Origin of the sequence: Streptomyces sp. NPDC051576 (assembly GCF_040681835.1) — a bacterium.
In the GTDB taxonomy this organism is placed as follows: Bacteria; Actinomycetota; Actinomycetes; order Streptomycetales; family Streptomycetaceae; genus Streptomyces.
Genome location: NZ_JBFAZO010000006.1, coordinates 57,672 through 112,332, shown reverse-complemented (window position 1 = coordinate 112,332; position 54,661 = coordinate 57,672). Strand labels below are relative to the sequence as shown.

The window sequence follows — 54,661 nt, the reverse complement described above, 5'->3', positions numbered from 1 at the left end:
GGACTGTGAAGACGCCGCTTGCGATGCCTGCCCGGACGATCTCGGTGAGCTGACCGGTCAGCTCGTCAATGTGATCGCTGACCACCTCGCCCGCCTCCTCCGCGAGGACCGAGTACGTGGCGAACAGTTCGGGATCGCCGCCCGCCTTCTTCCGCTTGGCGTCGAACAGGCCCGCCAGCCAGTCGCGCAGGCGGGCCTCCGGATCGCGGTCCTCCGTCACGAAGCGGGACAGCGTCTGCGACGTACGGTCCAGCCAGCGCTGGGTGACCGCCTCCCGCAGCGCCGCCTTCGTGCGGAAGTGCCGGTAGACGGTGCCATGGCTGACGCCGAGCGCGCGGGCCACGTCCACCACGGTGGCCTTCGCCGGGCCGTGGCGGCGCAGCACCTCCTCGGTCGCTTCGAGGATGCGCTCGGCGGTCAGGGTCTCGCTCGCTGCCATGGAGAAGACCGTACCCGCAGGCCGGATCAGCTCTCGCTGTCGAGGTGCGCCATCGCCGCGGCCGGATAACGGTCGCCGAGCGCCGAGTCCGCCGGTACGGCCGCCTCGATCGCGGCCAGGTCCGCCGCGTCCAGTACGACGTCCAGCGCGCCCAGCGACTCGGTCAGCCGCTCCCGGGTCCGCGCGCCGATCAGCGGCACGATGTCCTCGCCCCGCGACAGCACCCACGCGGTGGCGAGCTGCGCGACGGAGACGCCCTTCTGCTCGGCGATCTTCCGCAACTGCTCGACCAGGGTCAGGTTGTGCTGGAGGTTCTCGCCCTGGAAGCGCGGTGAGTACGCCCGGTAGTCGGTCGCGGCGAGCTGCCGGTCGGCACCGAAGTGACCGGAGATCAGGCCCCGGGACAGCACGCCGTACGCCGTGACGGAGATGCCCAGTTCACGGGTGGTCGGCAGGATCCGCTCCTCGATGCCCCGGGTGATCAGCGCGTACTCCAGCTGCACGTCCGCGATGGGCGCGGTGGCCGCGGCCCGGCGGATCGTGTCGGCGCCGGCCTCGCTGAGGCCGATGTGCCGGACATGGCCCCGCTCGACCAGTTCGGCGATCGCGCCGACCGTCTCCTCGATCGGTACATCGGGGTCGACGCGGGCGATCCGGTAGACGTCGATGTGGTCGACGCCGAGGCGCTGGAGGGAGTACGCGGCGAAGTTCTTCACGGCGGCGGGCCGGCCGTCGTACCCGGACCAGCCGCCGTCCCGGTCGCGCAGGGCCCCGAACTTCACGCTGGTGAGCGCCTGTTCGCGGCGGGCGGCGGGGGCGGTGCGCAGGGCCTCGCCGATCAGCATCTCGTTGTGACCCATGGCGTAGAAGTCGCCGGTGTCGAGGAGTGTCACGCCTGCTTCGAGGGCGGCGTGGATGGTGGCGATGGCCTCGGTCCGGTCCGCTTCGCCGTAGACCGAGGACATGGCCATGCAGCCGAGGGCGAGGGCGGAGACCTGGGGGCCGGTGGTGCCGAGTGAGCGCGTGGGAATCGTCATGCGGACCACTCTGGCATGACAGATGACAGATTTCAATATCTGTCATTCCATACTTGCCGAAGCGAGGGCGTGGTACAGACCTCTTGACGAAAGGTCTGGACCACGAGCACTGTCATGGCAGCACTGTCATGCCTACGACACCTCACCGCACCCCCACCGGGAGGCCCCGTATGCTCCGCCGCCTGTTCACCGCCGCCCTCACCGCGGCCACCCTCCTCGTCCCCCTCTCGATCGCCACCGCCCCCACCGCGTCCGCCGCCGACACCTGCGCCGTCAAGTCCCGCCCGGCCGGCAAGGTCCTCCAGGGCTACTGGGAGAACTGGGACGGCTCCGCCAACGGCGTACACCCGCCCTTCGGCTGGACCCCGATCACCAACTCCGCGATCGCCACCCACGGTTACAACGTGATCAACGCGGCCTTCCCGGTCATCCGCTCCGACGGAACGGCGCTGTGGGAGGACGGCATGGACGCGGGAGTGAAGGTGGCCACACCCGCCGAGATGTGCGCGGCGAAGGCCTCCGGCCAGACGATCCTGATGTCGATCGGCGGCGCCGCGGCGGGCATCGACCTCAGCTCCACCACCGTGGCCGACAAGTTCGTCTCGACGATCGTGCCGATCCTGAAGAAGTACAACTTCGACGGCATCGACATCGACATCGAGACGGGCCTGGTCGGCAGCGGGTCGATCAGCCAACTCTCCACGTCCCAGGCCAACTTGATCCGTATCATCGACGGCATCCTGGCCCAGATGCCGGCCGGCTTCGGCCTGACGATGGCCCCGGAGACGGCGTACGTCACCGGCGGCAGCATCACGTACGGCTCGATCTGGGGCGCGTATCTGCCGATCATCAAGAAGTACGCGGACAACGGCCGCCTGTGGTGGCTCAACATGCAGTACTACAACGGCAGCATGTACGGCTGCTCCGGCGACTCCTACTCGGCGGGCACCGTCGCGGGCTTCACCGCCCAGACCGACTGCCTCAACAAGGGCCTGGTCGTGCAGGGCACGACGATCAAGGTCCCCTACGACAAGCAGGTCCCGGGCCTGCCCGCCCAGTCGGGCGCGGGCGGCGGCTACATGTCACCGTCCCTGGTCTCCCAGGCCTGGCAGCACTACGGCACCTCCCTCAAGGGCCTGATGACCTGGTCGATCAACTGGGACGGCTCGAAGAACTGGACCTTCGGCGACAACGTCAAGTCCCTGCAAGGGCGTTGAGGCTCACTTCGCGGTGAGTGCGAGCTTCGCCCCCAGCGCCACGAACGACCCCGCGAAGCTCCGCCGCAGCCATGTCATCACCCCGGGCCGGGAGGTGACATGGCTGCGGACCGAGGCCGCGAGGATGCCGTAGGCGGCGAAGACAACGAACGTCGCCAGCATGAAGACGCCGCTGAGCCCCAACATCCTTACGGTGGAGTGGGGTTCGTCGGGATTCACGAACTGCGGCAGGAACGCCAGGAAGAAGATCGTCAACTTGGGGTTGAGGATGTTGATCAGCACCCCCCGGACGATGACCCGCCCGGCCGAACGGGGCGCGGTGTCCTCCTTCACCGTGATCGCCTCCTTGTCCCGCACGGTCGCCCACGCCATGTACAACAGGTAGGCGACACCGGCGTACTTGACGATCTGGAAGGCCGACGCGCTCGCGTTCAGCAGCGCGGCGAGGCCGGTCACGGTGGCGAGGATGTGCGGCACGATGCCGAGCGTGCAGGCGAAGGCGGCGACGACACTCGCGCGCCGACCCCGGGCGAGACCGGCGGCCAGGGTGTAGACGACGCCGGTGCCGGGGGTGGCGACAACGACAAGGGTGGTCAGCAGGAACGCGATGCTCATGCCGACCACCCTGGTGCCGCCGCGGACCCCGTTACAGGTCCAATGCGGCACCGTCGTCCAGGGCCAGTTGTGCCCTAGGCGCCGATCAGGCGCGCCGCGAGGTACCCCTCGATCTGGTCGAGAGACACCCGCTCCTGCTTCATGGAGTCCCGCTCGCGGACCGTCACCGCGTTGTCCTCAAGGGTGTCGAAGTCGACCGTCACGCAGTACGGCGTGCCGATCTCGTCCTGGCGGCGGTAGCGGCGGCCGATGGCGCCGGCGTCGTCGAACTCGATGTTCCAGTTCTGTCGGAGGGCAGCCGCGAGGCCCTTGGCCTTCGGGGAGAGGTCGGCGTTGCGGGACAGCGGCAGGACCGCGACCTTCACCGGGGCGAGGCGGTGGTCGAGGCGCAGCACCGTGCGCTTCTCCAGCTTGCCCTTGGCGTTGGGCGCCTCGTCCTCGACATAGGCGTCGAGCAGGAACGCCAGCATCGCGCGGCCGACACCGGCCGCGGGCTCGATGACGTACGGCGTCCAGCGCTCCTGGGCCTCCTGGTCGAAGAAGAAGAGGTCCTGGCCGGAGGCCTTGGAGTGGGCGGTGAGGTCGTAGTCGGTGCGGTTGGCGACGCCTTCCAGCTCGCCCCACTCGTTGCCGCCGAACTGGAAGCGGTACTCGATGTCAGCGGTGCGCTTGGAGTAGTGGGAGAGCTTCTCCTTGGGGTGGTCGTACCACCGCATGTTCTCCTCGCGCAGGCCCAGGCCGGTGTACCAGTTCCAGCGCTGCTCCATCCAGTACTCCTGCCACTTCTCGTCCTCGCCCGGCTTGACGAAGAACTCCATCTCCATCTGCTCGAACTCGCGGGTGCGGAAGATGAAGTTGCCGGGCGTGATCTCGTTGCGGAAGGACTTGCCCATCTGCGCGATGCCGAACGGCGGCTTCTTGCGCGAAGTGGTCTGCACCTGGCCGAAGTTGGTGAAGATGCCCTGCGCGGTCTCGGGGCGCAGGTAGGCGATGGAGCCGGTGTCCTGCGTGGGGCCCAGGTGGGTGGAGAGCAGGCCGGAGAACTGCTTGGGCTCGGTGAACTGGCCCTTGTTGCCGCAGTTGGGGCAGTTGATGTCGGCCAGGCCGTTCTCGGGGGCGCGGCCGTGCTTGGCCTCGTAGGCCTCTTCCAGGTGGTCCGCGCGGAACCGCTTGTGACACGCGGTGCACTCGGTCAGCGGGTCCGAGAAAGTGGCGACATGGCCGGAGGCGACCCAGACCTCGGGGGCCAGGATCACGGACGAGTCGATACCGACCACGTCCTCGCGCGACGTCACCATGTAGCGCCACCACTGGCGCTTCAGGTTCTCCTTGAGCTCGACACCCAGCGGCCCGTAGTCCCAGGCGGCGCGCTGGCCGCCGTAGATCTCACTACAAGGGAATACGAAGCCACGGCGCTTGCTCAGGCTGACGATGGTGTCGATCTTGTCGGCGGCCACGGTGCTCTCTTCATGACGAATGGACGGCAGCGAATGCCTCAGGTTACCGGCGCCTCCCGCCCCCGTATCAAATCGGTTCCGTACCCGAACCTTGTTGACAACGGTTTCCATGTCAGTTGAAAATGACTGTCATGAACGTACGACGACGCCACATATCCGGGATCGCGATAGCCGCGGCCACCGCCCTCGGCCTCGGGACCCTCTCCGCCTGCTCCGACAGCGCAGCCGCCGCCAACACCGACAAGTTCGACGTCGTCGCGGCGTTCTACCCGCTCCAGTACCTCGCCGAGCAGATCGGCGGGGACCACGTGCACGTCACCAGCCTGACCAAGCCCGGCCAGGAGCCGCACGACCTGGAGATCAGCGCACAGCAGACCGCCGCGCTCGGCGAGTCCGACGCGGTGCTCTACCTCAAGAACCTCCAGCCCGCCGTCGACGACGCGGTGAGCCAGTCCGAGGTCAAGACGAAGATCGACGCCGCCTCCCTGACCACGCTGGAGAAGCACGGCAACGAGGTCGGCGGCCACGCGGCCTCGCACGACACCTCGAAGAACACCGAACTGGCCGGCCTCGACCCGCACATCTGGCTCGACCCGGTGCGCTACGCCCAGGTCGCCGAGGGCGTCGGCAAGGCCTTCGAGAAGGCCGACCCGAAGAACGCGGCCGACTACAGGACCAACACCGCCGCGCTGGTGAAGAAGCTCGGCGCCCTCAACACCGAGTTCAAGACCGGCCTCGCGAACACCAGGACCAAGGTGTTCATCACCACACACGCCGCCTTCGGCTACCTCGCCGAGCGCTACGGCCTCACCGAGGAGGCCATCAACGGCCTCGACCCCGAGTCTGAGCCCAGTGCCCAGCGCGTGAAGGACCTTGAGAAGATGGCCAAGGCCGACGGCGTCACCACGGTGTTCTACGAGACGCTCGTCAGCGACAAGACCGCGAAGACCATCGCCGCCGACGCGCACCTGAAGACCGATGTCCTCGACCCGATCGAGGGCATCACCGCCAAGTCCCGCGGCAAGGACTACTTCTCGGTCCAGCAGGCCAACCTCAAGGCGCTGCGGACCGCGTTGGGCGTCAAATGACCGTTGTCACGGAGGACGACATGGGCGCATCGGACCTGGGCGCATCGCGCGAGCCCGTCATATCGCTGCGCGGCGTCCGCGCCGAGCTGGGTTCGCGCCCCGTCCTGCGCGGTATCGACCTCACCGTGCACCGCGGTGAGGTCGTCGCGCTGCTCGGCGCCAACGGCTCCGGCAAGTCGACCGCGATCCGCACGGTCATCGGTCAAGTGCCGTTGTCCGCAGGGGAGATCGAGCTGTTCGGCACCCCGCGCCGCGCCTTCCGCGACTGGCGGCGCGTGGGCTACGTACCGCAGCGCACCACGGCCGCGGGCGGGGTGCCGGCGACGGTCACCGAGATCGTCGCCTCGGGCCGCCTCTCCCGCGCCCGCTTCGGCCTGCTGCGCAAGGCGGACCACGAGGCCGTACGGCACGCCCTGGAGCTGGTCGGCATGGCGGACCGCGCCAAGGACTCGGTGAACGCGCTCTCCGGCGGCCAGCACCAGCGGGTGCTGATCGCCCGCGCGCTCGCCGCCGAACCCGAACTCCTGATCATGGACGAGCCGATGGCGGGCGTGGACCTGGCCAGCCAGAAGGTGCTCGCGGACACCCTCACCCGTCAGGTGTCCGAGGGCACGACCGTCCTCCTCGTCCTGCACGAACTCGGCCCGCTGGAGCCCCTGATCGACCGGGCCGTCGTCCTGCGCGACGGCTGTGTCCAGCACGACGGCCCGCCCCCGCGCGCCCTGGGCCAGCACGCCCTGCCCGGTCACGACCACGTACACCCGCACCCCCACGAGCCGCTTCACACGGGACTGCTGAGCTGATGGACATCCTCGACTACGCCTTCATGCAGCGGGCGCTCATCGCCGCCGTCCTCGTCGGCATCACCGCCCCCGCGATCGGCATCTACCTCGTCCAGCGCCGCCAGCCCCTGATGGGCGACGGCATCGGCCATGTGGCGATGACCGGCGTCGGCCTCGGCTTCCTGCTGAACACCTCCCCCGTGTGGATGGCCACCGCCGTCTCCGCCCTCGGCTCGGTCCTGATGGAACTGATCCGCTGGTACGGCAAGACCCGCGGCGACATCGCCCTCGCAATGCTCTTCTACGGCGGTATGGCGGGCGGCGTGATGTTCGTCAACCTCGCGCCGGGCGGCTCGAACGCCAACCTGAACTCGTACCTCTTCGGCTCGCTCTCGACGGTCTCGCAGTCCGACGTGACGGCGATCGGCATCCTCGCGGCCTTCGTGGTGATCGTCACGCTCGGCCTACGGCGGCAGCTCTTCGCCGTGAACCACGACGAGGAGTTCGCCCGGGTCACGGGTCTCCCCGTCCGCGCCCTGAACCTGCTCACGGCGGTCACGGCGGCCGTCACGGTCACCGTCGCGATGCGGGTCGTGGGCCTGATCCTGGTCTCCGCGCTGATGGTGGTGCCGGTCGCCGCCGCGCAGCAGCTCACCCGCAGTTTCGGGGCCACGCTGGCGATCGCGGGCGCGATCGGCGTGACCGTGACGGTCAGCGGCACCGTCACCTCGTACTACCAGAACGTCCCGCCCGGCGCGACGATCGTGCTGCTGACCATCGCCGCGTTCATCGCGCTCACCGCCCTCGCGACCCCGCTGGCCCGCCGCCGGGCCCGGGCCGCGGCCGCCGCGCGACCCGCCGGGGACCCGGTGGAGTGCGCGATTCCAGCCACCCGGGGGGCCGCCGACGAGGTCGGCGTCTGACCATGCACAGCCCGGGCTGGCACAATGGCTCGGCAAAGTGCAGACGCGAGGAGGCAACGGTGACGACGGCCGGTCCGCCCGTAAAGGGACGATCCACCCGCCAGCGTGCGGCCGTATCGGCGGCACTCAACGAGGTGGACGAGTTCCGCAGCGCCCAGGAACTCCACGACATGCTCAAGCACAAGGGCGACTCGGTCGGCCTGACCACGGTCTACCGCACCCTCCAGTCCCTCGCCGACGCCGGCGAGGTCGACGTCCTGCGCACCTCCGAAGGCGAGTCCGTCTACCGCCGTTGCTCCACCGGCGACCACCACCATCACCTGGTCTGCCGCGTCTGCGGCAAGGCGGTCGAGGTCGAGGGCCCGGCCGTCGAGAAGTGGGCCGAAGCGATCGCGGCGGAGCACGGGTATGTGAACGTGGCGCACACGGTGGAGATCTTCGGCACGTGCGCGGACTGTGCGGCGGCGGCCGGCTGAGGTCCTAGACCCGGCTCAGGTGGGCGTCGAGTATCGCCCGCAGCCGGTCCGCGTCGGCGGGGTCCCGCAGACCGCGCTTGGGCAGCAGGGTGAAGTTGAGGGCGTTCTTCTCGGAGCTGAACATGTAGAAGCCGTCCGCGGTCTCCCGGTAGCGGGGCTGCACCGTCCAGTTCAGCGACGTGGACGCGTCGTCGGTGACCACCGACACCCCGGTGTCCGTCACGGTCACCCGGAACTCGCCCCGGCGCTCCGCGAGGCGCTGGAACTGGCGGGCCACGAGCCGGGGCTGGAACACCAGCAAAAAGAGGGCGAAGACCATACCGGCGAGCATCGGGTACGGCAGCGAGTCGCCCTTGGCCAGCGCGGACCCGACCACCAGGGCGCCGAAGCCGAGCACGAGACCGATCAGCCACTTCTGTCTTCGCGCGGACCGGCTGACCCGCCCGCGCGCTCTCAACGCGGCCACGAAGTCCTCGGCCCTCGGCCGGTACACCAGCTCGACAACCTGCCCTGCCACGTCATCCCGCCCCATGTCCATGAGGCGGGATGGTAGCCGTCCCGCCTAGCCCTCCTCGGGCCGACCCCGCATCGCCTGCTCCATCTCCAGCAGCTTCTCGTTCGGTACCGCCCCGCCGAACCGCCGGTCTCGCTGGGCGAATTCGACGCAGGCCCGCCACAGGTCGCGGCGGTCGAAGTCCGGCCACAGGACGTCCTGGAAGACCAGTTCGGCGTAAGCGCTCTGCCAGAGAAGGAAGTTGGAGGTGCGCTGCTCGCCGCTGGGGCGCAGGAACAGGTCCACGTCCGGCATGTCCGGGAAGTACATGTACTTGGCGAGGGTCTTCTCATTGACCTTGGCCGGGTCGAGCCGCCCCGCCTTCACGTCCTCGGCGAGGGCCTTCGCCGCGTCCGCGATCTCGGCCTGACCGCCGTAGTTCATGCAGAAGTACAGGGTGAGGCGGTCGTTGCCCTTGGTCTGCTCCTGGGCGACCTGGAGTTCCTTGGCCACCGACTTCCACATCCTGGGCATCCGGCCCACCCACCGCACCCGGATGCCGAGTTCGTCGAGGGTGTCGCGCGTCTTGCGGATGAAGTCACGGTTGAAGTTCATGAGGAAGCGCACCTCGTCGGGCGACCGCTTCCAGTTCTCGGTGGAGAAGGCGTAGAGGGAGATCGCGCCGACACCCATCTCGACGCCGCCCTGCAACACGTCCAACACCCGCTCGGCGCCCACCTTGTGGCCCTCCGTGCGCGGCAGCCCCCGCTCCTTCGCCCACCGCCCGTTGCCGTCCATGACGATCGCCACGTGCTTCGGGATCAGCTCACCGGGCAGCTTCGGCGCACGGGCCCCGGACGGGTGCGGCTCCGGCGCCTTGTACTCGCGCCGCTGGCGCCCCAGGATCCCGCGTACGGCCATGTGCTTCTCGTCTCCTCTTTCTGGACTTCCTACGACTTCTCTACGTACCGCAGCGAGCGCAGCCCGCGTTCCAGATGCCAGTGCAGATAGGCGGACACCAGCCCGCTCCCCTCCCGCACATGGCGCCCCTCGCACGCGTCCGCCGTCTCCCAGTCTCCCGTAAGCAGCGCACCGAGCAGTTCGAGGGCCTGCGGTGAGGGTACGACGCTCCCGGCCACCCGGCAGTCGGCGCAGACGACCCCGCCGGACGCCACGGAGAAGAACCGGTTCGGCCCCGGCATCCCGCACCTCGCGCAGTCACCGAAGCTCGGCGCATAGCCGTTGACGGCGAGGGAACGCAGCAGGAACGCGTCGAGGATGAGATGCGGCGCGTGCTCCCCGCCGGCCAGCGTCCGCAGCCCGCCCACCAGCAGCAGATACTGCTGCACCGCGGGCTCGCCCTCGTGGTCGGTGAACCGCTCCGCCGTCTCCAGCATCGCCGTACCGGCGGTGTAGCGCGCGTAGTCACTCACGATCCCGCCACCGTACGGAGCGATCGTCTCACTCTGTGTGCACAACGGCAGCCCGCGCCCGACCAGTTCACTGCCCCGCGCGAAGAACTGCACGTCCACATGTGAGAAGGGTTCCAGCCGGGCCCCGAACTTCGACTTGGTCCGCCGCACCCCGCGCGCCACCGCGCGTACCCGCCCGTGACCCCGCGTGAGCAAGGTGATGATCCGGTCCGCCTCACCCAGCTTCTGGGTGCGCAGCACGATGCCGTCGTCGCGGAACAGACTCATGCGGCCCATTGTCCCCTACGGCTCCGCACCCCACGACGCTTCAGGGCACCTCGCCCCGGCTGCGCGCGTTCGCGTACGCGGTCGCCGCGCTCAGCCGCTCGGCCGGGGTCGCGTCCCGCACGGCGGCCGGCTCGACGTCCCACTCCCGGCCGCCACCGTAGGGCCGCAACTGGACGTAGGGCCCGACGTGCCCCATGACGATCCCCACTCTCCCGGTACAGGTATCCACGGCGACCGATCCGACGGGCGGCTTCATCGCTCTCCTCGCACCCGAATCCGCAATTCCACCAAGGTGTCCTTCGCCTCCGCATAGTGTGCCCACACCTGGCTCCCCTCCCTTTTCGAGTTTCACGCTTCTCGACTACGGGGTGCGCTTTCGCCCCTACACTCGGCAGGAGTCTGTCGACCGCAAGTGCGGCGCAGGTCAGAGGGGTTGGCTATGGCCAACGATTCGGAGCACTGGTTTTCGTCTCCGGCGCTTATATCGAGCCATTCGAACAGGCCATTCGGAAACCGCGGAAGGTCTCCTCACCGATCGTCCGCATTGGCGCCGATCCCGTGAAGGTCGGCGTTGCGGCCGGGTGCGCACCCCCTCCTCTTCCGACCATGGAACGAGGCTCGAACGGGGGAGACCACCCATGCCGGTACGCATCCACTTCACGGACGACGACCTCGCACACATCAGGCTGGCGCAGACACCCGACCCCTTATGGGAAGCGCTGCTCAGCATGCACGTGCTCCAGACGAACGCCGCGTCGGCCGTCTTCGGCCCCTGGCGGCGGGCGGTACGGCCCGAACTACCCGCCCCGGTGAGAGAGTTGCTCAGGCTCGCACCGCCCAACGGGTACTCGCCGGACTTCCTCACCCCGGCGGGCGGAGCCGGCGGTCTGGAGGCGGGAATAGGCGCCCTGCTCTCCACCCCGCGACAGCGGCTCCGGCACGATCTGCTCGAACTCGCGCACACGGGGCGGCGGTTACCGTCCTGGGCCGCGTCGCTGGCCGACGGCGACCGGGAGGCCGTAGCGCAACTGGCGAAGGCGCTCCGCAGTTACGTCCGGATCGCCCTGGCACCCTGGTGGGACGGCATCCGCACCCGCCTGGACGCCGAACGCTCCCTGCACGACCGCTTCCTGACGAAGGGTCACCTGGACGGCCTGCTGGGCCGGCTCCACCCCGGCCTCTCCTGGCGACCGCCGGTTCTCGAAGTGAGCGGCGTGGGTGGCGTGGACCGGGACGTGCGGCTCGACGGGCGGGGGCTGCTGGTCCTGCCGTCGTACTTCTGCTGGCGGCACCCGACGCTCCTGAAGGACCCCGGCCTGCCCGTCGTCGTGGTCTATCCGATGGCGCACGACACCGCCGTGGGCCGGCCCCGGCCGCGTGCGTCCCTCGGCGCGCTGCTCGGGCAGACCCGTACGGAGGTCCTGGAGTCGCTCGCGGAGCACCACGGCATGACGACCACCGAACTGGCCCACGGCGTCGGCATCGCACCGGCCACCGCGAGCCATCACGCGGGCGTGCTGCGGGAGGCGGGCCTGCTGAGCACCTCCCGCGCGGGCCAGGCGGTCCTGCACACGCTCACGCCACTCGGACTGGCCCTACTGGACGGCTAGGACCGGGCCACCGAACCCTTCGACCACCGTCGAAGGGTTTTCCTTTCCCTGTACGGCAGTTGAGAGCCTGACCGCATGCTGACCGCACTCCGCAAACGCAGCGTCCAACTCTCCGTCCTCGGCCTCGCACCCCTCGCGCTGTTCCTGGCGCCGGGCACCGCGCAGGCCACCACCTGCGACGGCGGCTACCAGTTCCACTGGCACTGGAACTCCGACTCGCTCTTCTTCGACACCACGATGGCCAACTCGACGATCACCATCACCCGTTGCTGGGACGGCCAGGGCAATCTCACCAGCGGCACCACGGCCTCGATCAGCAGCACCGACACCACCTGGGGCAGCATCAACCAGGCCAAGACGATCGACGGCACCTTCCAGGTCACCAACTCCGCCCCCCAGCAGTACCAGGGCTACCTGCCCGAGAAGCTCGGCTACGGCGACAGCCCGCCCGCGGGCGAGGTGAAGGTGACCGTCAGCATCAACTCCAACGGCGACATGTCCGTCAACACGGACCCGCCGCCGTACATCGAGCAGGGCGAGGACCCCGGCTTCCTCGCGGACGGCGACTACTCCAGCAGCGACTACGGCCAGGTCGTACCGCCGCCGCCCGGGGCATGACCCGCTAGCCCACCGAGACCAGCCCTGCCTCGTAAGCCAGGATCACCAGGTGGACGCGGTCCCTCGCGTCCAGCTTGGTGAAGAGGCGGGTCAGGTACGTCTTCGCCGTGGCCACGCTGATGCACAGCTCGGCCGCGATCTCCGTGTTGGACAGCCCCGAGCCGACCAACGTCAGCACTTCGCGTTCCCGTCCCGTGATGCCCGTCAACTCACGACGTGGCCGGGCCTGTTCGGGGCGGGAGGACGCGAAGTCGTGGATCAGGCGCCGGGTCACGCTCGGGGCGATCAGGGCGTCCCCGGCGGCCACCACCCGTACCGCGCCGATGATGTCGTCCAGGGCCATGTCCTTGACCAGGAACCCGGAGGCTCCGGCGCGCAGCGCGCCGTAGACGTGATCGTCGTCGTCGAAGGTCGTGAGGACGACGACCCGGGCGGCGGACGAACCCGCCGAGGAGTCCCTCATGATCTCGCGCGTCGCCTCGATGCCGTCCATCCCGGGCATGCGGATGTCCATCACCACGACGTCCGGGGCGAGTTGAGCCGTCAGCCGGACCGCCTCCGCGCCGGTGGCCGCCTCCCCGACCACCTCCACGTCGTCGATGTCGGCCATCACCATCCGCAGCGCCGTCCGGATGAGCTGCTGGTCGTCGGCGAGGAGGACGCGGACGGGGGCGTTCATCGGGCCACCACCGCGGGGACCGGGAGCCGGGCCGCGACCCGGAAGCCGCCCTCGGGGCGCGGTTCCGCGGTGAACTCGCCGTGCAGCAGGGCCACTCGCTCCCGCATGCCCGCCAGCCCGAAGCCGGTGTCGGTGACGGTTCCATGGCCGCGTCCGTCGTCCGTGACCTCCAGGGCGAGTTCGTCCTCGCGGTAGTCGAGGGTGACCCGGCAGGCGCGGGTGCCCGCGTGCCGTACGACGTTGGTGACGGACTCCTGGACGATGCGGAACGCCGACAGGTCGATGTCGGGCGGGAGTTGACGCGGTTCACCGCGCCGGCACACCTCGACGCGGACCCCGGCCGCCGTGGTCGTGGCGGCGAGCCGGTCGAGGTCACCGAGGCCGGTGGCCACGCCGGGAACCCCGCTGTCGGCCGCCCGCAGCGCGACCAGCATCCGGCGCAGCCCGGCGAGCGTCTCCCGGCCCTCGTGCTCCACCGCCCGCATGGCCTCCCGCGCGGCCTCCGGCTGGGTCGTGGTGACCCGGGCCGCCGCGCCCGCCTGGAGGGCGATGATGCCGATGCTGTGGGCGACGGTGTCGTGCATCTCCCGGGCGATCCGCAGGCGTTCGGCGGTGACCGCCTGGGTCGCGGCCTGGGTGCTCAGCCGCTCGGTGTACGCGCGGTTCTGCCGGACGGAGTTGCCGATCAGCCAGGCGACGACGGCCGTGAGTCCCATCGTCATCCAGCCGCGCCAAGTGCCCTGGTCCGTGGTGTAGGTGAAGAGCAGCGGCCGGCCGAGACCGGTCCGGGTGAGCTGGTAGAACGGCAGCACGGCGATCGCGAGGACGAGGGCGGGGAGGCTGCGACGGCGGGAGAAGCTCGCCGCGATCCAGCCCACGGCGATGTCGATCGCCCCGTAGTGGATCAGCCCCAGGGTCAGCCCGTTCAGTCCGAGCGTCACGGCGTACGTCCCCACCACGAGCAGCCCGAGCCCCGACAGCGGACGCCGGCTCAGCAGCGCGCAACCGGCCGGTGCCAGGACGCCGCCGCACGCGATGAGCGCCCAGCCGTCGGCCGTGGGCGGGAAGAGTTCGACCGGCATGAACGGGAGGTGGAAGAAGGCGCGGATCGCGAACAGCGTGCCGAAGATCCACGGCACGCCCGGCCACGCGCCCGGCGGCACACGCTTGAGCAGGGGCAGCGGCGGGGTGGCGGGCATGTGCCGATCCTAGGAGCGCGGGGCGGGCGCGGTCATCGGCCCGGAGATGTACAACCAGGGTCGACACCGGCGCCGTACGAGTGTCAGCGGCGGGCCGATGCCGGGGGCCGGTCGCCCGCGCGACCGTGGTCCCGTGATCGAAGCCAACGAACTCACCAAGCGGTACGGCCCGACGACCGCCGTACGCGAACTCTCCTTCACGGTCCGCCCAGGACACGTCACCGGCTTCCTGGGCCCGAACGGCGCGGGCAAGACGACAACTCTGCGGATGCTGCTGGGACTTGTCCGGCCCAGCGGCGGGAGCGCCACGATCAGCGGGCACGCCTTCCGCCGCCATGCGCGTGGGCTGCGGCACGTCGGCGCGCTGCTCGACGCGGGCGATGTGCACGGCGGGCGGTCCGCGCGGGCGCATCTGCGGACGCTGGCCCGCAGCAACCGCATCCCGGCGGGCCGGGTGGAGGAGGTGCTCGCCGAGGTCGGGCTCGACGGGGCGGCGGCCCGGCGCCAGGTCAGTGGCTACTCCCTCGGCATGAAACAGCGGCTCGGCATCGCGACCGCCCTGCTCGGCGACCCGCCCGTCCTGCTCTTCGACGAACCCCTCAACGGGCTTGATCCGGAAGGGGTGTTGTGGGTGCGGGGGCTGTTCCGGAGGCTGGCGGCGGAGGGCCGCACGGTCTTCGTCTCCAGCCATCTGATGTCCGAGATGGAGAACACGGCGGACGAACTGATCGTCATCGGCCGGGGCGAGCTGATCGCAGCCGAGAGCCTCGCCGACTTCGCCGCGCGCGGTACGGCGCCGACGGTGACCGTCCGGACACCCGACGCGGGCCCACTGGCCGCCGTCCTCGCGGCGGAGGGTGCGGTGGTGGCGCCGTACGACGAGGAGACGCTGAAGGTGACCGGGACGGGCGCTGCCCGGATCGGTGAGCTGGCGCACGAACACGGCTTCCTGCTGCGGGAGTTGACGACCGAGCACGCCTCCCTGGAGGCGGCCTTCATGGAACTGACCGCCGACAGCGCCGACTACCTGGCCGGAGACTCCCGATGACGACCACCACCCTGGACATGCCCGTCGCGCGCTTCGGCGATCTGCTGGCGGCCGAATGGATCAAACTCCGTACCCTGCGCTCCACTTACTGGGCGCTCGGCATGGGCGCCCTGGCCGTGGTCGCCTTCAACGCGAACGCGGCGCGCGCCGACTACGTCAACTATCCGCACTACAACACGATGATGCGGTCCCGCTTCGCCACCACCGCGCTCTTCGACGCCTTCACCGACGGTGCCGCGATGATCCTGGTCCTGACGGTGGCGAGCATCGGCGCGGTCACGGTCGTCGGCGAGTACTCGACGGGGCTGATCCACACCACCTTCGCGGCCGTGCCGGACCGCCGGGCCCTGATGTCGGCGAAGGCGGTGGTGGTGACCGCGGTCATGACGGTGTACGGCGCGGTCGTCGCGGCGGCCTCCTTCGCGGCCTCCCAGGCGATCCTGTCCGGCCGCGGCCTGGGCGTGTCGATCGGCCACCCCGGCGCCCTGCGGGTGGTTCTCGCGTCGGCGCTGCTCGCTCCGGTGTCCGCGCTGGTCGGCATGGCCATGGGCGCGCTGATCCGGCACAGCGCCACGACGATGGTCCTCACGACCGGCCTCCTGCTCCTCCTCCCCACCTTCGTCACCGAGCGCTACCACTGGACGGCGTGTGTCCGCAACGCGCTCCCGTTCAACGCCTGGCGCCGCCTCGTCCAGGTCGACTACGGCCACGCGCCCTACACGTTGGCCGAGCGTTATCCGACGACCGTCGCCGGTGCCTGGGTCGTGTTCGCGGTGTGGGCGGTGGTCGCGGCGGTGGTCACGGTTGTCGCAGTGGATCGGCGGGACGTGTGACGGTCCTCCGATCGTCCGGCTCGGGCTCCGGTTCCGGGGCTCGGTCGGGTTCCGTCGCCTCCCACAGGACGTCGAAGCGGTGTACGCGCTCCGCCACGTGCTCGCGTGTCATCTTCAGCGTCGTCTTGGCCGGCATGACCCGGATGTCGGGCTCGGTCTCGTAGGAGAGTTCGCCGTCCAGGACGATGAAGTCGTTCAACGAGTTCATCTGCGCGGTCGGCTCCAGCAGGGACCGGACCGCGATACGCGCGTTGATCCCGAACTTCTTGTGCCGCTCGCAGAGTTGGCGGAGGCTCGGGGTCACCTCCGACTCCTCGTCGACGAGGAACACGCGCCGGATCTGCACCCGCCGGGTCTTGATCGCGACCTCCTGGGCGGCGAGATAGCGCCGCGCGGGCTCGCTCGACCAGAAGTCGCGGTCCACGGACGTGCTGGTGGCGTAGAGCGTCCGCTTGACGCACTTGGTGAGGTCGATCAGCCACTCGTGGTTCTCGCCGGGGCAGTCCGCCGTGCCGTTGCCGAGGTTCTCCATGAGCAGCGCGAGCCGGCCCAACTCCTCCTCGGCGAAGGCCTTCACGAGGTCCGCGCCCTGCTCGCCGACTTTTGTGTAGCCCAGCACCAGCCGGGTCACCTCGTCGGAGCGCAGCACCGAGCCGTCGACCTTGCTGTACAGCTCCGTGGCGGCGTTGATCTTGGCGAAGCTCTCGTCCACCGCCGCGCGCATCTCCAGATGATGGCTGGAAAGGCTGTCCTTCATGTCCCGCATGCGGCGCTTCTGGTTCTCCTGGACGGCCTCCAGCCGCTCACCGAAGTCCACGAGCAGTTGCAGGATGAGGGTCGCGCAGCCGAGCAGGATGGACATCGTCCACTGCCACTGGCTGTCGTTGTCCATGTTCAGGGCACTCGTCACGAGGAAGGCAGCTGCCCCTGCCACTGCTCCTGTCCACGCCGCCCGTTTCATCTGAACCTCCCCGTCAGCGCGTGCTCAGCGCCTGGTGCAGCAACGGAATGGCCTGTATGGCCAGTTGGTCCCGGATGCGCTGGCGAAGGTTCTCCCATTGGCGGCTGAAGCCCGGTTCCCGCTCCAGTACGTCCCACAGGTGTCCCAGCGTCCGGTCCACGTGCGCGCGCGGCATCCACAGATGCAGCAGGTGATCCACGGCCGGGCGCAGCGCCAGGACCGCCGCGGGCCCGTCCGCCGCACCGAGCCGGCTGTTCTCCAGCATGTGCACCACCGTCGTCAAAAGCCAGTCGTGCAACGCGAGGTCTTCGCAGAGCCCGGCGACCGCGGCGGCCGGGATGTTCTCGGGCACCCTCAACTCGACGGTCCGCAGGCCGTCCTGGGCCAGCGTGAAGCGCTCCAGCGACGGCTCCTGGTCCTCGGGTGTCAGTCGTGCCGCCCAACGCAGGTGAGTGCGGCGGGACTTGAACGGCGCCTTGTGGTCGAGGAGCGGATGGCGCACCAACTGCGCCAGCAGACCCTCGGCGATCATCCCCAGGTCGAGGTCGCCGCGCCCGCCGCCCCGCAACACGCCCTGGGCGGTGGCCTGTTCGGGCAGTTTCCCGAACGGTTCGACCACTCCGGGCCGCACCAGGTAGTGCCCCCAGGGACGGCGTACGTCGGGGCCGGCGGCCGGGGCGCTGAAGTAGGCGGTGGACTGCAGGACCCGGCCCTCGGTGAGCGCCGCGCGGGCGGCCACCGTGCCGACGGCCCGGACCTTGGCGCCGTTCGAGGTGGGCAGCCGGCAGTCCACGCCGGTCAGCACCTCGGGCGAGAGGGCGTACAGGTTGGGCCGCTCGGAGACCCGGACGTGTTCGTCGGCGCGCAGCCTCAGCAGTTGGGCGGCGGCGCGGCCGTCCAGTGCCTGGAAGGACGGCAGCAGAGAGGTGCGCACCTCGCCGCAGGCGAGGACCGAACGCGGGGGCCGTCCGGGGGTCGTCATCTCAAGTCCCGTCGGGTGAGGCGGGGTTGGCGGGCTCCTCGTAGAAGACGTAGGTGGCGCGCTGCGCCACCGCCTCCGGCACCGCGACGCCTTCGCCCGCGGAACGCTTGGCGACCTGTGCGAGTGCCTCGGAGTCGACGTCGACCTGGTCGAGGATGAGCCGTACGGCGTCCTCGACGGCGAGGAACCGGTTCGCCATCAGCGTGCAGGTGCGGTAGGCGCTGAAGGCGACCTTGGAGTCGTTGAGCTTGAGCAACGGCGGCAGCCGGTCCCAGTCGCGCGGGAAGTCCCCGCCGGTCCAGGGCTTGGGGACCAGCACGGGTTCGCCGAGATGCCGTAGCAGACCCAGGCGGGCCAACTGCCATACGGCGGCCAGGAACGGGCAGGACCACAGGCGGCCCTTGTCCGTCTCGGACCACAGCTCGACGTCCATGAAGACCGAGTGGTTGCGGGCCGCGGTCTCCTGGGGCGGCTGCCAGGTGACGATCTCGGCGAGGGCGCTGCGGGTGGGCGTGGTGCGCAGGCCGTTGGCGAGCCAGCCGGTCTGGCTGACCGGCGGGCGGGAGCCGTGGCTGCCCGGCGGCGGTGATTCCACGAGGCGGTGCATGACGGACTCGGCCAGCTCGATCCGGTCGGCGACCGCGCAGCCCGACTCGCGGGCCAGGTAGTCGATGACGAGTCCGGCCCTCTCGGCCTCTTCGAGGACCAGCGGGATGAGTTCGGCGGGGGTGGAGAAGCGGGTGAAGTAGTCGTCGATCAGGAAGCAGGTGCTGATGCGGGGGCGTTTGCCGCCGATCCGGCGGGCGGTGGCGGCGCGGGCCGCCTCCACCCAGATCCGTACCTCGGCGAAGTGCTCGCGCAGCCGCTCGGGGCCGGCCTCGAAGTCCTCCATGTAGAGGTGGCCCAGCTCCAGTGAGAGATGGGCCAGCGGCACGGACTGAGTACGCAACTCCCCAGTGGTCTCCCTGAACACAGACTCCGTCATGCTGTCTCCACTCCGTGTGGTGGAACTTACAGATTGCGAAATCGCCACGGTCGTTGTACCTCAACTGTACCTGTGCGACGTGAAGTTGATCTGTAGGATTCAGCGACCGGCAACCACACGACGCCGGATGTTGAGCTGAACGAAACGGATGGACATGGCTAATTGGCCCACCCGGTCGGCATCCGCGGCTGACCTCACCGCGTTGCGCTCACTACTGACCGATTCTTGTGAACCGGCGATCATTCCGTCGCTGGCGCTCCTCGCCGACGCCATTGACCGCGACCTGGTTCGGGTAGCCGAATCATCAGGTGAATTGGTCGGGTGCATCGCCACGGAAATCCCCTCGTCGGAACACGTGCGGATTTCGGTGATCGCGGTTCGCGAGCAAATGCGCCGCCAGGGTATAGCCAAGCAGCTACTGACCGAGGCGGTGATGAGAACTCCCCGGAAATCAAGCGAACCGCCCCTCATATCCGCCATGGTGAGGACGGAGCAACTGGAGGTTGCTCATCTCCTGCTGGCCTGCCACTTCAAGGGAACCCGGGTCATGCGTGTCGGCGGGACACGCGGCGCTCTCCACATCCACTATCAATACAGATCCCGCGCGGAGTACATGGATCCGGACGCCCGTCACCTTGTCCCTGTCGTCGCCCATACGCAACTCGCGGAGAGCCTGTCGCCTGCCGACCACGCCGTGACAGGACTAGTAATGCTGGGGGGTGAACCCGCTTTTGAAGTCGCCCGGTTCGAGCAGGACGACCCCGCGACCCTCCAGTCCGGGGAAGCCGCAGCCGGCATAGCTTTCTCCGGTTCAATACTCGCCGCCATCACATTCCTACTGGGTTTCGCATTCTCGTCGACCCGATTCCCCGACGACGTGCGACTGCTCCTCATCGGGGCGACGTTCAGCACCGTGCTCTCCCTGATCATCTATGCGAGCGCATCCGGCGAACTCGCTCGGATCCGCTCGAACTCATTCGGCAAGATAATGAAGTGGGGAAACGTGCTCTCGGAGTACGGCGGCGTGTTTCCCTTCCTGATCTCACTCCCCGTCACTTACGCACAGGCCAGCAGTGATCGTTGGACAACCATGATCCTCGCCATCGTATTCAGCTTTGCGATCGCCTGGTATGAGAATTCCGAGTTCTCCATCGCCCACCGATTTCGACGAAGTCGGTTCGAGCTATCCCTGATCGTGCTCACGGCCGCTTCACCAGCGGTCGGTGCGGCGCTGGTGACGGCGGATGTCACCAGCTGGCCGTGGAGCACCGTCTTGATCGCCACACTTGCGGCCCGTACCTGGCTGTACCTCTTCCGCAGAGGCGCGGAGTCCGACATCGCGGAGCGCCGGCAATGGCAGCTCAAGGAGTAGCTCGCGCAGCGCGGGTCAGGGAGCGGACCACATCATCGCAAGTACCCGCTCGACGATCTCGCGGGCACACCCCCAGGACAGGGTCAGTCCGGCTCCGCCGTGGCCGTAGTTGTGCAGCAGCAGCGTGTCCTCGTGCCACTCATACGTAAGCCGGACCCGGCCCCGAACCGGCCGTAGCCCCACCCGATGCTCGATCACCCGGGCTCCGGCGATCGACGGCTCGACGGCGGCGCAGCGCCGGATGATCTCCTGGGCGTCGCCCTCGTCGGGCCGCAGTTCCCAGACGCCCCGCTCCGCTGTTCCTCCAAGGACCACGACGTCGGTGTGCGGATAGATGTAGGTGAGGTCCTCGGCCCCAAGGGTGTCGTCGCAAAAGAAGGTGTGGATGCCGGGGTTCTCCACCACAACGAGCTGGCCTCGCACCGCGTCGACCGATTCATCGCCTGCCAGGAACCGGGCTTCGGCCCCCGAGCAGTTGACGATGACCGACGCCTCCCCACACGCCTCGTCGAGCGTCTCGTAATGGTGACGACGCATAGATCCGCCAGCCTGCTCAAGCCGTCGGGCGAGGTAACGAAGGTACCGAGGCATGTCAACGACGGGGGCGCGGTATCGCCATCCGGCCACGAACCCACGTCGAAGGTCGTCCGGCGAGCACATACGCGCATCCACCAGACTGCCCCAGACCGGCATGTCACGGGGGACCCTTGATTCCTGGGTCCCCTCCACAAGCCTGATTCCGGTTTCCGCCTCCGCGCTCAGCATCGTCAATTCCGACAGCGTCTCCCGACCCCATCGCTCGACCAAGTCACTGGGTTCGGCCAGGTACGGGTCCCACATCGCACCGGCAGCCGCCGAAGTCGTCGCGCCGGGGCGCTGGGCAGTGTCCACCCGAACCTCAATGCCGGACTCCGCCAGGCACACTGCCGTAGTGAGCCCTGAGACTCCTGCACCGATCACCACAGCACTGGCCGACACTGCTTCGCCTCCGTGGTCCGGATCTATCAGGCGCCCGGGCTCGGGCAACGTTGTCACCAGAACCGACACTATCCGAGTCGCCGTAAGTCCACCTGTACAGCATTCGGCTGGCTACTATGCCCCCTCCCAGTACTTGTCGTCGGTCAGTCGTGCGGCCAGATCGTTCAGCGCCTTCCAGATCTCCATGGTGGCAATCTGACTGTCGAGCACGTCCTCATCGGTGATGAGTTGCTCACGCCACTGCAGGACCGGTTCGAGCGGCACCGAGCCGAGCACCTGGCTGTGTCCGATGCCGTGGTGCGAGGCGAGCTGCTTCAGCTCGGTGTCGCACTGGGCCATCCACGCCGACTGGGTGGGCGTGGCCTGCGACCACAGTGCAGAGTCGGGATCGGGTACGGCGGCCGGGACGAAGCGGATCGCGTCGCGCAGCACGTCCTCCTGGTGGCCACGGGCGACGCCGCCGGCGAGGATGCCGCGCTTGCCGTAGACCAGGCTCGCCGCGGCCTCGACGTGCTGGCGGGTCCAGCGGTGGAAGACCAGCCAGCGGGCCAGGACACCGCTCATCGAGCGCTGCGAGGTGGCCGCCAGCGCCATGTCGACGGCGTAGCTGCGGCCGGCGCTGAGGTCGACGACGATCAGGTCGAACTCGCTGTTGAGGCGCAGCAGCAGGTCCACGCAGCGGCGCAGATTGTCCCCGGAGGTGGCGAACTCGCCGCCGCTGAGGTCACCCGGCATCAGGATCAGCCGGCCCGCGCCGGGCGGCTGGTTGCGCAGCACCCGGTGTTCGGTGTCCGCCCAGACGTCGATCCTGACCGGTTCGCTGATCTCGCCTATCAGGTAGGAGTGCAGTCCGCGGTCCTCGGCGGCCTGGCGGGCCTCGGGCACGTCGAAGACGGCGGAGGCGGTGGGCGAGCCGAAGTCGAAGTCCAGATAGCAGACGTCGTCCCCCATCAGCGCCCGCTGGTAGGCGAGGTTGGCGCTGGTGACGGAGCGGCCCGTGCCTCCCTTGTCGGAGGCCGCGAAGATCAGCACGGGTCACACTCCCTGGACCGCGGCGGCTTCGCGGGCCCGGGCGAGCGCGTCGAGCTGTCCCAGTACGTCGAGCGTCAACGAGTAGGCGGTGCCCGGCTGTTCGTCGACGAGCAAGCGGGCGCGGCGCAACTTGACTTCGATGCCGCGCAGTTGCATGCCGTGCTGTCCATCGGATTTGGGCGCCGGAAACATCTGCTCGACGCCGAGAAGATGGGTGGACTCGCTGATCAATGCCTTTGCCAGTTCGGTGAGTTCAAGGCTGCGGATCGGCGGCTGCAAGTACATGCTGTGGACCTGGACCATCACCTCGGTGACCCGCTCAGTGATGCTCCAGGACACCTGCGCCCCGGAGCAAGGTGATCCGGAATACACGCCTCGAAAGTTGTCCCACAGACCGAGACCCTCGCCATCTCTGATACGGCGCTGCCACACGTGGCTGAAGGCGTCCTCCGCAAGTCCGAGCAGCCGGCTGTGCGTACCAAGGTCGCGAGAGAGCGTGCACAGCTGGATGGTCCGCTTCAGCAACTGCGCCGAGAAGTCAGTCATCCTCCACTGCATGGGCGGCCCTGGCCGTCCGCTGCCTAGCAACGGCAAGGTAGCGCCGGGGTTGTGGAGCACCACCATCGGGTCGTCGCGCGTCATACGGCTGGTGATGCGACCGCGGTCGGCGAGGCGCTCCATGACGTCGACAATGCGGGCCAGGTCACCATCGGTGGCACGGCGCCGCATCAGGTCGTGGACGAGGATGGAAATGACAGAGAGGGAGAAGTACTCGGACTCCAGCCGCTGTCCCGTCGTACGCCAGGGGATGTCCTCCAGCGGCCAGCGGTCGCGGTCGAAGCGGGCGATGCGCGACCAGTACTGCTGGGTGATCTCCCAGCGCAGTCGCAGCGCCTCGGCGAGCTTCTGCTGTTCGGCGTTGAGCAGGCCCAGGGTCAGGGTGCGGTCCGAGAACAGGTCCTGGATGCCGTCGAGCGCGACCACGGTGAAGTAGAGGTACGGCACCGGGTTGGCGACGCCGGTGGGCTGCATCCCGATGGGTTCGTCGGTCTCCACCTCGGGCGCGTCCCGCACCAGGCTCCAGGCCCAGCCGCACTCGAAGAGCTGGCTCTCGTCCTTGAGCGCCTCCTGGACGTCGAGGCCGAGGATGAGGCTCTCGTTGATGGCGGCGCGCAGCGGCCTGAACCGCCGCTGGAATTTCTCCAGCACCTGACGCTGCGACAACTGCCCCTGGCCGAGGAGTTCGCAGAGGGTCCGGCCCTGGGAGGAGTCGCTGTCGTAGACGTTGACGGTGAAGGAGCGCAGCAGGCTCACCATGGCGGCGGTGAGCCGGTTGCTGGTCGCGATCTTCAGGTCGCGGATCATGTCCTGCATGTCACCGCAGCGGGTCTTGGACTCGTAGACCTTGAGGAAACCGAGCAGGGCCAGACAGAGAGTGATGGACATCGAGAACGAGTCGACGACGCCGAGTTGACGCTGTTCCTCGGTGAGGTCCTGCTCCTTGTCCCCGGCCAGGAAGTAGTAACCGCCCGCGAACGAAGGCCGTTGGTCGATCGCGTGGGTCTTCATGAACTCGGACGCGGCCGTGACGAGGTTGGCCGGAATCTCCAGCCGTCCGCCCGCCCGCTTCAGCGCCTGCTGGACGTCATCCTGCGTGGTGTCGGGGTCGTCCACCCGGAACCACGGCAGCTCCGTGGCCGGGTACAGAAGGCAGAGCAGGCGCTCTGCGTCGGCGACGCTGCTCTCTCCGCCCCAATCGCCCCATGTCCATTTCCCTTCATCGAAGGAGTGACGGGCGACTGCCTGCCAGATGTCCAGCAGATGCTGGCGCGGCTTGATCTGCATTCCATGCCCCTCAAACGGACCATGCTTTGTCCACCGACTCCCCACGCCAGCCCCAGGCGAGGAGCATTCCCGAATACCCGTCGCGCAGGCTGGCGGCAGATTTCAGCCGGTACACCATGAAGTCGTCAACGAATGGTTCGAGGCTCTCACGCACGTCCGATTCACCCACGTCACAGGCCGGGAAGAAATGCCGACCCGCGTGATAACCCCTTGAATGTTCCATGAAGCCGGCGGCGAACGGCGCCCCGGGGGCCAGGGCGCGCATGAAGCACTCCACACCCAACGAGAACTCCTGACGCGACGTGGTCATCGACTCGGCGACGAAGAACATGGTCCCCGCGGACCATCGGCCGTCGAACCGCCCAAGCTCGAAGATGCAGCCCTGCTCGACCTTGACGACCTTGCGGAATTGTTCACGCGGATCCACGACGCCGGAATCGTACACATCGTTCCTGCACAGGGCGTCCCAGTACCGGTCCCAGTTCGGATCGTAGAAGTCGACCTGACCCTCCAGGTATGCCACGTTCGCGGATGACCGCTCAAAGAGGGTGACCTCATCGCACCACTGGATCATGGAGAGCGCGGGGTAGAGGTTGGCACCCGCACCAACGTCGATACCCGAAACCGGGCCGACACCCCGCTTCCGGAAATGATCGCCGAAATGATCCCTGATGAGGTGCAGGATCTCCGCATCCTCTGGCTGTATGCCACGGTAGTTGTGATCAACATAGGCGATCGGGTCGAATGCACTCCAGGCGACATCTGCATTCTTCACTTGCCCCCCCCAAGATGCCACGATGATTGGCATACCGTACCAACATCGCAGGCGCGGTAAGTCCGCTACCCAAGATGTTCGGAACCATGCCTAAAAGATCAGAAAGAACAGGCTGTGCGCGTCCCACTCGCATCACTGTCAACACACACTTGATCTTCTTTCCGCAGATAACAGTGTGACGCCCCTTCCGGAGGAAAGCTTCCTCCTGTCGGCAATCGCACGACCCAGCCCTTTTCACCGACTGCATCTCCCGACCACTGACCGTGCGGGGTGTCACCAGCCGACCTGCCCCAACTGGTCGACATCCACAGCGACCGCACCCTTCGTCCTGGACAACAATAAGGGCCTGCTCGGCTAGGTACTGTTCGTCAACACCTCGGACGGCTATGCGAGTTGGATCATGAGCCTCGCCGTCATCCTGCGGCGGCAGGGGCGCGGACTGGACCGACGACTGATGGTGAAACCGACGCACGCCGCCACGATCACGCTGTACCGCTCGCTGGGCTTTCCGCCCATCGCGAGCGCATGGAAAAACACATACCTCGGCGCAAGTGCCCTTCGGCTTGCCTGGGGGTATGACTCACAACCCATCCCTGTCGGCATTGCCGCGACACGCGCGGGATCGCGCTCCTCGGCCTCGCGGACGCCGCGTACCGCATACGTCGGCCACTCATGATGTCCGCTCCGATGCGCATGGCCGGGCGGTGGCACGGGTGCTTCGACACGTTCAACGGTGTGGTGCTCATGGCGCTGGTCACGCTGCCGTTGGCGGCGCTGATGGTGTGGGCTCTGGCGCACCGTCGGCCGTGGCGGATGTCGCTGGCCGAGGTGGGCATGGTCCACGAGACAGTGCCGTTCATCTTGCTGACCATGATGCCGGGCGGCCACTCGGGTGCCGACACCCCTGTCGGGGAGAGCCTGGTGCCGCTGCGGGACCTGGTTGCGATGGGACCGGGCGAGATCGGCGGCACCTGTTGGTCTTCGCGGCGCTGAGGTTCTTCGCCCCGATGCGGTTCACGGCGCTGGCGTCCTTGCCGCGTGTCCTGGGGCTCGGTGCGGGCTGCTCGGTCCTGGTCGAGACCGCGGAGTACGTCCTGCGGCTGGACCGGGTGTCCTCCGTGGACGACGAGTTGGTCAACGCCATCGGCGCCACGTCGGCCGCGCTGACGTCGCGCCGCTGGTAGCGCATCACGACGCAGGAGTCGTCGGACCGTCCGCGCCGCACGCCGACACCGACCATCTGAGTCACGTGTCCGGTGTGCCCCTGTCCACGCGCACGTCGGCGTCATGTCATGCCGCCCGATCTCCAGACATACGTTCCCGCTCGTCACGGTCCGACTTCCTGGTATGCCCGGGCGTACCGGCGAGCCAACGCGGCGAAGGCCTCCTTCGGCTCCCAGTGCCACGGTGAACCCGGCTCCTCCGGGCGATCCTCGACGGTCTTGGTGATGGCGTAGCTCGCCATGTCGAGGTCGTGGCGCGGGTCGTCGGCGCGGTGCGGGGCGTCCGGGGTGACGAACTCGAAGGCCATCGCCGCGTAGAGGTTCATCGACTCGAAGACCTCCAACAGGTCCACCACGTAAGCCGCTTGGGTGTGTTCGCTGCGGGTCAGATGTCCCTTGATCTCCTGCGGGTTCTTGTCGTGGTCGACGACGTTCCAGCCCATGCCGGCCGTCTTCTCGGCTCCCTTGTACGCACAAGTGCCGAACTCGGTGATGGCCACCGGCTTGCCCCAGCGCTGGTAGCGGCGCAACTCCCTTACATAATCGGCCGGTTGACGGAAGTACGAGTAGTAGTCGATGCCCACGATGTCGAAGAGGTTCCAGTCGACCTTGTCGTCCTGGGCAGCCGCGTAGCCGAGGTGGCCGTGGAAGACGGAACGGCCCAGTGCCGCCGCCTTCTTGGTGAACGCGTCGAGCCTGCGCTGCATCCTGACCGGGTCGAAGGTGCCGTCGAGGAGGTTCCGCACCCGGTCCAGGACCGTCGTGCCCGGCACGATCCCCGGTACGAACAGCCAGAACTCGCAGCCCACACTGAAGTCGACGCTCGCGCCCTGCCGCCGGAGGCGTTCCGCGAACCGGCCGGTCTCCGCGAGGTGTTCGAGGATGTCCCGCTCCGGGACGTCGACCAGGGTGGGCTGGAGCCAGATGTGCAGGCCGAGTTCGGCGGCGTGGCCGGCGGTGGCGGTGAGGCGGTCGACCCCGTCGCCGGTGACGTCGACCGTGTCGGCGTGCAGTTCGTCGCGGATGGCGCGGAGGTCGGCGCGCATGCGGCGGGGGTTCCAGGCGGTGGCGGGGGTCTCGCCCTCGCCGACCGTGTAGACCACGCCGTGGTGACGCAGACCCCGTCGGCCGTCCGCCGCCCGCGTCCGCGCCGCGGCCTCCCCGGACGGCAGGAGTGCACCCGCCGTCCCGAGGGCCAGCGCCCCCGCCAGGAACCGCGCCCTGTTGATCCCCTGAGTGTTCGCCATGAGCCCACTGTGCCGATGCGCCTCCCGTGCCGGGGTCGCCCGATGGTCTACGGCGACGCAACCAAGGGATGAGGTCTCGCGTCGATCACTGGAGAGATCGTTGACGGAAACCGACCGGTCGTCGACGGAGACCGAACCGAATCTCATCGAAGCGAATCTCATCGAACCGAACGAAGGAGAGCGCGATCTCAGGCTCCGAACAGTCCTCTACGACCCCTGTGACCACCCGGCGTACCCTGCTCGCCGCCGGTGCCGCCACCGCCGCGACCGTGCTCGCCGGCGTCTCCCCCGCGCAGGCATCGGACGACACCGGCACCGCAACCGGCATCACGACCCGCCTCCGCGCCCTGGAGGAGCAACACAGCGCCCGTGTGGGCGTGTTCGCGCATCACCTCGGCACGAGGAGGACCGTCGCGCACCGCGCCGACGAACTGTTCCCGATGTGCTCGGTGTTCAAGACGCTCGCCGCCGCGGCCGTCCTGCGTGACCTGGACCGGCACGGCGAGGTCCTCTACAAGGTCGTGCACTACACGGAGGCCGATCTGGTCGACGGTTCCGACCAGACCCGGGCGCACCTGGCCGAGGGCATGACGGTCGAGCAGTTGGCGGACGTGGCGATCCGGTACAGCGACAACGGCGCGGGCAATCTGCTCCTGCGCGAACTCGGCGGCCCCACCGCGATCACCCGCTTCGCCCGCTCCCTCGGCGACCGGGTCACCCGGCTCGACCGCTGGGAGACCGAGCTGAACTCGGCCGAGCCGGACCGGATCACCGACACCACCAGCCCGCGCGCGATCGGTGGCCTGTACGGCCAACTGGTCCTCGGTGATGTGCTGCGCCGCCCCGACCGCGACCGGCTCACCACCTGGCTGCTCAACAACACGACGAGCGCCGCCCGTTTCCGCGCCGGGCTCCCCGCGACCTGGACGATCGCCGACAAGACGGGCAGCGGTGACTACGGCACCGCCAACGATGTCGGCATCGCCTGGACGGAGGCCGGGGACCCGGTGGTCCTCGCGGTCCTGACGACCAAGCCGACGCTGCCCGACGCGCCGTACGACAACCAACTGGTGGCGGACACGGCCGAGTTGGTGGCGGCCGCTCTCCGCTAGCGCGGGAAGTACTGCCGCGGTGTCACGCCGACCACGCGGTGGAACGCCGCCGTGAAGGAGCTCGCCGAGGCATACCCCACCCGCCGCGCCACGGACTCCACCGGCAGGCCCTCGGCGAGGTACGGCAGCGCGGCCTGCATGCGCAGCCGCTCCCGCCACTGTCCGAAGGCGAGGCCGGTCTCCGCGACGAAGAGCCGGGCCAACGTCCTGGCGCTGGCGCCGACTTGGCGGCCGTACTCGGCGAGGGGGCGGCCGTCGGCCGGGTGGGCCCGTAGCGCCTCGGCCACCGCGCGGGCCCGTGGGTCGCGGGGTTGGGGCACGGCCACGCTGGTCACCGGCACCGGACGCAGCTCGTCGAGCAGCACCAGCTCGGCACGTGAACGGACCTCCGGTGTCAGGTCCGTGCGGTCCAGGTGCTCGACGAGCGCCCGGAGCAGCGGGGTCATGGCGACGACCGTGGGGTCCCGCCAGTCGATGTGCGGGCAGCTCACCGGGTCGACGTACACACCGCGCATCACGGCGTCGCCCTCCGATCCCGTCGCGTGCGGGACGAGGGCGGGGATCCACAGGGCCAGCGCCGGTGGCAGCAGCCAGGTCCCCTGCTCGCTGCGGATTCTGAGCAACCCCCGTTCGGAACACAGGAGTTGGTGCACGGGATGCCAGTGTGTGGCGAAGAACGTCCCGCGCGGCATCGTGAACTGGCCGACGAGGATGGCCGTGTCGTGCCGGCGGCCCCGGTCCTGTCCGTTCCGCGACATGACACGGCAGCCTAGCCCGTGGCGGACAGCCGGCGGTGCCGCCTAGCGTCGACGTATGCCGATGAACCGAGCACACCGCAAGCTGTGCAGCTCAGAGGGATGGGCGCAGACGACGAAGGACCGCATCCTGCCCTGGGCCCTGGAACACGTGGAACTCGGCGCGGACGTACTGGAGATCGGCCCGGGCTACGGCGCCAACCTCCGTGTCCTCGTCGAAGAGGTCGATCACCTCACCGCCGCGGAGATCGACGCCGACACCGCCCGCCTGCTGCGGTCGAAGTGGGGCGACCGGGCCGAGATCCTGCACGCGGACGGCGCCGAACTGCCCTTGCGGGACGGGGCGTTCGACACGGTCGTCTGCTTCACGATGCTGCACCACGTCCCCACGGACGCCCACCAGGACCGCATCTTCGCCGAGGCGTTCCGCGTGCTGCGCCCCGGCGGCACGTTCGCCGGCAGCGACAGCCAGCCGAGCCTCCGCTTCCGGCTGCTGCACTTCCGGGACACGATGAACACCCTCGATCCGGCGACCCTTCCGGCCCGGCTGGAACGCGCCGGTTTCACGGACGTGGCGGTCGACCTCCACCCGGAGAGCGGCGGCCTACGCTTCCGTGCCCGCCGCGCCTGAGGACACCCCGAACCGTCGTACGTACCGCCGCTGCCACGGCGTCTCCACCGCATGCCGGTCGTAGTGCGCCCGCACATAGGCCACCGCCTCCTCCGCCGGCACCCCGTCCAGCACAGCCACACACGCGAGCGCCGTCCCCGTACGCCCCCGCCCACCCCTACAGGCAACCTCGACCCGCTCCACGGCGGCCCGCCGCCACACCTCAGTGAGAACGGCACGGGCGGTCGCGCGGTCGGCCGGGAGCCGGAAGTCCGGCCAGCGAATCCAGTCGGCTTCCCAAGGCACCTCGGCCGGCCGCCGGCCCAGGAGATACACGCCGTACGACGGGGTCGGCGCCCCGGGCGGGAGGGGGTGCCGCAGACCACGGCCTCTGATCAACCGCCCGGAGGGGAGCCGCAGGACACCGGGGTCGGTGGGGTTCCAGGTGTGGGTCACGGCGCCAGCGTAGGGGGCATCCCCTACCCCACCCCCCGAGACTCCTGCGCCGCCCTCGCCTCGATCCCCCGGAAGTGGTCCGCCATCGCCCGCTGCGCCCCCTCCACATCGCGGGCGCGCAGCGCGGTGACGATGTCGCGGTGGCGGCGGACGGTGATCCCGGGGGTCGGGTCGTCGGTCCAGCCGCGGGCTCCGGCGACGCGGCGGAACACCGTCCAGAAGGCGCCGAGGAGTTGGGGGACGAGTTCGTTGCCGAGGGAGGCGTAGAGCAACTCGTGGAATTCGCGGTCGAGTTCGGGGAAGGGGTGGCCCGCGCGGCCGGCTTCCTCCATCCGGGTCACCACCGCTTCCAGTCTGTCCAGTTCCGGCTCGGTGACGGTGGCGGCGACCCGATGAATCAGGCCTTCCTCCAGTACCTCGCGCACCTGGAGGACCTCGGCCAGGGCGTCCGCGTCGTCCTCGTGCCGGGTGAGGGTGCGGAAGGTGAGGCCGTCGACGAGCGGGGTCAGCGAGGCGCGGCCGACGTAGGTGCCGTAGCCGTGTCTGATCTCCACGATGTCGAGGGCCTGGAGCGCCTTGAGGGCCTCGCGGACGGAGTTTCTGCTGATGCCGAGGGCTTCCATCAGCTCTGCCTCGGTGGGCAGCGGCGCACCGGGCAGGAGCTTGCGGTCGAGGATCAGCTGGACGACCTCGCGCTGTATCCGACTGTTCCTTGGCTCCCCGGACATGCGCCGCATCGTAGCCGCACCGGACGTCCCACGTCCCATGTCTGACCTCGCCCGGCTCGGCAGAGGCGTCAACTTACGCCATTTCACGTGCCCTTCAAACTTCCATTGGTCCGACCTCTGACGGCTACGCCATTCGTGTGCGATGCCTTGACCACCCCCACGGCCGCTCCTATGGTCGCGCTGACCGCAGGACGTAGGACGTCGTACCTCCTGGAGTAACCATGCGCGAAGACGTGACCCAGAACGTGCCCGCGCTGCACCGCCGGGCGTTCCTCAAGTACTCCGGCGCGCTGGGCGCGGCGGCCGCGATCTCCTCGTCCCTGTCGGCCTGTTCGTCGGGGCCGCAGTCGACGAACGACACCGGCGGCGGGGGCACCGGCAAGAACCGCACCCTGACCGCGGTGATCGGCTACGGCAACGACGGAAGCTGGGACCCGACGCAGACCGCCTCCGCGTTCGGCATGGCCGGCAACAACCACATCTACGAGGGGCTGATCGACACCGATCCGATCACCCGGGCGCCGTACCCGGCACTGGCGACCGCCGTACCGAAGGACACCAGCGGCACCTCGTGGAAGTTCACGCTGCGGGCGGGCGCCAAGTTCCACGACGGGCACCCTGTGACCGCCGACGACGTGGTGTTCGTCTTCGACCGCATCCTCGACCCGAAGACGGCGACCCTCGCGCAGGGCTTCTTCGCGAGCTGGCTGAAGGAGGTCCGGAAGATCGACGCGCAGAACGTCGAGCTGGTCCTCAAGTTCCCCTTCCCCGAAGGGGTTTCACGCCTCACTCTCGCCAAGATCATGCCGAAGCACGTCTTCTCGAAGCCCGGCGCCTGGGACGACGCGATCAAGGGCAAGGCGGTCGGCTCGGGGCCGTACCGGATGACCGCGCACCACCCGAAGTCCAACACCACCTTCGCCGCGTTCGCCGACTACAACGGCCCCCGTCCGCCCGCCTTCAAGACGATGAACTGGCTGACCATCGTGGACGCGGCACCCCGCGTCGCCAAGATCTCCGGGTCGAGCGCGGGCGCGCAGATCGCCGACAACATCCCCTACGCCAACATCCAGCGGCTCCAGAGCGGCGGGCTGACCGTCGCGGGCGGCGCCGGGATGAACAACCTGTTCCTGATGTTCAACACCCAGCACAAACCCTTCGACGACGTACGGGTGCGGCAGGCGCTGCACTACGCGATCGACACCGACAAGATGGTCCAAGTCGCCCTGCGTGGGCACGGGAAGCCGTCCTCGTCCTTCCTCAACGAGGGCAACCCGACCTACCGGCGGGCGAAGACGGTCTACGACTACGACCCCGACAAGGCGAAGGCGCTGCTGAAGGCGGCAGGGGTCACCGGTCTGAAGGTCAACATCCTCGCGGTGAACGTGAGTTGGATCGTCGACTGCCTGCCGACCATCAAGGCGTCCTGGGACGCGATCGGTGTGAAGACGACCCTCTCCCCGCAGGAGACCACGGCCGTCTTCACCAAGATGGACCAGAAGCAGGACTACCAGGTCGTCGCGGCCGCCTCGAACCCCAACCAGTTCGGCCTCGACGCCGACCTGATCATGCACTACAACTACGGCCCCCAGAACCTGTGGATGGGCTACGCCCGTTGGGCCGGCAACTCGACCGCCAAGCAGCTCTTCAAGGACATGGACCAGGCGACGCAGGAGCCGGACGCGGCGAAGAAGAAGACGATGATCCAGGACTACATCGACATCGTCGCCGAGCAGGCCGTGCTCTACCCGGTCGTGCACAACGAGCTGATGACCGCCTGGGACCCGAGGAAGCTGACGGGGATAAGGGCACAGCCCTATCCCGGGATAAACGTCCTCCAGGCCAAGTGGGTCTAGCCGTACAGGAGTTGGCCCGTGATCACCGTCGTCAGGATTCTGGCCCGCCGTGTCGCCCTGCTCGTACCGCTGATGCTCGGCATCGTGCTGTTCGTGTTCGTGGTGATGCGCTTCTCGGACGTCGACCCGGCATCGGCGTTCTTCCAGGGCGCCAACCCGACCCCGCAGCAACTGCACGACTTCCGCGAGCGGAACGGCCTGCTGGATCCGCTGCCCCTGCGCTACGTCCACTTCGTGGGTTCGCTGCTCCACGGTGACATGGGCACCAGCGCGCTGACCCGGGCGCCGGTCGTCGACCAGGTCACCACCGCGCTGCCGCTGACCCTCCAACTCACCTTCCTGGGGCTGGGGATCGCGGTGGTGCTGTCGCTGCTCGGCGGGGTGACGGCGGCCATCTACCGGGACCGGCTGCCCGACCAGATCATCCGGGTGGTGTCGCTGACCGGGGTCGCCGCGCCCGGCTTCTGGCTGGCGCTGCTGATGATCCAGTACCTGGCCGTCGACCGGGGCTGGTTCCCGACCGGCGGCTACATCAACCCGGCGGACTCCCTCACCGGCTGGCTCAAGACGATGGCGCTTCCGGCGCTCGCGCTGTCGCTCCCGGTGGCGGCCCAACTCACGCGCATCGTAAGGACGTCGGTGGTCGAGGAGCTGGACAAGGACTACGTACGGACCGCGATCGGCAGCGGGCTGCCGCCCCGGGTGGTGGTCGGCCGGAACGTGCTTCGCAACGCGCTGATGAACCCGCTCACCGTGCTGGGCCTGCGCGTCGGATACCTGCTCGGCGGCGCCGTCGTCATCGAGACCATCTTCTCCCTCCCCGGGATGGGCAAGCTGATGATCGACGCCGTGCAGAACGGCGACCCGGCCGTCGTCCAGGGCGTGGTGCTCACGACGGCGACCGGGTTCGTCGTGGTGAACCTGGTCATCGACATCCTCTATCTGCTGGTCAACCCGCGCCTGAGGGATGCTTCCTGATGTTCACTCAGTTCTCCCGCAAGGGCCTTGCCGAGACCCTGTCCCGGCCCGGCATCCGGCTGCGCGGCTGGCGCCGGCTGCCGCTGCTGTCGAGGGTCGCGGTGTGCTTCCTGGCGGTCGTGGTTCTGGTGGCCCTCTTCGCGCCGCTGCTCGCGCCCGACGATCCGCTGGACCAGCAGCTCCCCGTGGACGGCACCGGGCACCCGTCCGCCGACCACTGGATGGGGCAGGACAGCCTCGGCCGGGACATCCTCAGCAGGCTGATGTACGGGGCCCGTTGGTCCCTCGCGATCGGGCTGGGGGCGACAGCGCTGGCCCTCGTCGTCGGTGCGCTGATCGGCGCGGTCGCCGCGACCTCCCGCAAGGGCGTGGACGAGACGCTGATGCGCTGCCTGGACGTGGTGATGGCGTTCCCCGGCATCGCGCTGGCCGCCGTCCTGGTCGCGGTGTTCGGCGGCGGGATCACCGTGCTGATCTGCGCCATCGCGTTCCTGTTCACGCCGCCGGTGGCAAGGGTCGTACGGGCCAACGTACTTGGCCAGTACGGCGAGGACTACGTCACCGCCGAGCGGGTGATCGGCGCCCGCACCCCGCACATCGTGGCGAGGCACGTGGCCGTCAACTGCGCAGCTCCGATCCTGGTGTTCTGTACCGTGCAGGTCGCCGAGGCGATCGTCTTCGAAGCGTCGCTGTCGTTCATCGGCGCGGGCGTACGGCCCCCGGACCCGTCCTGGGGCAGTGTCATCGCGGACGGCAAGAACATGGTGCTGACCGGGGGCTGGTGGGCGACCGTCTTCCCCGGTCTGCTGATGCTGATCACCGTGCTGTCGCTGAACATACTGTCCGAGGGAGTCTCCGACGCCTGGGCGGCCCCCGCCCCGCGCGAGGTGGACGTACGGCACGACGACGACCCGCTCGACGCCCCGGAGCCCGGCAGCGGCGAGGTGCTCCCGCTGCCCGGTCTGACGGAGGCGGCGCTCCGACTCCGGTCCCGTGCACGGCCGTTGCCCGACCCGAACGGGCAGCCGGTGCTGGCGGTCGAGAACCTCGCCATCGGCTTCGAGGGCCGGCATCAGGGCGTGGACATCGTCGACGGCATCAGCTTCGAGGTGCGGCCGGGCGAAGTCCTGGGCCTGGTCGGCGAGTCGGGCTGCGGCAAGTCGCTGACCGCGCTCGCGGTGATGGGCCTGGAGCCGAAGGGCGCCCGGGTGCGCGGCCATGTCCGGTTCAACCAGCGGCAGTTGGTGGGCGAGCCGATGCGCGTCCGGCGCAAACTGCTCGGCCACGAGATGGCGATGGTGTACCAGGACGCGCTGTCGTCCCTGAACCCTGCGATGACGATCCGCGCCCAGCTCAAGCAGGTGATACGGCGCGGTGGCCGGCGTGGCACGGGCGAGCTGCTGACGATGGTCGGCCTCGATCCCGAACGCACCCTGCGCAGCTACCCGCACGAACTCTCCGGCGGCCAGCGCCAGCGCGTCCTGATCGCCATGGCCCTCTCCCGCGACCCCAAGCTGATCGTCGCCGACGAACCGACGACCGCCCTGGACGTCACCGTGCAGGCCCAGGTCATAGAGCTACTGCTGCGGCTGCGCGAGGAGTTGGGCTTCGCGCTCGTCCTCGTCAGCCACGACCTGGCGCTGATCGCCGACGTCACCGACCGGGTGGTGGTGATGTACGGCGGACAGATCGTGGAGACGGGCGTGACCGCCGACCTGGTGGAGTCACCGGCCCACCACTACACGCGCGGCCTCCTCGGCAGCGTGCTGTCCCTGGAATCGGCGGCCGAGCGGATGACCCAGATCAAGGGCGTCGTCCCCTCCCCCGCCGACTTCCCGGCCGGCTGCCGCTTCGCCGACCGCTGCCCGCTGGCCGGCGACCTCTGCCGTACGACCGCCCCGGACCTGGTCGGCCCGCGCACCCACACGGCGGCCTGCCACCACCCGGCGATCGACCTGCTGACGACGGAGAGCGAGACGGTGTCATGAGCGCGCTGGTCGAACTCTCCGACGCCCATGTCGTCCACAAGGCGCGCAGCGGCGGCCTGTTCACCCGCGACCGGGTCTACGCCCTGACCGGCGCCGACCTCACCATCGCGCCCGGCGAGACGGTCGGCGTGGTCGGCGAGTCCGGCTGCGGGAAGTCCACGCTGGCGAAGGTGCTGGTGGGCGTGCAGCGGCCGACGTCCGGCGCGGTGTCGTTCCGGGGCCGCGACCTGTGGACGATGCCGGACGGCGAACGCCGGACCGCCGTGGGCACCGGCATCGGCATGATCTTCCAGGACCCGTCCACCGCACTGAACCGCCGCCTGACGATCCGTCAGATACTGCGCGACCCGCTCGATGTGCACAGCCGTGGCACCCGGGCCGAACGGGAGGACCGGGTGCGGGAGTTGATGTCCCTGGTCGGTCTCCCCCGCGCCCTCGCGGACGGCCTCCCGGGCCAGCTCTCCGGCGGTCAGCGCCAACGCGTCGCGATCGCGCGGGCGTTGGCCCTCGACCCCGACCTCGTCGTCGCCGACGAGCCGACCAGCGCCCTGGACGTCTCGGTCCGGGCCCAGATCCTCAACCTCCTCCTCGATCTGAAGGAACGCCTGGGCCTGGCCCTGGTGTTCGTGTCCCACGACATCCAGACGGTGCGGCGGATGAGCGACCGCGTGATCACCATGTACCTGGGCCGGATCGTCGAGGAGACCCCGGCCGACCAGGTCACCGACCGGGCGCGGCACCCGTACACCCGGGCCCTGTTCTCGGCGACACCGGGCCTGCTGCACCCGATCGACCCGATCCCGCTGGTCGGTCCTGTGCCGTCGGCGACACGTCCGCCGAGCGGGTGCCCGTTCCGTACCCGGTGCTGGAAGGCGGACGAGGTGTGCGCTTCCGCCATGCCGGACTTTTCACCCGCGTCGACGCCGGAACATCGCTACCGCTGCCACCATCCTGTGGAGGAGGACCTTTCCACCCGCGATCTCGTTCGCCAGAGCCTCCCGAGGGAGCCTTCATGACCTTCCCCGCCCCGCTGACCGGTGTCGTACCGCCCGTCTGCACGCCCTTGACACCGGACCGCGAGGTGGACGTCCGCTCGCTCCTCAGGCTCGTCGACCATCTGGTGGAGGCCGGGGTGCACGGGCTGTTCCTGCTCGGCTCGACCTCGGAGGCGGCGTATCTGACGGACCGGCAGCGCCGGTACACCGTGGAGACGGTCGTCGGCCATGTGGGCGGTCAACTCCCGGTGCTGGCCGGGGCGATCGACATGACGACGCCCCGGGTGCGTGACCACGTCACCGCCGTGACGGACGCCGGCGCGGACGCGGTGGTGGTGACCGCGCCCTTCTACACCCACACCCACCCCGCCGAGATCGCCCGGCACTACCGCCTGGTCGCCGCCGCGTCACCGGTCCCCGTCGTCGCCTACGACCTCCCCGCCTCCGTCCACAGCAAGCTGCCCGCCGACCTCGTCCTCGAACTCGCCGCCGACGGTGTCCTCGCCGGCCTCAAGGACTCCAGCGGCGACCTCGGCGGCTTCCGCCGGGTCGTCACCGGCGCCCGGGTCCACCCCGGCATCACCGGCTTCAGCGTGCTGACCGGTTCCGAGGTGTTCGTCGACTCGGCGCTCGCGCTGGGCGCGGACGGGGCGGTGCCCGGTCTCGCCAACGTCGACCCGCACGGGTACGTCCGCCTCGACGCGCTGTGCCGGGCCGGGGACTGGGAGCGCGCCCGGGCCGAACAGGAGCGCCTGTGCGCGCTGTTCGGGCTGGTCGGTGTCGGCGACCCGGCGCGGATGGGCGGCAGTTCGTCGGCGCTGGGGGCGTTCAAGGCGGCGCTGCATCTGCGGGGGATCATCGAGTGCGCGGCGACCGCGGAGCCCCAAGTGCCGTTGTCCGCCGACGAGGTGGGGCAGGTGGGGAAGTTCCTGGCGGCGGCCGGGCTGCTGTGACCGCTACTCCCCGAGGCCGTGCAGCAGGGTGTCGACGACGATGTCGGCGGCCTGCCCGGCGCCCAGCTCCGGCAGTTGCCGGGACACCAGGTGCATGAGCTGGGGCAGCAGTGCGCTCGCCCACCCCTTCGGCAGTCCCGGACGTAGCAGACCCTCCTCGGTGGCCCGCTCCAGGAAGGCGTCGGTCTCGCGGACGGCCGCGTCCCGGCGCTCGCGGACGGTGTCGTCGGCGAGCATGCGGGCGAGGTCGACCGGCCAGGTGCGGTTGACGGTGATGATGTTCTCGACATAGCGGTGCAGCGCGACGGCGACGGGGGCCTCGCGCAGCCGGGCGTCCTCGATGGCCCGCTCGATGGCCGTGAGGCGGGACGCGTAGATGACCGCGAGGAGTTCCTCGCGGGAGGCGAAACGCCGGTAGACGGTGCGCCGGTCCACGCCCGCCTCGGCGGCGATGGCGGCGATGCTCGCGCCGGGATCGGCGGCGAGCATACGGGCCCCGGTGGTCAGGACGGCTTCCAGGTTGCGCGCGGCGTCGGCTCTCACGACGTCGATCCTAAGCCTTGCTTGTGGAACCTGGGACATCTATCGCCTCACCAATGCGCCTCTATCTTTAGTAAGTGCTACATTGAAGTGACAGATAGAGGGGAATGCGCATGATCACATACGACCGACTCTTCATCGCGGGCTCCTGGGTCGAGCCCAGTGACCCCAAGCCGCTGGACATCACCTCGCCGCACGACCGCTCGGTGATCGGCCGCGCCGTCCAGGCGCGGCCTGCCGACATCGACCGCGCGGTGGCCGCGGCGCGGGCGTCCTTCGAGGCGGGCGCGTGGCGGCTGACCCCGCCCGCGGAGCGGATCGCGGTCCTGCGCGCGTTCAACGCGCTGCGGGAGAAGAACGCGGAGCACATCGCGCACCTGATCTCGCTGGAGAACGGCTCGGCCGAATGGTTCACCCGTGCGGGGCAGCCCGGTCTGAGCCGCCAGGCCAACGCCTATCTGAAGGCGGCGGAGGAGTTCGGCTGGGAGAAGACCCTCGCGCCCTCCGACCCCGACTCCCCCGTGCGCAGCGTGGTCCGCCGGGAGGCGGTCGGCGTCGTGGCCGCGGTGATCCCGTGGAACTCGCCGTTCTCCTCGGCCACCACGAAGATCATCCCGGCACTGGTCGCGGGCAACTCCGTGGTCCTCAAGGTGTCCCCGGAGAACTCGCTGAGCATGGGTTTCCTGGCCGAACTGCTGGAGCGGACGGGCCTGCCCGAGGGTGTGATCAGTGTGCTGCCCGCCGACCGCGAGACCAGCGAGCACCTGGTCTCGCACCCGGGCGTCGACAAGATCGCCTTCACCGGCTCGACGCGCGCAGGGCGCCGTATCGCGGCGATCGCGGGCGAGCAGCTCAAGCGCGTCAGCCTGGAGCTGGGCGGCAAGTCCGCGGCCGTCATCCTGCCGGACGCCGACATCGGGAAGGCGGTCGCGGGCCTGAAGTTCGCCTCCCTGCTCAACAACGGCGAGTCGTGCATCGCGCAGACCCGCGTCCTGGCCCCGCGCGAGAAGTACGAGGAGGTCGTCACCGCGCTGAAGGAGCTGGTGGAGTCGCTGAAGGTGGGCGACCCGAACGACGCCGACACCTTCATCGGCCCGATGATTCGCCCCGACCAGCAGCGGCTCGTCCGCGACTACATCCAGCTCGGCATCGACGAGGGCGCCCGCCTGGTCACCGGCGGCCCACAGATCCCCGAGGGCCTGGAGAAGGGCAACTACGTCACGCCCACCGTCTTCGCCGACGTCGACAACTCCATGCGGATCGCCCAGGAGGAGATCTTCGGCCCGGTCCTGGTCGTCATCCCCTACGACGACGAGGACGACGCCGTCCGTATCGCCAACGAGTCCGAGTACGGCCTCTCCGGCGGCGTCTGGTCCGCGGACGAGGAGCACGCCCTGCGGGTGGCCCGCCGGATCCGCACCGGCACCATCACGGTCAACGGTGCCTCGATCGCCTTCGACGGCCCGTTCGGCGGCTTCAAGGCCAGCGGCATCGGCCGCGAGTACGGCGCGGTCGGCCTCGGCACCTACACCGAGTACAAGACCATCACCGTCTGACCCGGCGACGGCCCGGGCGGTCAGCCCCCGCCCAGTGCGCCCACGCCCACCCGCCGGAACTCGATCGTGTCGTACGTCCCCGTCGCCCCGGTCTCGTACAGCACCCCCACCGTGTCCGGCCCGACCCGCACCAGGTCGGAGTAGCCCGCCCGCTGCCGCGACAGCGTGAGCACCTTGGTGAAGCTCTTGCCCGCGTCCGCGCTCCGCCAGATCGCCATGGCCTGGCGGACGGTGGGCACGGACGGCGCCGAGAACAGCAACGGGCCACCGGAGCCCGGCAGTTGGAGCACGCTCCCCTCCACCACCGGCACGTCGTCCAGCGTGTGCTGCACGGCGTAGGGCCGGTCGAGCGAGACACCTCCGTCACTGGAGTACGTGTCGAGCCGGTTGCCCGCACTCGTGCCGAGCTGGTCCCGTGAGCTGAAGTACAGCCGCCCGTCGGGGAGTTCGGCGGCGGTCGACTCGTTCGCGTTCTCGACCCCGTCGTAGGTGGAGTCCACGAACCCCAGCCGCCAGGTCTCGCCCCCGTCGTCGCTGTACAGGTCGTGGCCGCCGTAGTACTTGGCCTCCTGCCCGGTGTCGGTCGAGCCGGCCGGCGGGGCGGCCGAGTGGTTGGCGGGGACGATCAGCCGTCCCGTGTGCGGGCCCCGGGTGAGGGCGACCGCGTGGCCCGGGCCGGTGGCATACCAGCGCCAGCCGGGCCGCTTCACCTCGCTGGTGATGTCCCGGGGCGGGGTGAAGCTGCGGCCGTCGTCCCAGCTCCGCTGGACGAACACCCGGCGGCTCTGCTCCGGGGTGACCTCGCCCCGCATGATCTGGCCCTCGGTCACGGCACCGCTGTTGTAGGAGGTGACGAGCACGACGGCGCCGGTGCGGGGGTCGACCACGGGGGCCGGGTTGCCCCGGGTGTCCCCGTCCCCGGCGGCCACCACGGACAGCGGGCCCCAGGTGCAGCCGCCGTCGGTGGAGCGTCTGAGGACGACGTCGATGTTTCCGGTGTCGCCCGCGTCGTTGTGCCGTCCCTCGGCGAAGGCCAGGACCGTGCCCCGGTCGGTGACGACGGTCGCCGGGATGCGGTAGGTGTCGTAGGCGCCGTCCCCGGAGACGTAGGGCACGGAGGAGGTGCAGCCGGAGTGCGCGGAGGCGGACGCCGTGCCGGCCGTGAACGGCGCGACCAGTACGGCGGTGACGAGCAGCGTGCGGCTCAGGATGGTCATCGCGCTCCCTTACGGAGGTCGCCCTTCGCGGGGCGACGCTGACCTGTCCGTCACAGCCTCCCCTCAGTCACCGGCCCCGACTCGTACACGACCGCCACCACCGGCACCTCCGGCACATACGAGCCACGGTCGGCATGCTGTCGCACAGAAGTCCAACCCACCGTCGTATCAAGGACGTTGAGGCCGTACGCAATCGGCAGGACACCACTCGTCGCGCCACCGCGCGGATCGCGACGCGGAGTTCGGCCGGACGGAGTACGAGGTCTGCGACGGCGTACGGGGGCTACGACGGGGTGCGTGCCGCCGCGAGCAGTCGGGTGACGTCGTCCGCGCAGATGGTGAGGGCCGCGCCCACGGTCGCGAGGGCGTCGCGTTCGGCCGGTGTGTAGGGGCCGTCGGCCAGCGCGATGCGGGCGCCCTGGAGCAGGATCGATTCGCGGCCGGCGGGGGCGAGGTGCGGGGCGAGCGGGTCGAGGGCCTCGTGCAGCTCTATGGCGAGTCCCGCGCCGCTGGGTTCGCCGAAGACGCGGCCGGTGTCGGCGGCCAGGGCCTCGACGAGCGCGCCGAGCTGGTCCTCGGTGCAGTCCTGGAAGCCGGCGGCCCTGACGGTGCCCGCGGCGGCCTCCAGGGACGTACGGGCGCAGGTGCCGCCGGCCGCGAGGACCGCGAGGGCGACCGTGTGCACGGCGTCGCGGAGCATCGCGGAGAAGCGGGTCGTGGTGGGGTGGTCGAGGACGTCGGTGCCGTAGTGGCCCTGGCAGGCGGCGCACTCGACGACCGGGCCGGTGTCGCCGCGCGGCAGCACGGGGACGCCGAGCAGGGTGAAGCGGCGGCGGCCGGTGAGCCGCTGGTAGTTGCGGTCGCCCCCGCATCCGGGGCAGAAGAACTCGCCGTCCCCGACGCTGGTCCACGCGGTACGGATGCCCAGGACGCGCGCCGCACGGCCCTCATGGACAACTCGGCCGTTTCGTCCCCGTTCTGGCAGCACGTCGCACCTCCGTAACGCCGCGGCAACATCGCCGCGCTGGCGTGATGTTAGCCACATTGTTGAGCCGGAGTCAGTACCCCGGACGAGACCTGCTCGTGACCTGCACACCGAATGGCCGGGAAACGACGGGGCCCCGCCCGCCGGAGATCGGCGTGCGGGGCCCTTGGAGCGCGAGTAAACCGCCGGTCAGGCTGGTTCAGCGGGTGGCGCGGTTGACTGCGGAGACGACCGCCTTCAGTGAGGCACGTGTCGTATTCGCGTCGATGCCGATTCCCCACAGAACCTTGTCGCCGATCGCGCACTCGATGTACGAGGCGGCCTGCGCGGAGGCGCCCTCGCTCATCGTGTGCTCCTGGTAGTCCAGGAGCCGTACGTCGATGCCCACGGACTGCAGGGCGTCGAAGAAGGCGGAGATCGGACCGTTGCCGGAACCGCTCAGGACGGTGTCGACGCCGTCGACGGTGGCCTCCACCTTGAGCGTGTCCACGCCGTCGGTGTCGGTGGTCGACTGGCCGGTCTTCACCTGGATACGGCCCCAGGGGTTGTCCGGGTTCGGCAGGTACTCGTCCTGGAACACCGACCAGATGTCGGCGCCGGTGACCTCGCCGCCCTCGGCGTCCGTCTTGGCCTGGATCAGCTTGGAGAACTCGATCTGCATCCGGCGCGGCAGGTCCAGCTTGTGGTCGTTCTTCAGGACGTACGCGATACCGCCCTTGCCGGACTGCGAGTTGACGCGGATCACGGCCTCGTAGGAGCGGCCGACGTCCTTCGGGTCGATCGGCAGGTACGGGACGGCCCACTCGATGTCGTCGACGGTGACGCCCTTCGCGGCCGCGTCGGCCTCCATGGCGTCGAAGCCCTTCTTGATGGCGTCCTGGTGGGAGCCGGAGAAGGACGTGTAGACCAGGTCGCCCACGTACGGGTGGCGCGGGTGGACCTCCATCTGGTTGCAGTACTCCCACGTACGACGGATCTCGTCGATGTCGGAGAAGTCGATCTGCGGGTCGACGCCCTGCGAGAACAGGTTCATGCCCAGGGTGACCAGGTCGACGTTGCCGGTGCGCTCGCCCTGTCCGAACAGGCAGCCCTCGACGCGGTCGGCGCCGGCCATCAGGGCCAGTTCGGCGGCGGCGACGGCCGTGCCGCGGTCGTTGTGCGGGTGGATGGAGAGGACGACGTGCTCGCGGCGGGACAGGTGGCGGCCCATCCACTCGAAGCGGTCGGCGTGCGTGGAGGGGGTCGAACGCTCCACCGTGGCAGGCAGGTTGAGGATGATCTCGCGGCCGGGGCCCGGCTGCCAGACGTCCATGACCGCCTCGCAGACCTCCAGCGCGAAGTCCAGCTCGGTGTCCGTGAAGATCTCCGGCGAGTACTGGTATCCGAACTCGGTCTCGGGGCCCAGCAGTTTCTCGGCGTACTCCATCACCAGGCGGGTGCCGTCGACGGCGATCTGCTTGATGTCGTCCTTGGAGCCGCGGAAGACGACCCGGCGGAACACGGGCGCGGTCGCGTTGTAGAGGTGCAGGGTGGCGCGCTTGGCGCCCTTCAGGGACTCCACGGTCCGCTCGATCAGGTCCTCGCGGGCCTGCGTCAGCACGGAGATCGTGACGTCGTCCGGGATCGCGTTCTCGTCCTCGATGATCGACCGTACGAAGTCGAAGTCCGTCTGGCCCGATGCCGGGAAGCCGACCTCGATCTCCTTGTAGCCCATCTTGACCAGCAGATCGAACATCGCGCGCTTGCGGGCGGGCGACATGGGGTCGATCAGGGCCTGGTTGCCGTCCCGCAGGTCCGTGGAGAGCCAGCGGGGGGCGACGGTGATCCGCTGCTGGGGCCAGGTGCGGTCGGGGATGTCGACCTGCTCGTACTGGCCGTACTTGTGGATCGGCATGGAACTGGGCTGCTGGCGATTGGCGCTGTGGGCCATGATGCGTGGGCTCCTCGTGGTGTCCTGAAGGACGGCCGACGGCGCAACGCCAGACTCCGCGGGGAGGGGGTCGGCCTCGACTACAGGCCCTCGCCGCGGCAGCTAAGGAGAAGCAGCCCGAAACGCATGATGTCCAGCAGAGTAGCCGAGTCGTGCGCCGTGCGGGGGGCCGTATCACTATGCGGGACATCCACGGCCGTATACCACTCTCCGCTACGAAACTGTGATGATTGTCCCTGTATTTCACCAATCATGGTTGCCGGTAGTGACAGCGGCATAACTCAGTGCCAAGGTGCCGGGCATGACGACTCACGGGGGCTTCGAGCCCGTCTTCTGCACGATCGTCCCGCCGCACGTCCTCGACAAGCTCGCCCAGCACGAGGACCCCGCGGTCTCCGGTCCCGCCCGCGAGACCCTCCAGCGCGACGCCTACGAGCGCACCCACCGCCGGCTGACCACCGTCATCGGCGCACCGGCCGTCGCCGAGCCCACCGAGTCCGACAAGCCGCAGCGCACGATCTACGACGCGAAGCACAAGCAGGACCTGCCCGGAAAGAAGGTCCGCGCCGAGGGCTCCGAGCCCGGCAAGGACGCGACCGTCAACCGCGCCTACGCGGGCCTCGGCGCCACCTTCGAGCTCTATCTCAACGCCTTCGACCGCCACTCCATCGACGGCGAGGGCCTGCCGCTCAACGCGTCCGTCCACTTCGACGTGAACTACGACAACGCGTTCTGGAACGGCGAGCAGATGGTGTTCGGCGACGGCGACGGCGAGCTGTTCCTCGACTTCACCATCCCGGTCGACGTCATCGGCCACGAACTCACCCACGGCGTCACGCAGTACAGCGCGAACCTGACCTATTTCGGCCAGTCCGGCGCCCTGAACGAGTCGATCTCCGACGTCTTCGGCTCGCTCATCAAGCAGTACACGCTCGGCCAGAGTGCCGCCGAGGCCGACTGGCTGATCGGCGCGGGCCTGCTCGCCCCGCGCGTCTCCGGCGTGGCCCTGCGCTCCATGAAGGCCCCGGGCACGGCCTACGACGACGCCGCCCTCGGCAAGGACCCGCAGCCCGCGACGATGGACGACTTCGTGAAGACGGGCCGCGACAACGGCGGCGTGCACATCAACTCCGGCATCCCCAACCACGCCTTCTATCTGGTCGCCGACGCGCTCGGCGGCCACGCCTGGGAGAAGGCCGGACAGATCTGGTACGACGTGCTGACCGGCGGCGCGCTCAAGCAGGACGCCCTGTTCGCCGACTTCGCCAAGCTCACCGTCGCCGCCGCGAAGACCCGGTTCGGGGACGGGGGCGAGGAGTTGCAGGCCGTGACGAAGGCGTGGGAACAGGTCGGGGTGCAGATCACGTGATTCCGTACTAGAGATGACCCATGCGTATTCATGTGAGGCGCACAGGTGGGTTCGGCGGCATCGCACGGCAGGGCGAGGTGGACACCTCGGGCCGGCCCGATGCCCATGAGTGGCACGCCCTGGCCGAGAGCGCGATCACGTCCGGCCGGGGCGCGCCCGTGACGGGAGTCCCCGACGGCTTCCACTACGAGATCACCGTGGACGGGAAGACCGTGCACGCGGCCGATCCCAGGCTTACGGAGGAGCAACGGACACTGATCTCACGGGTGTTGAAGGAAGGTGCGTAGGCAGGCGTCGAGGGGTGGGCGTAACTGCTTGTTCACGCCCGCCCGTTGACACCCGTTACCACCGGTACGGATGATCCGGCGCATGGCGACTGATGCAGGCAACCCGATACCTCGGTTCCCCGCCGACTTCCTCTGGGGCGTCTCGACCTCGGCCCACCAGATCGAGGGCGCGACGGACGCACGCGAGCCCTCGATCTGGGACGCGTTCGAGGCCGAGCCGGGCCGGATCAAGGACGGCTCGACGGCGGCGGTGGCCTGCGACCACTACCACCGCCACCCCGAGGATGTGGCCCTCCTGGCCGACCTGGGCGTGGACGCGTACCGCTTCTCGATCTCCTGGCCGCGTGTCAACTCCCCCGGCGGCCTGGACTTCTACGACCGTCTCGTGGACGAACTGGTCGCGGCGGGCGTTCGTCCGGTCCCGACCCTGTTCCACTGGGACCTCCCGGTCACCCAGGACTGGCTGCACCGGGACACGGCCTCGCGTTTCGCCGGCTACGTGTCCGTGGTCGCCGACCGGCTCGGCGACCGGGTGAAGAAGTGGATCACCATCAACGAGCCCGCGGAACACACCCTGTTGGGGCACGCGCTGGGCGCCCACGCCCCCGGCAAGGCCCTGCTGTTCGACGCGCTGCCGGTCGCCCACCACCAACTGCTGGCCCACGGCCTGGCGGTACGGGCGCTGCGCGCGGCCGGTGCCACCGACATCGGGATCGCCAACTCGCACGGCCCGACCTGGGCCGCCTCGCAGGAGCCGGAGGACATCGAGGCGGCGAACTTCTACGACCTGCTGCTGAACCGCCTGTTCGCCGACCCCCTGCTGCTGGGTGAATACCCCTCCGGCCTGGGCGAGTTGATGCCGGGCGATGTCGAGTCCGACCTCAAGGTGATCGCCGAGCCGATCGACTGGTACGGGATCAACTACTACGCACCGACCAGGGTCGGGGCACCTCAGGGCGCGGAGATCGAGTTCGGCGGACTCACCCTCCCCGCCGAACTCCCCTTCTCCGTAAGGGAGATCGAGGGCGTCCCGGTCACGGACTTCGGCTGGCCGGTGGTCCCCGAGGGCCTGACGGAACTCCTCACCACCTTCCGGGACCGGTACGGCGACCGGCTCCCGCCCGTCGTCATCACCGAGAACGGCTGCTCCTACGACGGCGTCGACGACCAGGACCGGATCACCTACCTCGACGGTCATGTCCGGGCGCTGCACGGCGCGTTGGAGGCGGGCGTGGACGTCCGCGGCTACTTCGTGTGGTCGCTCCTCGACAACTTCGAGTGGGCGGAGGGCTACGAGCGCCGCTTCGGCCTGGTCCACGTCGACTACGACACCCAGGCACGCACCCCGAAGGCGTCGTACGGCTGGTTCCAGGAGCTGCTGCGGGCGCAGAAATCACAGGTGCGGGGATGACGACGGCCGACGCGGTCTCCTCGCCGTCCGGTGCCCTCGCTGAACCCGTCGAACGCGTGGGCCGGGGCTGGACCTCCGCGCTCTCGCTCGCCAACGGGGCGATCTGGGTGGGCTGGTACGGCCCGCTGCAGATCCTGCTCGCCTCCCAGGCCAAGGACTTCGCGCCCGGCACCGGCATGTCCAAGGAGACGATGCTGGCGTGGGTGACCGGCGCGGGCGCGCTGGTGTCCCTGGTCGCCAATCCGCTCTTCGGCGCGCTGTCGGACCGTACGACGTCGCGGTGGGGCCGCCGTACGCCGTGGATCGTGGCCGGTACGGCGGGCGGGGCGCTGTCCCTGCTGCTGCTCGCGGGCGCGGGCGGGGTCTGGACGATGGCGGCCGGCTGGTGCCTGGTCCAGCTGACGCTGAACGCGGCCTTCGCGGCGGTCACGGCGGCCGTCCCCGACCGGGTGCCGCGCCTCCAACGAGGCTCTGTGGGCGGCTGGTTGGGAGCCGCGCAGATCCTGGGCGTGGTCGGCGGCACGGGCCTGGCGACGGCGGCCGGGGGCATCGGGGCGGGCTATGTGGCGTGCGCGGTGTTCACGGCGGTGGGCGTGCTGCCGTACGTGCTGCGCCACAAGGATCTCCGGCTGTCGGTGTCGGACCGCCCGCCGTGGTCCTGGCAGGGCTTCCTGCGCGGCTTCTGGCTGAGCCCGCGCCGCCACCCCGACCTCGGCTGGGCCTGGCTGACCCGCTTCCTGATCAACCTGAGCAACGCGCTGGTGCTGCTGTACCTCCTGTACTACCTGCGTGACCGCCTGCACTACCACGACCCCGACCAGGGCGTCCTGATCCTCACGGCGGTCAACGGCCTCACGCTGCTCGCCACCGTCGTGGTCGGCGGAGTGTGGTCCGACCGGGTCGGCCGCCGCAAGCCGTTCGTGATCTGGTCCGGGGTCCTGATGGCGGTGGCGACGGCGGTCCTCGCGGGCTGGCAGACCTGGCCGGGCGCGATCACCGCGGCGGCGGTCCTGGGCATCGGCTTCGGCGTCTTCACGTCGGTCGACTTCGCCCTGATGACGGACGTCCTCCCCAAGGCCCTGGACCGCGGCAAGGACCTCGGCGTCATCAACGTCGCCAACGCCCTCCCCCAGGTCGCGGCCCCCGCCCTCGCCGCACCGATCGTGACGTATCTGGGCGGGTACCGGGTGCTGTATCTGGTGTCCGCGGTGATCGGGATGGCGGGGGCGTTGCTGGTGCGGCGGATTCGAGGGGTGGACTGAGACAGGTCAGAGCACGCCCGCGTCCCGCGCCGCCCACACCGTCGGGAACAGCGGGCGGTAGCCCAGCTCGCGGCGGATGCGTTCCGTGGACATGATCCCGAACCACGGGTCGGGGTCGGTCCGTTCGGCCATGCCGGTGGGGAGTTCGACCCCGTTGAGCTGGTGCAGTTCGACCGCGGTGACCGGGGCGTCGTCGGCGATGTTGTAGACGCGGCCGGCGACTCCGGGGGCGTGCAGGATGCGCAGCAGGCCCTGGGCGACGTCCGCGTGGTGGCCCATGTGGAGGCGCTGGTTGGAGGCCCAACTTCCCGCCCAGTGCATGGAGTTGGCGAGATGGGGGTCGCCCTCGCCGTAGACGAAGGGGAGGCGGGCGACGCGGACGTCCATGGTGTCGAGGGCGAGGAGTTCGCGTTCGGCGGCCACCTTCGACTCGCCGTAGGCGCCCCACATGAGACCGCCGGGGCGGCTCTCGTCGTCCTCGGTCAGGGGGCGGCCCCGGCCCACGCCGTACACGATTCCGGTGCTGACCTGGACGAAGCGCCGCACGCCGGAGGCCTGCGCGGCGCGCCCCAGCGCGACCGCCGCGTCCCGGTTGACGGCCCACGCCTCCTCGTCCGGCACCCCGCGGAAGGACGCGGCGACGTTCACGACCGCGTCGACCCCGGAGACCGCCTTGCCGAGGACCGAGTCGTCGCGCAGGTCCCCTTCCACCACCTCGGCGCCCAGCGCCGCGAACGGCTCCGCGCGGGCCGCGTCCCGTACCAGGACCCGCACCTTCTCCCCCGGCCGGCTCTGCGCCAGCAGCCTCGGTACGAACCGCTTGCCGACCTGTCCCGTCGTCCCTGTGACCAGTGTCAACATCGTCTGCTCCTCACGTTCTGGTGGCTCCAGCGTGGGCCGGGCCCGGTCCGAGCGGGAGAGACCTGTCGATCGGGGGATCGGCAGACCCTGGATAAGCCGGGCGGACTCCCGCACGCTGGAAACGTGAACCGAGCCGAACTCGCCGACTTCCTGCGCCGCGGCCGGGCCCGCCTGGACCCCTCCGACGTGGGCCTCACGCCCGGCGCCCGCCGCCGTACACCGGGCCTGCGCCGCGAGGAGGTGGCATCGCTGGCCGGTATGTCGGCCGACTACTACACGCGCCTTGAACAGTCCCGGGGCCCGCACCCCTCCCGCCAGATGCTCACGGCGCTCGCGCGGGCGCTCCGCCTCACGGACGACGAACGCGACCACCTGTTCCACCTGGCGGGCGAGGAGCCACCGCGCCGGGGCAGCACCTCCGCGCATGTACGCCCGGGTCTGCTGCTGGTCCTGGACCGGCTGCACGACACCCCGGCGTCGGTGCTGAGCGACTGCGGTGACGTGCTGGCCCAGAACGCGATGGCGAAGGCCCTGAGCGGGGACGCGTCGGCCCGGCCGCACCGGGACCGCAATCTGAACCGCCGCTTCTTCCTGGAACCGGCGGCCCAGGAACTGTTTCCGCCGGAGGACCGGCCGGAGCTGGCGCGGGCCCATGTCGCGAACCTGCGGGCGGTGACGGCGGCCCGCCCCGACGACCCGGAGCCGGCCGCGCTGGTGGCCGAACTACGCGCGGGCAGCGAGGAGTTCGCCCGCCTGTGGGACGAACACGAGGTCGCCGTACGGCGCCGCTCGACGAAGCGCTTCCAGCACCCGCTGGTCGGCCTCCTGGAGCTGGACTGCGAGGTCCTCCTCAACGAGGACCACCACCACCTGCTCGTCATCCACACGGCCCGCCCGGGGACGGAGTCGTACGAGCGCTTGCAGCTGCTGCGGGTGGTGGGGTTGCAGGACCTGACCCCGTCAGAATCCCAGCTTCCGTAGCTGCCGAGGATCCCGCTGCCAGTCCTTCGCCACCTTCACATGCAGGTCCAGGCTGTATCAATGTGCGGCTACCGCCGCGTGGCCGGCGTGCCGAGCAGTGTCTCGGCCTGCTCACGCGCCCCGACGTCGATCCCCTTCAGGCACTCACCCGGGCCGCCACACCCCGCCCGGCTCAGAACCCCAGCTTCCGTAGCTGCCGAGGATCCCGCTGCCAGTCCTTCGCCACCTTGACATGCAGGTCCAGGAAGACGGGCGTACCCAGCAGCGCCTCGATCTGCTTGCGGGACTTGATGCCGACCTCCTTCAGGCGGGCGCCCTTCGGGCCGATGATGATGCCCTTCTGGCTGGGGCGCTCGATGTAGACGAAGGCGTGGATGTCGAGGAGGGGCTTGTCGGCGGGGCGGTCCTCGCGGGGGAGCATCTCCTCCACGACGACGGCGATGGAGTGCGGGAGTTCGTCGCGGACGCCCTCCAGGGCCGCCTCGCGGATCAGTTCCGCGATCATGACCTGCTCGGGCTCGTCGGTGAGGTCGCCCTCGGGGTAGAGGGCCGGGCCCTCCGGGAGGAGGGGGATCAGGAGGTCGGCGAGCAGGTCCACCTGCTGGTCCGCGACCGCCGACACCGGCACGATCTCCGCCCACTCGAAGCCCAGCTCCTTGCCGAGCTGGTCGATGGCGATGAGCTGTTCGGCGAGGGTCTTCGAGTCGACCAGGTCGGTCTTCGTGACGATCGCGATCTTCGGCGTCTTCTTGATGGACGCCAGTTCCTTCGCGATGAAACGGTCGCCCGGGCCCAGCTTCTCGTTCGCCGGCAGGCAGAAGCCGATGACGTCGACCTCGGCCCACGTCGTGCGGACGATGTCGTTCAGCCGCTGGCCGAGCAGCGTGCGCGGTTTGTGCAGGCCAGGGGTGTCGACCAGGATCAGCTGGGCGTCGGGCCGGTGGACGATGCCGCGGACCGTGTGCCGCGTGGTCTGCGGCTGGTTGGCGGTGATCGCCACCTTCTGGCCGACCAGAGCATTCGTAAGGGTGGACTTGCCCGCGTTGGGGCGGCCCACGAAGCAGGCGAAGCCGGCGCGGTGGGGAGCCGCCGACGACTCAGACGGCTTGGATGACGGGGTACGAACGCTCATGGCGCCCATTGTCCCTGATCCACAAGCCCCTGCCGCACAACAGTCCACCCGGCCCTCATCCGGTGAGCTTTCAGAAACCCTGCGGCAATGAAACATCCCGGAAACACAGCTGTGCACAACCGGAAACCCGGGCCGGTGACCCTCTGACGAGCCCCCACCCCGTTGGAGACGACCGTGACCCTCGCCGCCGCCCACGTCGACACCGGCGACACCGCCTGGCTGCTCGCCGCCACCGCCCTGGTCCTGCTGATGACCCCGGGCCTGGCCCTCTTCTACGGCGGCATGGTCCGCACGAAGAGCGTCCTCAACATGCTGATGATGAGCTTCGTGTCGATCGCCCTGGTCACCGTCGTATGGCTGGTCGCCGGATACTCGCTCGCCTTCGGCGACGACATCGGCGGCGGGCTGCTCGGAGGTCTCCGCCATGCCGGCATGGCGGGGCTCGGGCCCGACAGCATCCACGGCACCGTCCCCACCCTCCTCTTCGCGACCTTCCAGCTCACCTTCGCGATCATCACGGCCGCGCTGATCAGCGGGGCGGTGGCCGACCGGGTGCGGTTCGGGGCGTGGCTCGTCTTCGTACCCGTCTGGGCACTGCTCGTATACGTTCCCGTCGCGCACTGGGTGTGGGGCCCCGGCGGCTGGATCGCGGCGCACCTCGGCGCCCTCGACTTCGCGGGCGGTCTCCCCGTCGAGATCACCTCGGGCGCCTCCGGACTCGCCCTGTGCCTGGTCGTCGGACCCCGCCTCGGCTTTAAAAAAGACGCCATGCGCCCGCACAACCTCCCCATGGTGATGCTGGGCGCGGGCCTGCTCTGGTTCGGCTGGTTCGGCTTCAACGCCGGGTCCGCCCTCGGCGCCAACGGCCTCGCCGCCGCGGCCTTCCTCAACACCCTCGCCGCGGGCTGCACCGGCCTGCTCGGCTGGCTCTTCGTCGAGCAGAAGCGCGACGGCCACCCCACCACCCTGGGCGCGGCCTCGGGCGCGGTGGCCGGCCTGGTCGCGATCACCCCGTCCTGCGGCTCGGTCTCCCTCCTCGGCGCACTGGTCGTCGGCCTCGCCGCCGGGGCCGTCTGCTCGTACGCGGTCGGCTGGAAGTTCAAGCTGAACTACGACGACTCGCTCGACGTCGTCGGCGTCCACCTGGTCGGCGGCGTCATCGGCACCCTCCTGATCGGCGTCTTCGCGGTCACCACCATGACCGGCGGCCCCGAGGGACTCCTCTACGGCGGCGGACTCGCCCAGCTCGGCAAGCAGTTCGTGGCCGTGGCCGCCGTAGGGGCGTACGCGTTCCTCGTGACGTACGGCATCGGCAAGTTGCTCGACAAGGCGATGGGTCTGCGGGCGAGTGAGGAGGAGGAGCGGACGGGTCTTGACCTTACGGTGCACGCCGAGACCGCATACGATCACGGCGTCCTGGGCCACGGGGCCCCGGTCACCGCCTCCGTCCTCCCCTCCGCGCAGAAGGTCACGTCCCAGCCATGAAGCTCATCACCGCGATCGTCAAGCCGTACCGCCTCGACGAGGTCAAGACGGCGCTCCAGGAGCTCGGCGTGCACGGCCTGACCGTCACCGAGGCCAGCGGCTACGGCCGGCAGCGCGGGCACACCGAGGTGTACCGCGGTGCCGAGTACCGCGTCGACCTCGTCCCCAAGGTGCGGATCGAGGTCGTCGTCGACGACGCGGACTCGGAGGCCGTGATCGACGCGATCGTCAAGGCCGCACAGACGGGGAAGATCGGGGACGGGAAGGTGTGGTCGATTCCGGTCGAGACGGTGGTACGGGTACGGACGGGTGAACGCGGCCCCGACGCGCTCTGACCGCCAGCGCTCCCCCGACGAACCCGACCGCGAGCAGCAGCGCCGCCGCCAGCCAGGGCAGCGCGAAGAAGGAAGCGCTCGCCGACTGCTTGGTGCCCGGCGCGCTCGCGGTCAATGTGATGTCGCCCCAGTCGAGTTGGGGCGAGCCCTTCCACGGCTCGCTGAGCTTGACGCTCTGCCCCGGTAGCAACTCCGAGGGGATACGGGTGAGTCCGCGCGAGAGCAGGGTCCGGCCGAACAGTCCCTGCGCCTTCAGCGTCACCTTCGGGTCGAGGGTGACGTTGCCGGTGTTGTGCAGCGTGTAGGAGATCGTCGCGTCGCTGTCCCCCAACCCCGGTACCAGCGGCTGGTGATGGGACACATGGACGTGCTCGACGGCGAGCGCGGGCAGCGTGGGTCCGCTCACCCGGAGATAGACACGGGCGCCGACGGCCCGCTGCACACCGAGGGCGAGTGAACCGTCGCCCTTGTCGACGCGTTCGTCGAGGGCGACCAACGCGCCCGGGTGGTCGCCGGGTTCGGCCCCTTCGGGCACATGGAGCGTGAACGGCACGGTGACGGTCTTGTGGGCGGGAACGGTGACCCGGGACCTGGCCGGCCTGGCCCACGCGCCGACACCCCGCATCGTCTCCCGCACCGTCCGTACGGCGAACCCGCCGTCGCGCGCGGTGTTGTAGGCGTCGGCCGCGTACAGCCGGAAGGTGAGCGGCGCGGAGGTCTTGTTGGCGACGACCACCTTGTCCTGGATGGTCTGGCCGGGGTCGGCGGAGAGATAGAAGTACGGCCGCGCGGCGATCTTCGACGCGGCCGGGTACACGGACCAACTGCCGTTGTCCGCCGCGTGGGAGGAGGGCGCGGCGAGCACGCCGAAGCAGAGGCTCAGGAGGAGGACGTACAGCTTGCGCATGGGTGCGGACCCCCACGGACGAGGAGTGTGGCGGTCGGGCGGGTGCGGGCGCCCGGCCACCGGAGGTGGGTCGGTACGGTCAGGTGAGCGTGAGCGTCAGAACGCCGGAGTACGAGCCCGGAGGCGTGAACGCCGGTACGTTCAGGGAGAGTCCGGCGTCGACGGTGAACTCGCCGCCGGTGAGCGTGCCGTCAGGGGTGGACGCGAGCGTCGCCCCCGAACTGCCCACCGTGCCCGGCGAACCGGCGACACAGGTGCTCGGGCTGCCCGCCTTGGTGGCGCAGGCGGGAGTCCAACTCAGCGCCCCTGAGCCGATCTTGGCGCCGGGACCGGTGAAGTCGGTGACCTTGCCGGTCAG

The 54,661-nt window shown here is 69.5% G+C and carries 56 protein-coding genes (2 of these 56 only partly in view); 27 read left to right on the top strand and 29 right to left on the bottom strand.

The features are described 5' to 3' along the window. On the bottom strand, positions 1 to 439 hold the 5' portion of the coding sequence (locus AB0M63_RS21210; protein WP_355914071.1) for a TetR family transcriptional regulator. Its footprint begins 146 nt before the window's first position; the window shows 439 of its 585 coding nt (coding positions 1-439); it begins with the start codon at positions 437 to 439; its stop codon lies beyond the left edge, outside the window. 26 nt (positions 440 to 465) lie between these two features. Beyond that, positions 466 to 1,476, bottom strand: coding sequence for an aldo/keto reductase (locus AB0M63_RS21205; RefSeq protein ID WP_366020444.1), 1,011 nt, complete (start codon positions 1,474 to 1,476; stop codon positions 466 to 468). Positions 1,477 to 1,646: 170 nt separating this feature from the next. Here AB0M63_RS21205 and AB0M63_RS21200 point away from each other — a divergent pair, with 170 nt between their 5' ends. Further along, positions 1,647 to 2,693, top strand: a complete 1,047-nt coding sequence (locus tag AB0M63_RS21200) for a chitinase (protein ID WP_366020443.1) — start codon at positions 1,647 to 1,649, stop codon at positions 2,691 to 2,693. Between the two features lie 3 nt (positions 2,694 to 2,696). On the opposite strand, the gene AB0M63_RS21195 is transcribed toward AB0M63_RS21200, so the two are convergent. Further along, positions 2,697 to 3,308 (bottom strand): LysE family translocator, encoded by a 612-nt coding sequence (locus tag AB0M63_RS21195; protein ID WP_366020442.1) that lies wholly within the window; start codon positions 3,306 to 3,308, stop codon positions 2,697 to 2,699. Positions 3,309 to 3,382: 74 nt separating this feature from the next. Beyond that, positions 3,383 to 4,765, bottom strand: a complete 1,383-nt coding sequence (locus AB0M63_RS21190) for a glycine--tRNA ligase (protein WP_355914059.1) — start codon at positions 4,763 to 4,765, stop codon at positions 3,383 to 3,385. 131 nt (positions 4,766 to 4,896) lie between these two features. On the opposite strand from AB0M63_RS21190, the gene AB0M63_RS21185 reads away from it, so the two are divergent. Genes AB0M63_RS21185 through AB0M63_RS21170 form a run of 4 tightly spaced genes read left to right on the top strand, consistent with a single transcriptional unit; the run spans position 4,897 to position 8,034 of the window. After that, positions 4,897 to 5,853: a metal ABC transporter substrate-binding protein gene (locus AB0M63_RS21185; protein WP_355914056.1), complete on the top strand. Its 957-nt coding sequence runs from the start codon at positions 4,897 to 4,899 to the stop codon at positions 5,851 to 5,853. Between the two features lie 20 nt (positions 5,854 to 5,873). Further along, on the top strand, positions 5,874 to 6,656 hold the full coding sequence (locus AB0M63_RS21180) for a metal ABC transporter ATP-binding protein (protein ID WP_366020441.1): 783 nt from the start codon (positions 5,874 to 5,876) through the stop codon (positions 6,654 to 6,656). Then, positions 6,656 to 7,558, top strand: coding sequence for a metal ABC transporter permease (locus AB0M63_RS21175; RefSeq protein WP_355914050.1), 903 nt, complete (start codon positions 6,656 to 6,658; stop codon positions 7,556 to 7,558). The genes AB0M63_RS21180 and AB0M63_RS21175 overlap by 1 nt, the downstream gene beginning before the upstream one ends. Before the next feature lie 59 nt (positions 7,559 to 7,617). Beyond that, the gene (locus AB0M63_RS21170) at positions 7,618 to 8,034 is read left to right on the top strand and encodes a transcriptional repressor (protein WP_355914047.1); all 417 of its coding nucleotides are present in this window, start codon (positions 7,618 to 7,620) and stop codon (positions 8,032 to 8,034) included. A 4-nt stretch (positions 8,035 to 8,038) separates the two neighbouring features. On the opposite strand, the gene AB0M63_RS21165 is transcribed toward AB0M63_RS21170, so the two are convergent. Genes AB0M63_RS21165 through AB0M63_RS21150 form a run of 4 tightly spaced genes read right to left on the bottom strand, consistent with a single transcriptional unit; the run spans position 8,039 to position 10,483 of the window. Continuing rightward, entirely contained in the window at positions 8,039 to 8,551 is a 513-nt protein-coding gene (locus AB0M63_RS21165) for a YcxB family protein (RefSeq protein ID WP_366020440.1), read from the bottom strand. Positions 8,552 to 8,596: 45 nt separating this feature from the next. Further along, positions 8,597 to 9,448, bottom strand: a complete 852-nt coding sequence (locus AB0M63_RS21160; RefSeq protein WP_355914041.1) for an isoprenyl transferase — start codon at positions 9,446 to 9,448, stop codon at positions 8,597 to 8,599. A gap of 29 nt (positions 9,449 to 9,477) precedes the next feature. Continuing rightward, positions 9,478 to 10,227: a DNA repair protein RecO gene (gene recO, locus AB0M63_RS21155; protein ID WP_355914038.1), complete on the bottom strand. Its 750-nt coding sequence runs from the start codon at positions 10,225 to 10,227 to the stop codon at positions 9,478 to 9,480. A gap of 40 nt (positions 10,228 to 10,267) precedes the next feature. Continuing rightward, positions 10,268 to 10,483, bottom strand: coding sequence for a hypothetical protein (locus AB0M63_RS21150; protein ID WP_355914036.1), 216 nt, complete (start codon positions 10,481 to 10,483; stop codon positions 10,268 to 10,270). 382 nt (positions 10,484 to 10,865) lie between these two features. Here AB0M63_RS21150 and AB0M63_RS21145 point away from each other — a divergent pair, with 382 nt between their 5' ends. Continuing rightward, positions 10,866 to 11,837, top strand: coding sequence for a winged helix-turn-helix domain-containing protein (locus AB0M63_RS21145; protein WP_366020439.1), 972 nt, complete (start codon positions 10,866 to 10,868; stop codon positions 11,835 to 11,837). Positions 11,838 to 11,912: 75 nt separating this feature from the next. Then, positions 11,913 to 12,455, top strand: a complete 543-nt coding sequence (locus tag AB0M63_RS21140) for a hypothetical protein (RefSeq protein WP_355914030.1) — start codon at positions 11,913 to 11,915, stop codon at positions 12,453 to 12,455. 4 nt (positions 12,456 to 12,459) lie between these two features. Here the strand turns inward: AB0M63_RS21140 and AB0M63_RS21135 are convergent, their stop codons facing one another. Both AB0M63_RS21135 and AB0M63_RS21130 read right to left on the bottom strand, forming a co-directional pair. Continuing rightward, positions 12,460 to 13,134, bottom strand: coding sequence for a response regulator transcription factor (locus tag AB0M63_RS21135; protein WP_355914027.1), 675 nt, complete (start codon positions 13,132 to 13,134; stop codon positions 12,460 to 12,462). Next, complete coding sequence (locus AB0M63_RS21130; protein WP_366020438.1) at positions 13,131 to 14,333, bottom strand: sensor histidine kinase; 1,203 nt, start codon at positions 14,331 to 14,333, stop codon at positions 13,131 to 13,133. Before AB0M63_RS21130 ends, AB0M63_RS21135 begins: the two co-directional genes overlap by 4 nt. Before the next feature lie 133 nt (positions 14,334 to 14,466). Between AB0M63_RS21130 and AB0M63_RS21125 the strand changes: the two genes are divergently transcribed. Together AB0M63_RS21125 and AB0M63_RS21120 are read left to right on the top strand one after the other, a co-directional pair. Beyond that, a complete protein-coding gene (locus tag AB0M63_RS21125) occupies positions 14,467 to 15,381 on the top strand; it encodes an ATP-binding cassette domain-containing protein (RefSeq protein ID WP_355914021.1) in 915 nt (304 codons plus the stop codon). Continuing rightward, positions 15,378 to 16,214: an ABC transporter permease gene (locus AB0M63_RS21120; protein WP_366020437.1), complete on the top strand. Its 837-nt coding sequence runs from the start codon at positions 15,378 to 15,380 to the stop codon at positions 16,212 to 16,214. The genes AB0M63_RS21125 and AB0M63_RS21120 overlap by 4 nt, the downstream gene beginning before the upstream one ends. On the opposite strand, the gene AB0M63_RS21115 is transcribed toward AB0M63_RS21120, so the two are convergent. From AB0M63_RS21115 to AB0M63_RS21105, 3 genes are read right to left on the bottom strand one after another with little or no spacing between them, the layout of a single operon-like run. Beyond that, the gene (locus tag AB0M63_RS21115) at positions 16,180 to 17,148 is read right to left on the bottom strand and encodes a hypothetical protein (protein ID WP_366020436.1); all 969 of its coding nucleotides are present in this window, start codon (positions 17,146 to 17,148) and stop codon (positions 16,180 to 16,182) included. The two genes, AB0M63_RS21120 and AB0M63_RS21115, sit on opposite strands and share 35 nt — an antisense overlap. Positions 17,149 to 17,188: 40 nt before the next feature. Next, positions 17,189 to 18,157, bottom strand: coding sequence for an SCO2521 family protein (locus tag AB0M63_RS21110; RefSeq protein ID WP_366020435.1), 969 nt, complete (start codon positions 18,155 to 18,157; stop codon positions 17,189 to 17,191). 1 nt (position 18,158) lies between these two features. Further along, on the bottom strand, positions 18,159 to 19,142 hold the full coding sequence (locus AB0M63_RS21105; RefSeq protein WP_355914012.1) for an SCO2522 family protein: 984 nt from the start codon (positions 19,140 to 19,142) through the stop codon (positions 18,159 to 18,161). A 154-nt stretch (positions 19,143 to 19,296) separates the two neighbouring features. On the opposite strand from AB0M63_RS21105, the gene AB0M63_RS21100 reads away from it, so the two are divergent. Then, complete coding sequence (locus AB0M63_RS21100; protein WP_366020434.1) at positions 19,297 to 20,514, top strand: GNAT family N-acetyltransferase; 1,218 nt, start codon at positions 19,297 to 19,299, stop codon at positions 20,512 to 20,514. Between the two features lie 15 nt (positions 20,515 to 20,529). Here AB0M63_RS21100 and AB0M63_RS21095 read toward each other — a convergent pair whose 3' ends face one another. From AB0M63_RS21095 to AB0M63_RS21080, 4 genes are all read right to left on the bottom strand, one after another. After that, on the bottom strand, positions 20,530 to 21,474 hold the full coding sequence (locus AB0M63_RS21095) for an FAD-dependent oxidoreductase (protein WP_355914380.1): 945 nt from the start codon (positions 21,472 to 21,474) through the stop codon (positions 20,530 to 20,532). Positions 21,475 to 21,606: 132 nt separating this feature from the next. Then, positions 21,607 to 22,524: an SCO2523 family variant P-loop protein gene (locus AB0M63_RS21090; RefSeq protein WP_355914006.1), complete on the bottom strand. Its 918-nt coding sequence runs from the start codon at positions 22,522 to 22,524 to the stop codon at positions 21,607 to 21,609. 3 nt (positions 22,525 to 22,527) lie between these two features. Beyond that, entirely contained in the window at positions 22,528 to 24,369 is a 1,842-nt protein-coding gene (locus AB0M63_RS21085) for an SCO2524 family protein (RefSeq protein ID WP_366020433.1), read from the bottom strand. 10 nt (positions 24,370 to 24,379) lie between these two features. Then, complete coding sequence (locus AB0M63_RS21080; RefSeq protein WP_366020432.1) at positions 24,380 to 25,144, bottom strand: SCO2525 family SAM-dependent methyltransferase; 765 nt, start codon at positions 25,142 to 25,144, stop codon at positions 24,380 to 24,382. Positions 25,145 to 25,831: 687 nt separating this feature from the next. Between AB0M63_RS21080 and AB0M63_RS21075 the strand changes: the two genes are divergently transcribed. Further along, positions 25,832 to 26,137 (top strand): hypothetical protein, encoded by a 306-nt coding sequence (locus tag AB0M63_RS21075; RefSeq protein ID WP_366020431.1) that lies wholly within the window; start codon positions 25,832 to 25,834, stop codon positions 26,135 to 26,137. A gap of 14 nt (positions 26,138 to 26,151) precedes the next feature. Beyond that, positions 26,152 to 26,328, top strand: coding sequence for a hypothetical protein (locus AB0M63_RS21070; RefSeq protein ID WP_355923400.1), 177 nt, complete (start codon positions 26,152 to 26,154; stop codon positions 26,326 to 26,328). Positions 26,329 to 26,471: 143 nt separating this feature from the next. On the opposite strand, the gene AB0M63_RS21065 is transcribed toward AB0M63_RS21070, so the two are convergent. Further along, positions 26,472 to 27,614, bottom strand: coding sequence for an abortive phage infection protein (locus AB0M63_RS21065; protein WP_366020430.1), 1,143 nt, complete (start codon positions 27,612 to 27,614; stop codon positions 26,472 to 26,474). Between the two features lie 218 nt (positions 27,615 to 27,832). Between AB0M63_RS21065 and bla the strand changes: the two genes are divergently transcribed. Continuing rightward, entirely contained in the window at positions 27,833 to 28,726 is an 894-nt protein-coding gene (bla, locus tag AB0M63_RS21060) for a class A beta-lactamase (RefSeq protein ID WP_366020429.1), read from the top strand. Here bla and AB0M63_RS21055 read toward each other — a convergent pair. Further along, positions 28,723 to 29,484: a helix-turn-helix transcriptional regulator gene (locus AB0M63_RS21055; protein ID WP_366020428.1), complete on the bottom strand. Its 762-nt coding sequence runs from the start codon at positions 29,482 to 29,484 to the stop codon at positions 28,723 to 28,725. The two genes, bla and AB0M63_RS21055, sit on opposite strands and share 4 nt — an antisense overlap. Before the next feature lie 55 nt (positions 29,485 to 29,539). Between AB0M63_RS21055 and AB0M63_RS21050 the strand changes: the two genes are divergently transcribed. Beyond that, positions 29,540 to 30,112, top strand: a complete 573-nt coding sequence (locus tag AB0M63_RS21050; protein WP_355923406.1) for a class I SAM-dependent methyltransferase — start codon at positions 29,540 to 29,542, stop codon at positions 30,110 to 30,112. On the opposite strand, the gene AB0M63_RS21045 is transcribed toward AB0M63_RS21050, so the two are convergent. Further along, a complete protein-coding gene (locus AB0M63_RS21045) occupies positions 30,086 to 30,547 on the bottom strand; it encodes a protein-tyrosine phosphatase family protein (protein ID WP_366020427.1) in 462 nt (153 codons plus the stop codon). The two genes, AB0M63_RS21050 and AB0M63_RS21045, sit on opposite strands and share 27 nt — an antisense overlap. 23 nt (positions 30,548 to 30,570) lie before the next feature. Next, the gene (locus AB0M63_RS21040) at positions 30,571 to 31,284 is read right to left on the bottom strand and encodes a FadR/GntR family transcriptional regulator (RefSeq protein WP_355923410.1); all 714 of its coding nucleotides are present in this window, start codon (positions 31,282 to 31,284) and stop codon (positions 30,571 to 30,573) included. Between the two features lie 212 nt (positions 31,285 to 31,496). Between AB0M63_RS21040 and AB0M63_RS21035 the strand changes: the two genes are divergently transcribed. Genes AB0M63_RS21035 through AB0M63_RS21015 form a run of 5 tightly spaced genes read left to right on the top strand, consistent with a single transcriptional unit; the run spans position 31,497 to position 38,045 of the window. Next, positions 31,497 to 33,131 carry an ABC transporter substrate-binding protein gene (locus AB0M63_RS21035; RefSeq protein WP_366020426.1) on the top strand — a complete coding sequence of 545 codons (1,635 nt, stop codon included), beginning with the start codon at positions 31,497 to 31,499 and terminating at the stop codon, positions 33,129 to 33,131. Positions 33,132 to 33,149: 18 nt separating this feature from the next. Next, positions 33,150 to 34,109: an ABC transporter permease gene (locus AB0M63_RS21030; protein WP_355923414.1), complete on the top strand. Its 960-nt coding sequence runs from the start codon at positions 33,150 to 33,152 to the stop codon at positions 34,107 to 34,109. Then, a complete protein-coding gene (locus AB0M63_RS21025) occupies positions 34,109 to 36,097 on the top strand; it encodes a dipeptide/oligopeptide/nickel ABC transporter permease/ATP-binding protein (protein WP_366020425.1) in 1,989 nt (662 codons plus the stop codon). Before AB0M63_RS21030 ends, AB0M63_RS21025 begins: the two co-directional genes overlap by 1 nt. Continuing rightward, positions 36,094 to 37,113, top strand: coding sequence for an ABC transporter ATP-binding protein (locus AB0M63_RS21020; RefSeq protein WP_366020424.1), 1,020 nt, complete (start codon positions 36,094 to 36,096; stop codon positions 37,111 to 37,113). Before AB0M63_RS21025 ends, AB0M63_RS21020 begins: the two co-directional genes overlap by 4 nt. After that, a complete protein-coding gene (locus AB0M63_RS21015; protein WP_355923420.1) occupies positions 37,110 to 38,045 on the top strand; it encodes a dihydrodipicolinate synthase family protein in 936 nt (311 codons plus the stop codon). Before AB0M63_RS21020 ends, AB0M63_RS21015 begins: the two co-directional genes overlap by 4 nt. A 3-nt stretch (positions 38,046 to 38,048) precedes the next feature. Here the strand turns inward: AB0M63_RS21015 and AB0M63_RS21010 are convergent, their stop codons facing one another. Further along, positions 38,049 to 38,534 carry a TetR family transcriptional regulator gene (locus AB0M63_RS21010; protein WP_366020697.1) on the bottom strand — a complete coding sequence of 162 codons (486 nt, stop codon included), beginning with the start codon at positions 38,532 to 38,534 and terminating at the stop codon, positions 38,049 to 38,051. A gap of 164 nt (positions 38,535 to 38,698) precedes the next feature. Between AB0M63_RS21010 and AB0M63_RS21005 the strand changes: the two genes are divergently transcribed. Further along, positions 38,699 to 40,141: an aldehyde dehydrogenase gene (locus AB0M63_RS21005; protein WP_366020423.1), complete on the top strand. Its 1,443-nt coding sequence runs from the start codon at positions 38,699 to 38,701 to the stop codon at positions 40,139 to 40,141. A 20-nt stretch (positions 40,142 to 40,161) separates the two neighbouring features. Here the strand turns inward: AB0M63_RS21005 and AB0M63_RS21000 are convergent, their stop codons facing one another. From AB0M63_RS21000 to leuA, 3 genes are all read right to left on the bottom strand, one after another. Further along, a complete protein-coding gene (locus tag AB0M63_RS21000; RefSeq protein ID WP_366020422.1) occupies positions 40,162 to 41,358 on the bottom strand; it encodes a sialidase family protein in 1,197 nt (398 codons plus the stop codon). Between the two features lie 283 nt (positions 41,359 to 41,641). Continuing rightward, on the bottom strand, positions 41,642 to 42,346 hold the full coding sequence (locus AB0M63_RS20995; RefSeq protein WP_355923426.1) for a TerB family tellurite resistance protein: 705 nt from the start codon (positions 42,344 to 42,346) through the stop codon (positions 41,642 to 41,644). A gap of 196 nt (positions 42,347 to 42,542) precedes the next feature. Next, on the bottom strand, positions 42,543 to 44,273 hold the full coding sequence (gene leuA / locus AB0M63_RS20990) for a 2-isopropylmalate synthase (protein WP_355923428.1): 1,731 nt from the start codon (positions 44,271 to 44,273) through the stop codon (positions 42,543 to 42,545). Between the two features lie 301 nt (positions 44,274 to 44,574). On the opposite strand from leuA, the gene AB0M63_RS20985 reads away from it, so the two are divergent. The 4 genes from AB0M63_RS20985 (at position 44,575) to AB0M63_RS20970 (ending at position 48,602) form a co-directional block, all read left to right on the top strand. Next, positions 44,575 to 45,642 carry a M4 family metallopeptidase gene (locus AB0M63_RS20985; RefSeq protein ID WP_366020421.1) on the top strand — a complete coding sequence of 356 codons (1,068 nt, stop codon included), beginning with the start codon at positions 44,575 to 44,577 and terminating at the stop codon, positions 45,640 to 45,642. 20 nt (positions 45,643 to 45,662) lie between these two features. Further along, a complete protein-coding gene (locus tag AB0M63_RS20980) occupies positions 45,663 to 45,929 on the top strand; it encodes a protealysin inhibitor emfourin (protein WP_355923432.1) in 267 nt (88 codons plus the stop codon). A gap of 82 nt (positions 45,930 to 46,011) precedes the next feature. Beyond that, positions 46,012 to 47,340, top strand: coding sequence for a GH1 family beta-glucosidase (locus tag AB0M63_RS20975; RefSeq protein WP_366020420.1), 1,329 nt, complete (start codon positions 46,012 to 46,014; stop codon positions 47,338 to 47,340). Continuing rightward, a complete protein-coding gene (locus tag AB0M63_RS20970) occupies positions 47,337 to 48,602 on the top strand; it encodes an MFS transporter (protein ID WP_355923436.1) in 1,266 nt (421 codons plus the stop codon). The genes AB0M63_RS20975 and AB0M63_RS20970 overlap by 4 nt, the downstream gene beginning before the upstream one ends. Positions 48,603 to 48,608: 6 nt before the next feature. On the opposite strand, the gene AB0M63_RS20965 is transcribed toward AB0M63_RS20970, so the two are convergent. Beyond that, positions 48,609 to 49,463, bottom strand: coding sequence for an NAD(P)-dependent oxidoreductase (locus tag AB0M63_RS20965; protein WP_355923438.1), 855 nt, complete (start codon positions 49,461 to 49,463; stop codon positions 48,609 to 48,611). A 123-nt stretch (positions 49,464 to 49,586) separates the two neighbouring features. Between AB0M63_RS20965 and AB0M63_RS20960 the strand changes: the two genes are divergently transcribed. Next, positions 49,587 to 50,444, top strand: a complete 858-nt coding sequence (locus tag AB0M63_RS20960; protein WP_355923440.1) for a helix-turn-helix transcriptional regulator — start codon at positions 49,587 to 49,589, stop codon at positions 50,442 to 50,444. 172 nt (positions 50,445 to 50,616) lie between these two features. On the opposite strand, the gene era is transcribed toward AB0M63_RS20960, so the two are convergent. Next, positions 50,617 to 51,585: a GTPase Era gene (gene era, locus AB0M63_RS20955; protein WP_355923442.1), complete on the bottom strand. Its 969-nt coding sequence runs from the start codon at positions 51,583 to 51,585 to the stop codon at positions 50,617 to 50,619. Positions 51,586 to 51,750: 165 nt separating this feature from the next. Here era and AB0M63_RS20950 point away from each other — a divergent pair, with 165 nt between their 5' ends. Both AB0M63_RS20950 and AB0M63_RS20945 read left to right on the top strand, forming a co-directional pair. Next, entirely contained in the window at positions 51,751 to 53,061 is a 1,311-nt protein-coding gene (locus AB0M63_RS20950) for an ammonium transporter (protein WP_366020419.1), read from the top strand. Next, the gene (locus AB0M63_RS20945) at positions 53,058 to 53,396 is read left to right on the top strand and encodes a P-II family nitrogen regulator (protein WP_328683430.1); all 339 of its coding nucleotides are present in this window, start codon (positions 53,058 to 53,060) and stop codon (positions 53,394 to 53,396) included. The genes AB0M63_RS20950 and AB0M63_RS20945 overlap by 4 nt, the downstream gene beginning before the upstream one ends. Here AB0M63_RS20945 and AB0M63_RS20940 read toward each other — a convergent pair. Continuing rightward, entirely contained in the window at positions 53,290 to 54,303 is a 1,014-nt protein-coding gene (locus tag AB0M63_RS20940; RefSeq protein WP_366020418.1) for a DUF916 domain-containing protein, read from the bottom strand. The two genes, AB0M63_RS20945 and AB0M63_RS20940, sit on opposite strands and share 107 nt — an antisense overlap. A 79-nt stretch (positions 54,304 to 54,382) precedes the next feature. Next, positions 54,383 to 54,661 carry the 3' end of a beta-xylosidase gene (locus AB0M63_RS20935; protein ID WP_366020417.1) on the bottom strand. 1,038 nt of this gene lie beyond the right edge of the window, so 279 of the gene's 1,317 nt are visible here — the last part of the coding sequence; the start codon falls outside the window, past its right edge; the stop codon is at positions 54,383 to 54,385.

Excerpts from the sequence above, each read along its gene's own strand:
- AB0M63_RS21205 (WP_366020444.1), bottom strand. The coding sequence starts at position 1,476 with ATGACGATTCCCACGCGCTCACTCGGCACCACCGGCCCCCAGGTCTCC.
- AB0M63_RS21200 (WP_366020443.1), top strand. The coding sequence starts at position 1,647 with ATGCTCCGCCGCCTGTTCACCGCCGCCCTCACCGCGGCCACCCTCCTC.
- AB0M63_RS21195 (WP_366020442.1), bottom strand. The coding sequence starts at position 3,308 with ATGAGCATCGCGTTCCTGCTGACCACCCTTGTCGTTGTCGCCACCCCC.
- AB0M63_RS21185 (WP_355914056.1), top strand. The coding sequence starts at position 4,897 with ATGAACGTACGACGACGCCACATATCCGGGATCGCGATAGCCGCGGCC.
- AB0M63_RS21180 (WP_366020441.1), top strand. The coding sequence starts at position 5,874 with ATGGGCGCATCGGACCTGGGCGCATCGCGCGAGCCCGTCATATCGCTG.
- AB0M63_RS21175 (WP_355914050.1), top strand. The coding sequence starts at position 6,656 with ATGGACATCCTCGACTACGCCTTCATGCAGCGGGCGCTCATCGCCGCC.
- AB0M63_RS21160 (WP_355914041.1), bottom strand. The coding sequence starts at position 9,448 with ATGGCCGTACGCGGGATCCTGGGGCGCCAGCGGCGCGAGTACAAGGCG.
- recO (WP_355914038.1), bottom strand. The coding sequence starts at position 10,227 with ATGAGTCTGTTCCGCGACGACGGCATCGTGCTGCGCACCCAGAAGCTG.
- AB0M63_RS21150 (WP_355914036.1), bottom strand. The coding sequence starts at position 10,483 with ATGAAGCCGCCCGTCGGATCGGTCGCCGTGGATACCTGTACCGGGAGA.
- AB0M63_RS21145 (WP_366020439.1), top strand. The coding sequence starts at position 10,866 with ATGCCGGTACGCATCCACTTCACGGACGACGACCTCGCACACATCAGG.
- AB0M63_RS21140 (WP_355914030.1), top strand. The coding sequence starts at position 11,913 with ATGCTGACCGCACTCCGCAAACGCAGCGTCCAACTCTCCGTCCTCGGC.
- AB0M63_RS21135 (WP_355914027.1), bottom strand. The coding sequence starts at position 13,134 with ATGAACGCCCCCGTCCGCGTCCTCCTCGCCGACGACCAGCAGCTCATC.
- AB0M63_RS21130 (WP_366020438.1), bottom strand. The coding sequence starts at position 14,333 with ATGCCCGCCACCCCGCCGCTGCCCCTGCTCAAGCGTGTGCCGCCGGGC.
- AB0M63_RS21120 (WP_366020437.1), top strand. The coding sequence starts at position 15,378 with ATGACGACCACCACCCTGGACATGCCCGTCGCGCGCTTCGGCGATCTG.
- AB0M63_RS21110 (WP_366020435.1), bottom strand. The coding sequence starts at position 18,157 with ATGACGACCCCCGGACGGCCCCCGCGTTCGGTCCTCGCCTGCGGCGAG.
- AB0M63_RS21105 (WP_355914012.1), bottom strand. The coding sequence starts at position 19,142 with ATGACGGAGTCTGTGTTCAGGGAGACCACTGGGGAGTTGCGTACTCAG.
- AB0M63_RS21100 (WP_366020434.1), top strand. The coding sequence starts at position 19,297 with ATGGCTAATTGGCCCACCCGGTCGGCATCCGCGGCTGACCTCACCGCG.
- AB0M63_RS21085 (WP_366020433.1), bottom strand. The coding sequence starts at position 24,369 with ATGCAGATCAAGCCGCGCCAGCATCTGCTGGACATCTGGCAGGCAGTC.
- AB0M63_RS21075 (WP_366020431.1), top strand. The coding sequence starts at position 25,832 with ATGCGCATGGCCGGGCGGTGGCACGGGTGCTTCGACACGTTCAACGGT.
- AB0M63_RS21070 (WP_355923400.1), top strand. The coding sequence starts at position 26,152 with ATGCGGTTCACGGCGCTGGCGTCCTTGCCGCGTGTCCTGGGGCTCGGT.
- AB0M63_RS21065 (WP_366020430.1), bottom strand. The coding sequence starts at position 27,614 with ATGGCGAACACTCAGGGGATCAACAGGGCGCGGTTCCTGGCGGGGGCG.
- AB0M63_RS21055 (WP_366020428.1), bottom strand. The coding sequence starts at position 29,484 with ATGTCGCGGAACGGACAGGACCGGGGCCGCCGGCACGACACGGCCATC.
- AB0M63_RS21050 (WP_355923406.1), top strand. The coding sequence starts at position 29,540 with ATGCCGATGAACCGAGCACACCGCAAGCTGTGCAGCTCAGAGGGATGG.
- AB0M63_RS21040 (WP_355923410.1), bottom strand. The coding sequence starts at position 31,284 with ATGCGGCGCATGTCCGGGGAGCCAAGGAACAGTCGGATACAGCGCGAG.
- AB0M63_RS21035 (WP_366020426.1), top strand. The coding sequence starts at position 31,497 with ATGCGCGAAGACGTGACCCAGAACGTGCCCGCGCTGCACCGCCGGGCG.
- AB0M63_RS21025 (WP_366020425.1), top strand. The coding sequence starts at position 34,109 with ATGTTCACTCAGTTCTCCCGCAAGGGCCTTGCCGAGACCCTGTCCCGG.
- AB0M63_RS21020 (WP_366020424.1), top strand. The coding sequence starts at position 36,094 with ATGAGCGCGCTGGTCGAACTCTCCGACGCCCATGTCGTCCACAAGGCG.
- AB0M63_RS21015 (WP_355923420.1), top strand. The coding sequence starts at position 37,110 with ATGACCTTCCCCGCCCCGCTGACCGGTGTCGTACCGCCCGTCTGCACG.
- AB0M63_RS21010 (WP_366020697.1), bottom strand. The coding sequence starts at position 38,534 with ATGCTCGCCGCCGATCCCGGCGCGAGCATCGCCGCCATCGCCGCCGAG.
- AB0M63_RS21005 (WP_366020423.1), top strand. The coding sequence starts at position 38,699 with ATGATCACATACGACCGACTCTTCATCGCGGGCTCCTGGGTCGAGCCC.
- AB0M63_RS21000 (WP_366020422.1), bottom strand. The coding sequence starts at position 41,358 with ATGACCATCCTGAGCCGCACGCTGCTCGTCACCGCCGTACTGGTCGCG.
- leuA (WP_355923428.1), bottom strand. The coding sequence starts at position 44,273 with ATGGCCCACAGCGCCAATCGCCAGCAGCCCAGTTCCATGCCGATCCAC.
- AB0M63_RS20985 (WP_366020421.1), top strand. The coding sequence starts at position 44,575 with ATGACGACTCACGGGGGCTTCGAGCCCGTCTTCTGCACGATCGTCCCG.
- AB0M63_RS20980 (WP_355923432.1), top strand. The coding sequence starts at position 45,663 with ATGCGTATTCATGTGAGGCGCACAGGTGGGTTCGGCGGCATCGCACGG.
- AB0M63_RS20975 (WP_366020420.1), top strand. The coding sequence starts at position 46,012 with ATGGCGACTGATGCAGGCAACCCGATACCTCGGTTCCCCGCCGACTTC.
- AB0M63_RS20970 (WP_355923436.1), top strand. The coding sequence starts at position 47,337 with ATGACGACGGCCGACGCGGTCTCCTCGCCGTCCGGTGCCCTCGCTGAA.
- AB0M63_RS20965 (WP_355923438.1), bottom strand. The coding sequence starts at position 49,463 with ATGTTGACACTGGTCACAGGGACGACGGGACAGGTCGGCAAGCGGTTC.
- era (WP_355923442.1), bottom strand. The coding sequence starts at position 51,585 with ATGGGCGCCATGAGCGTTCGTACCCCGTCATCCAAGCCGTCTGAGTCG.
- AB0M63_RS20945 (WP_328683430.1), top strand. The coding sequence starts at position 53,058 with ATGAAGCTCATCACCGCGATCGTCAAGCCGTACCGCCTCGACGAGGTC.
- AB0M63_RS20940 (WP_366020418.1), bottom strand. The coding sequence starts at position 54,303 with ATGCGCAAGCTGTACGTCCTCCTCCTGAGCCTCTGCTTCGGCGTGCTC.